We start from the raw sequence: 55,613 nt of genomic DNA, 5'->3' as shown, positions 1-55,613 counted from the left end.
TGACCTGCATCAAACGGGCCACCAGTGCCGTGTCGCCATGCGAATCGGGCGGCCGCGTCGGCAGATTCGCAATCCGTTTCACCAGCGTATGCTCGCAACGCTTTGCCGGGTCACGAAGCGCCCAGGGGATACCCATGACCCACATCGTGGGGGCAATCGCCCCGAGGGGAGTCATCATGAAACGCATGAGTGTGTGGCTGGCGCCGGCAGTCGCGGCGCTGTGCCTGGGCAGCGTCCAGGCGGCGGCAAAAGACCAGGCGAACGTCGTCCGTGATTACACCGACACCGTGGCCCCGGCCGACCAGCAAGCCTATGAGGCGGGCATCAAGAGCTACAACCAGTGCCTGGCCCAGCACGGCTTCAAGTACGCGTGGACCGCCTGGGTGCATGAAACCGGCGACGTCTACAGTTATTCCTACGTCACCGAGCCGATGACATGGGCCAGCTTCGACGCCATGCACGACGCCGGCAAGGCCTGCGATGCCACGTTCAGGGCGCAGGTGAATCCTCACCTCAAGGGCGAGACCAGCGCCTTCATGCAGGGCGATCCCGAACTCAGCCACCTGCAGACAGACACGCTCGGCACGCCCGCCTTGATCGAGGTCACCTACTTCAAGCTGAAACCGGGCCAACGCAAGGCATTCGAGGATGCGGCCAGGAAGATCTACGCCGCCGCGAAAAAGACCAAATGGACGGGCTACTCGATGTTGAACGAAGTCGTCGACGGCGGCGAAGGCGCACCGGATTTCCTGCTGGTGAGCCCCGCCAAGAACTGGGCCGATCTGGGCAAGGAGATCGATCCGACGTTGTGGAAGATGCTCGAGAACGCCTACGGCAAGGCGGATGCGGATGCGCTGCGCAAGACACTGCGCGAGGCCATCCAGGAAAGCCCGTCACACGTCGACAGCTACAACGCGGGGTTGAGCTACCGGCCCACAGGCAAGTAGGGCCGCGATAAAGTCCATCGGGCGACCCGTGCTGCGGGCCGCCCGATGCCCGCAGACCACGGCAACCTCACTCTGGCAGCAGCGCCTGCCCGATCTCGCGCAGCTTCTTCGGGTTCAGCAGTTCCAGTTCGCGCCCTTCGATCTCGATCAGCTGCTGGCTGCGGAAGCGGCTGAGCACGCGGCTGACGGTTTCCGCGGCCAGGCGCAGGTAGTTCGCGATGTCGCCGCGCGACATGCTGAGGTGGAAGCGCGTGGCGGAGAAGCCGCGCACGGCGTAGCGGCCGGCCAGGTCCAGCAGGAACGCGGCGACGCGCTCGTCGGCGCTGTGGTCGCCGGCGAGCAGGCTGGCGGTGCCCAGCTCCTTGCTCAGCATGCGGAACAGGTGCTGCTGCACGGCGGGAATGCGCGAAGCCAGCGCGCTCATCGCGGGGAACGAGAAGCGGCAGAAGTAAGCCGTGTCCAGCGCCACCGCATCGCACGGGAAATGCTCGGGGTAGATCGCGTTGAGGCCGATCACCTCGCCGGGCAGGTAGAAGCCCAGCACCTGCTCGCGGCCTTCCTTGTCGACCATGCGCGTCTTCACGGTGCCTGCGCGCACGGCGAAGATCGCGCGGAACGGATCGCCGGTGCGGAAGATGTGCTCGCCGGCGCGGAACGGCCCCACATGCTCGACCAGGCACTGCAGCTCGGCCAGCTCCGGCTTGTCGTAGCCGGCCGCGATGCAGGCGCTGGAGAACGCGCAGGTGCCGCAGAAACGCGTCTCGTCGCCGTCGTCGGCAATCGGGCTGGGCGGCTCGGGCAGGCGGCCTGCCATGGGCTTGGATGGCATGATGGTGATGGGCTGCCGGGTCGGGGCTGCGTGGATCAGATCACACGCACTCAGATCACGCGAGAGTAGCGTGGGGCCTGTGCCGCGTCGTCCAGGTAGGCGTCGAAGCACATGGCGATGATACGCAACAGCAACCGCCCCCGCGAGGTCACCCGGATCTCGCGCGGGCTTTCCAGCACCAGCCCGTCGTCCAGCAGCGGCACCAGGCGCTGCCGCTCGCGCACGAAGTATTCGTCGAACAGCAGCCGGTGGCGCGCGCCGAACGCCTGCTTGTCCAGCGTGCCGTGGCACATCAGCTCGTTGATCAGTTCGCGCCGGATCACGTCGTCCTCGTCCAGCGCCAGCCCCCGCACCACCGGCAGGCGGCCGGCGTCCAGCGCCGCGTAGTAGCCGATCAGGTCGCGTGCGTTCTGGCTGTAGCTGTCGCCGATGCGGCCGATCGCGCTGACGCCCAGGCCCACGATGTCGCAGTCGCCGTGCGTCGAGTAGCCCTGGAAGTTGCGCTGCAGCGTGCCGGCGCGCTGCGCCAGCACCAGTTCGTCGCTCGCCTTGGCGAAGTGGTCCATGCCGATGTAGACGTAACCGGCCGCCGACAGGTGCTCCAGCGCGCGGCCGAACAGCGCCAGCCGGGTGGCCGCGTCGGGCAGGTCGGCGGCGTCGATCTGCCGCTGCGCCTTGAACATCTCCGGCAGGTGCGCGTAGCCGTACACCGCCACGCGATCCGGGTTCAGCGCCACCACCTGGTCCAGCGTGCGGCTGAAGCCGTCCACACTTTGCAGCGGCAGGCCGTAGATCAGGTCGACGCTGGCCGAGCGGAAGCCCGAGGCCCGCGCCGCCTCGATCACCTCGCGGGTCTGCTCGAAGCTCTGGATCCGGTTGACCGCCTTCTGCACCGCCGGATCGAAATCCTGGATGCCCACCGATATCCGGTTGAAGCCCAGCTCGCCCAGGTTGCGAATGTAGGCGCCGTCGGCGAAGCGCGGATCGATCTCGATGCCGTATTCGCGCGACGCCTCGTGGCTGAAGCTGAAATGCCGCGCCAGCGATTCCAGCAGCTCGCCCATGTGCGCGGTATCGAGGAAGTTCGGCGTGCCGCCGCCGAAGTGCAGCTGGCGCACCGGCCGGTCGCGGTCGAACAGCGGCGCGATCAGCTCGATCTCGCGGTACAGCCGCTCCAGGTAGCGGTCAGCCTGGGTCACGTCGCGGGTGATCACCCGGTTGCAGCCGCAGTAGAAGCACGGGCTCATGCAGAACGGCACGTGCACATAGAGCGACAACGGACGCGGAATCGGCTCCTCGTTGGAGGCGCGGATCATCTCGCGCAAGGCCGCCTCGTCGAAGGCGGCCTTGAACTGCGGCGCCGTCGGGTAACTGGTGTAGCGCGGCCCGGCCACGTCGTAGCGGGCGATCAGCGCCGGGTCGAATTCGGGAGGTGTGATGGGAATGGCCATGGCAGCGAGTCTGTCGAGCCGCCCGCCAGCGCGCCTTGATCCGGATCAAGGCGCGCATCGGTCGCGACGACCTGCCGCAGCCGTACATGGCCCTTCGACTCCGCCGCTGCGCGGCTACGCTCAGAGCCTGCCCCGGACTTGATCTGGGGGTGAACGGCTGGGGCTGTGGGCTCTCGCCACCGTCCGGGCCGAGCCCTTCGACAGGCTCAGGACAGGCGTGGCGCCGCAGGCGCGGGGTCGAAGCCGCGCGCGGCCCAGGCAGGTTTCAGCGCTTCAACGGTTCGATCTTTTGCTCGATCGAGCCGAAGATCGAGGCGCCGGCGGCATCGGTGACGTCGATCTTCAGGCGGTCGCCGAACTTCAGGAACGGCGTGGTGGGATGGCCGTCGCGCAGGGTTTCCACCGTGCGCTGCTCGGCCAGGCAGGAGGCGCCCTTGCCGGTGTCTTCGTTGGCGATGGTGCCGGAACCGACGATGGTGCCGGCGGTCAGCGGCCGCGTCTTGGCCACGTGGGCGACCAGCTCGGCGAAGCTGAACTGCATGTCGACGCCGCACTCGGCCTCGCCGAACCAGGCGCCGTTCAACCAGGTGCGCATCGGCAGGTGCAGCTTGTCGCCCCGCCAGGCCTCGCCCAGTTCGTCCGGCGTCGCCAGCACCGGCGACAGCGCCGAGCGCGGCTTGGACTGCAGGAAGCCGAAGCCCTTGGCCAGCTCGCCCGGGATCAGCCCGCGCAGGCTCACGTCGTTGACCAGGCCGACCAGCTGGATGTGTTCGGACGCCTGCGCTGGCGTCGCTGCCATCGGCACGTCGTCGGTGACCACGACCACTTCGGCTTCCAGATCGATGCCGTAGTCCTCGCTGGGCACGACGACCGGATCGCGCGGACCGAGGAAACCGGCGCTGGTCGCCTGGTACATCAACGGGTCGGTGTAGAACGACTTCGGCACTTCGGCGCCGCGGGCGCGGCGCACGCGCTCGACGTGCGGCAGGTAAGCGCTGCCGTCGACGAACTCATAGGCGCGCGGCAAGGGCGAGGCCAACGCGTGGAGGTCCAGCGCAAACGCGCCCGCGGCATGGCCGGCATTCAGCTCATCGGACAGCGCATTCAGCCTGGGCGCCGTATTCGACCAGTCGTCCAGCGCCGCCTGCAGCGTCGGCGCGATGCCGCCCGCCTTCACCGCGCGGGAGAGATCGCGGCTGACCACCACCAGCGTGCCGTCGCGGCCGCCTTCCTTGAGAGATCCGAGTTTCATCGTGCTGCCTTGTGTCAGATGCGTGGAGGGATCGCCGTCACGGCGCGAAGTGCTTGCGGATATCCTGCCAGCATCGGTAGTAGTCGTGCTGCAGTTGCGGCGCGTCCAGCGCCTGCTGCGTGGGGCGGATCACCTTGCGCGTCTCGAACATGAAGGCCATGGTGCCGCCGATCACGTCCGGCTTCGACAGATCCGCGTTCGACGCCTTCTCGAACGTGGCCGCATCCGGGCCGTGCCCGCTCATGCAATTGTGCAGGCTCGCGCCGCCGGGCACGAAGCCCTCGGCCTTGGCGTCGTACACGCCGGTGATCAGGCCCATGAATTCGCTGGCCACGTTGCGATGGAACCACGGCGGCCGGAACGTGTGCTGCGCCACCAGCCAGCGCGGCGGGAAGATCGCGAAATCCACGTTCGCCGTGCCGACGGTGTCGCTGGGCGAGGTCAGCACGGTGAAGATCGACGGGTCGGGATGGTCGACGCTGATCGAGCCGATCGTGTTGAAGCGGCGCAGGTCGTACTTGTACGGCGCGTAGTTGCCGTGCCAGCCGACCACGTCCAGCGGCGAGTGGCCGATCTTCGCGATCCACAGCGCGCCCTGGAACTTCGCGATCAGCTCGAACGCGCCTTCGACGTCTTCATACGCCGCGCGCGGCGTGAGGAAATCCCGCGCGTTCGCCAGGCAGTTCGAGCCGATCGGGCCGAGGTCCGGCAGGCGCAGCAGCGCGCCGAAGTTCTCGCAGACGTAGCCGCGGGCTGCCTCATCGAGCAGGTCGACGCGAAAGCGCACGCCGCGCGGGATCACCGCGATCTCCTGCGGCTCGACTTCGATCACGCCCAGCTCGGTGGCCAGCCGAAGCCGGCCCTGCTGCGGCACGATCAGCAGTTCGCCGTCGGCATCGTAGAAGAACCGCCCCTGCATCGAGCGATTGGCCGCATACACGTGGATGCCGATGCCCGCCTGCTCGGCCGGTCCGCCGTTGCCGGCCAGGGTGACCAGGCCGTCGACGAAGTCGGTCGGCGCGGACGGCAGCGGCAGCGGATCCCAGCGCAGCTGGTTCGGCGTGGCCGGGGCCTCGTCGAAGCGGTTGTGGAACGCGGCGTGCGCCAGCGGCCGGAACGGTTCGTGCACCGCCGCCGGGCGGATCCGGTACAGCCAGCTGCGCCGGTTGGCGTGGCGCGGCGCGGTGAACGCGGTGCCGGACAGCTGCTCCGCGTACAGGCCGTGCGCCACCCGCTGCGGCGAGTTCTGGCCTTGTGGCAAGGTGCCTGGAATGGCCTCGCTGGCGAACTCGTTGCCGAAGCCGGATTGGTAGTGTGATGACACGTTCACTGCGGATACTCCGAATTTCCTGTTGAGGCTGGCTTGCCCTTCGACTTCGGCCCTTTGAGCCTACGCTCAGAGCCTGCCCCGGACTTGATCCGGGGGAGAAGCGGCGCACCCATACCGTTCTCGCTGAGCCCTTCGACAAGCTCAGGATGGACGGAGTCGAAGCGCCTCACAACAAACGCTGATACCGATGTTTCCCTTTGGCCAGATCACCGACAGCTTTCCAGTCACCAGCCATGTACGCCAGTTTCTTGGCCCTGCTCCAACCTTTCAGCTTGCGCTCCATGGTCAAAGCTTCGTAACGCGTTTCGAAACCTTCCGTGTGGATCAATTTTTTCAACGGACGGCGGGTCGAGGTGTAGACACAACCCTTGCCTTCGTCGTGCTGCGTCAGTCGTTTGCCGAGATCATCGGCATGGCCGATGTAAAAGCTTCCGTCGGCGCATTCGAGGATGTAGAGGGTAAATTCCATTTCGCTGGCTTCCTTGCCGGTTTATTCGCTTGACTGCCCTTCGACTTCGCCGCTACGCGGCTACGCCCAGGGCGAACGGCGACCGAATCAAGCGGTACCGCCGCAACCGCTCACCCTGAGCGCAGGCCCGAAGGGCCGGAGTCGAAGGGCCGCGCAGAACTTCCGGACTCACAAGAATCCACGCTTCATCTGGTCGCGCTCGATCGACTCGAACAGCGCCTGGAAGTTGCCCTCGCCGAAGCCTTCGTTGCCCTTGCGCTGGATGATCTCGAAGAAGATCGGGCCGATCGCGTTCTGGGTGAAGATCTGCAGCAGCTTGCGCTGCTTGGTCTCCGGGTCGGCGTCGATCAGGATCTTGTTCTTCGCCAGCCGCGCCACGTCCTCGCCATGGTCAGGCACGCGCACGTCGATGACCTCGAAATACGCGTCCGGCGTATCGAGGAATTCCACGCCGGCAGCGCGCATCTTCTCGACCGTGGCGTAGATGTCGTCGGTGAAGCAGGCGATGTGCTGTATGCCTTCGCCGTGGTAGGCGTCGAGGTACTCGTTGATCTGGCTCTTCGGGTCGTTCGACTCGTTCAGCGGGATGCGCACGATGCCGTCCGGCGCGGTCATCGCCTTCGACACCAGGCCGGTCTTGACGCCCTTGATGTCGAAGTAGCGGATCTCGCGGAAGTTGAACAGCTTCTCGTAGTAGTCCGACCACTTCTGCATGTTGCCGAAGTACAGGTTGTGGGTCAGGTGGTCGATGAAGGTCAGGCCGAAGCCGGCCGGGTTCTGCCCGGCGCCCGGGATGGCCTCGTAATCGGCGTCGTAGATGCTGCCGGCGCTGCCGTAGCGGTCGACCAGGTACAGCATGCAGTCGCCGATGCCCTTGATCACCGGGGCATTCACTGCCTTGCTCGCTTCCTTGTGGCCGACCGCTTCGCCGCCGTTGCCGAGCACGGCGGCAAGCACGTCCCCGGCCGGCTTCTTGAAGCGGATCGCGAAGCCGCAGGCGCTCGGGCCGTGTTTCGCGGCGAAGTCGGCGGCGAACGAATCCGGATCCTCGTTGAGCAGGAAGTTCACGCCGTTCTGCCGGTACACGGTGATCGGCCGCGTCCTGTGCCTGAGCACGGCGCTGAAGCCCATGCGCTTGAACAGGTCGTGCAGTTCGTTGGCGCGGCCGGCTGGGGCGGCGAACTCGACGAATTCGAAGCCGTCGATGCCCATCGGGTTTTCGAACGTGGTGACCTGCATGCCAAGGTTCGGCTGGGCGTTCATGGCGCTCTCCTGTCTGTCGGTGCACGATGGCAGCACATGAGCGTGCCACCATCGGGGTAACCCGCACGTTATAGTTTCATGTGAAACCATTTGCAAGGATCACCGCCGCAATGCCCGCCAAGCGCCATCCAGCCCCCGCCACTGCCGAGCACGCCCCGCTGCAGCTGGAGCATTTCCTGCCGTACCGGCTGTCGATCCTGTCCAACACGATCAGCCAGGCCATCGCCGACGACTACCAGAGCCGCCACGACATCTCGATGACCGAATGGCGGGTGATGGCCGTACTGGCGCGCTACGCCGGCCTGTCCGCGCGCGAGGTGGCCGAGCGCACCGCGATGGACAAGGTGGCGGTGAGCCGGGCGCTGGCTCGGCTGGTCGAGGCCGGCCGGGTCGACCGCGCGGTGCACGACAACGACAAGCGCCGCTCGGTGCTCAACCTCAGCGACGCCGGCTGGGCGATCCACGACGAAGTCGCGCCGATGGCCCGGGCGCGCGAACGCGAGGTGCTGGCGAAGCTCAACGCCGAAGAGCGGGTGTGGCTCACGCGCATCCTGGACAAGCTGCTTTCCTGACGGGATTCGGGATTCGGGATTCGGGATTCGAAAAAGCCGGGGCTTCGTACTTCGCTCTTGGACGAATCCCGAATCCCGCCCCTCAACGCACCCCGTGCATCAGCTTGTTGATCAGCGGCGAGACCGCCAGCAGCAGCACGCCGGCACCGGCCAGCAGCCAGAAGCTGAAGGTGAAGCCGTCCAGCGCCGAGGCGGCGGTCATGCCGCTTTCCCCGCTGATGCGGCCGGCCAGCAGGCCGGACAGGTTGCCGCCCACCGCCAACGACAGGAACCAGCCGCCCATCGCCAGGCCGACCAGCCGCGGCGGCGCCAGCTTGGTCACCATCGACAGGCCGATCGGCGACAGGCACAGCTCGCCCACGGTCTGCAGCACGTAGCACAGCACCAGCGGCCAGAACGGAATCAGCCCCTGACCGTCGAGCAGGTGCGACAGCGCGTACATCAGCACCGCGAAGCCCAGCCCGTTGAAGACCAGGCCCAGGCCGAACTTGCGCGGGATCGACGGCTCGCGGCGGCGCGCCGCCAGCAAACCCCAGACCACGGTGACGAGCGGCGCCAGCAGCAGGATCGCCAGCGGGCTCACCGACTGGAACCAGCCCACCGGGAACACCCAGCCGCCGAACATCTCGCGGTCGACCAGGTTCGCCGCAAGGAAATTGAACGACGTGCCGAGCTGGAAGTAGAACATCCAGAACAGGATGTTGAAGGCGAAGATCACCAGCATCGCCACCACGCGATCCACCTGCACCCGGCCGTGCTTCAGCGCCTCGACCAGCAGCATCGCGGCCACGCCGGCGAACAGCACGCCCAGCATCCACGACAATCCCGTGGTGACGAACGCCAGCAGCAGGTACACCAGCGGCACCGCCACCACCACGCCCAGCAGCACCCACGCCACGCGCATCCGGCTGGCGGCTTCCGGCGCGGGACGGCCCACGCCCTGCAGGCCGCGCCGCCCGAACCAGAACCACAGCAGGCTGAGCAGCATGCCGACGCCGGCGGCGCCGAACACGATGCGGTAGTTCTGCTGCATCGGCGTGTCGGTGAAATGGCTGGCCATCCAGCCGGTCAGCAGCGGCGCCAGCAGCGCGCCGCCGTTGATCCCCATGTAGAACAGGGTGAAGCCGCGATCGCGGCGCGGGTCGTCGCGTCCGTACAGCTGCCCGACCATGGTGGAGATGTTCGGCTTGAACAGCCCGTTGCCGACGATCACCATCGCCAGGCCGGCCAGGAAGATTTCGCGACTGGGCAGCATCACCGCGAACAGGCCCAGCGCCATCACCAGCGCACCGATCAGGATCGAACGCTGGTAGCCGATGACCTTGTCCGCCACGTAGCCGCCGAAGATGCTGGAGGCATAGATCAGCGCGGTATACGCGCCGAAGATGCTGCTGGCCCAGGCCTGGCCGGACGGATCGCCGTTGTAGAAGTGCGCCACGATGTACAGCGCCAGCGCCCAGCTCACGCTGTAGAACGCGAAGCGCTCCCAGAACTCGGTCATGAACAGCATCCACAACGGCCGCGGATGGCCGAGCAGCTGCGGGTAATCGGGCGTCGATACGGTATCGCCGGCGGTGCTGGTCTGGCTCATGCAATCCTCTCGTCGGCATGCGTCAGGCAGCCGCAAGCGCCCAGATGTAACCGGGCGCCGGCACCACGTCAATGTTGAGGCGGGATTCGGGATTCGGAATTGGGGATTCGCAAAATGCAGCGGCGACGCGAGTTTTTGCTCTGTCCGAATCCCGAATCCCGAATCCCGGCTATCGAACCCCGTGCATCAGCCTGTTGATCAGCGGCGCGATCAGGAACAGCACGATGCCGCCGCCGAACAGGATCCAGAAGCCCATGGTGTAGCCGGACAGCGCCGAGTCCACGGTCATGCCGGTTTCGCCGCTGACGTGGCCGGCGAACAGGCCGGCCAGGTTGTTGCCGATCGCAGTGGACAGGAACCAGCCGCCCATGCCCAGGCCGACCAGCCGCACCGGCGCCAGCTTGGTCACCATCGACAGGCCGATCGGCGACAGGCACAGCTCGCCGGCGGTCTGCAGCACGTAGCACAGCACCAGCGTCCACAGCGGGATCATGCCGTCGTCGCCGACCAGGCTGGACAGGGCATACATCAGCACCGCGAAGCCCAGCGCGTTGCCGATCAGGCCCAGGCCGAACTTGCGCGGGATCGACGGCTCGATGCGGCGCTTGTCCAGCCACGCCCAGACCAGGGTGATCAGCGGCGCCAGCAGCACGATCGCCACCGGATTGACCGACTGGAACCAGCCGATCGGGAACTCCCAGCCGGCCAGGTTGCGGTCGACGATGTGCTGCGCCAGGAAGTTGAACGAGCTGCCGGCCTGCTCGAAGAACATCCAGAACAGCACGTTGAAAGTGAAGATGATCAGCATCGCGACCACCCGCTGGATCTGCACGCGGCCGGTGCGGATCGCCTCGATCACCAGCATCACGCCCACGCCCAGGAACAGCACGGTCAGCAGCCACTGGATCACCACCGCGCCGGCCTTGTCCATCAGCAGGTAGACCAGCGGGATCGCCACCAGCACGCCCAGTGCGACGTACACCATGCGCATGCGGCTGGCCTGGTCCGGCGCCGGGCGGCCGACCGGACCGAGCTGGCGGCGGCCGAACCAGAACCACACCAGGCTGATCAGCATGCCCACGCCGGACGCGGCGAACACCACGTGGTAGTTGTGGTGGCCGGGCGTGCCGAACACCTTGCTGGCGAGGATGCTGGTCAGCACCGGCGCGATCAGCGCGCCGGCATTGATGCCCATGTAGAACAGCGTGAAGCCGCGGTCGCGGCGCGAATCGCCCTGCGCGTAGAGCTGGCCCACCATCGAGGAAATGTTCGGCTTGAACAAGCCATTGCCCACGATCACCGTGGCCAGGCCGAACATGAACACCGCGTGGTTCGGCACCATGATCATGAACAGGCCGGCCGACATCACCACCGCGCCGAGCAGGATCGAGCGCTGGTAGCCGAGGATCTTGTCGGCCACGTAGCCGCCGAACACCGCAGTGGCGTAGACCAGCGCCAGGTAGGCGCCGTAGGTGCGGCTGGCATCCGCCTGGCCGGCGTCGTTGCCGTCGTAGAACTGCGCCACGATGTACAGCGTGAGCGCCCAGCGCATGCCGTAGAACGCGAAGCGTTCCCAGAACTCCGACATGAACAGCATCCACAGCGGACGCGGATGCCCGAGCAGTTGCGGGTAGTCGGGTACCGGCCTGGCATCGCCGGAGAGTGTGGTGTTGCCCATGCCTGACCCCTGAGTCTGTCGACTGATCGAAAGATATTACGAGTGGTCAGATGTAACCGCAGGCTGCGCGCCCGTCAAATGCGCTGCAGCACGAGCCGCTGGCGGCTCAGCTGCCCAGCACGGTGCGCACGTCCAGCAACTCCGGGAAGAATTCCAGGTCGAGCGCCTTCTTCAGGAAGCTCACCCCGGACGAACCGCCGGTGCCGCGACGGTGGCCGATGATCCGCTCCACCGTCTTCATGTGGCGGAAGCGCCACAGCTGGAAGCTTTCCTCCACATCCACCAGCTGTTCGCACATGTGGTACTCCGGCCAGAACTCCGCGCGCTGTTCGTAGATGCGCTTGAGCACCGGCAGCAGTGCCTCGTTGCGCCGGTAGGCTTCGGTCCAGTCGCGCTGCAGCAGTTCAGCCGGCACCGCATGGCCGCGCCGCGCCAGGTAGCGCAGGAATTCGTCGTACAGGCTGGGCGCTTCCAGCACCGCACGCAGCTCGGCCTGCGCGGCCGGATCGTGCGCGAACACCTTGAGCATGTCGGCGTTCTTGTTGCCGAGCAGGAACTCGATCTGGCGGTACTGCAGCGACTGGAAGCCCGACGACGGCCCCAGCACGCCGCGGAATTCCAGGTACTCCGACGGCGTCAGCGTCTCCAGCACCGCCCACTGCTCGAACAGCTGGCGCTGCACCTGCTTCACCCGCGCCAGGATCTTCAGGCAGGCATCGATGTCGTCCGCCTGCAGATGCGCCACCGCCGCCTTCAACTCGTGGATCAGCAGCTTCATCCACAACTCGGATACGTGGTGCTGCACGATGAACAGCATCTCGTCGTGATGCGGCGGCTGGCTCAACGGCTGCTGCGCGGACAGCAATATGTCCAGATGCAGATAGCCGCCGTACGTCATCTGCCCGTTGAGATCGGTCTGGATGCCCGCTTCGAGATCGCGCTGGTTGTCGCTCATGGTGTTCCGTCACGTTTCCGGAAAAGGCTCATGGTAACGGCTGCGTACCATTCGATACCTTGACCGAAGACAAGCCGCACCTTTCACTCCAGCAGGCCGGACTCTTGAGCCAAACAGGTCGACGCTTTTCTTGCCATGCCGTTACCCGGCCGGGAAAGTCAGCCGTAGCATGGCCTGGCGGCATTCACGGCCAGGCAAAAGCCTCTCCCCATACGCCCACGAATGCTGCGCCGTACCTTGCAGCGCAACATGCCCGCCTGTTATCAAGCGCGGTCTTGTTCGGTCGTTTGTGTGTCCGTGGATCCTTCGGGGACACACCATCAGCCAGGTTTTCCCCTCTCTTCCTCACCCCCGGAGCGAGTCGTGACCATCGCCGCCAAGTTTGAAATCGAATACCTGCAGTACCTCGATGCCGAGGGCAAGCAGGTACGTGATGATCTGCCCGAGTTCGCGAAAGACCTCGAGCACATGGTCAAGCTGTACAAGCTCATGTTGTCCACCCGCGTGTTCGACGCCAAGTCGATCGCGCTGCAGCGCACCGGCAAGCTGGGCACCTACGCCAGCTGCCTCGGCCATGAAGCGGCGCACGTCGGCATCGGCAGCGCGATGAAGCCGGAAGACGTGCTGGCGCCGAGCTATCGCGAATACGGCGCGCAGCTGTACCGCGGCGTGCAGCCGCGCGAGGTCTACATGTACTGGGGCGGCGACGAGCGCGGCAACGACTACCAGAAGGAACCGGCGCGGCACGACTTCGCCTGGTCCGTGCCGATCGCCACGCAGTGCCTGCATGCGGCAGGCAGCGCGCTGGCGTTCAAGATCCGCGGCGAGAAGCGCGTGGCGGTGTGCACGATCGGCGACGGCGGTTCGTCCAAGGGCGACTTCTACGGCGCCATCAACATCGCCGGCGCGCAGAACCTGCCGCTGGTCTGCGTGATCGTCAACAACCAGTGGGCGATCTCGGTGCCGCGCAAGATCCAGTCCGGCGCGCCGACGCTGGCACAGAAAGGCATCGCCGCGGGCCTGTTCTCGATCCAGGTGGACGGCAACGACATCATCGCCGTGCGCAAGGCGATGGAAGACGCGCTGGAACGCGCGCGCAGCGGCCAGGGCGGCAGCGTGATCGAAGCGGTGACCTACCGCCTCGGCGACCACACCACCGCCGACGACGCGCGCCGCTACCGCGGCGAGCAGGAAGTGAAGGACGGCTGGGAAAAGGAGCCGATGAAGCGCCTGCGCAACTGGCTGGTGGCCAGGAAGGTGTGGGACGACGCGAAGGAAGAAGCCTGGAAGGCCGAGTGCGACGACTGGATGGACAACGAGGTGAACGCGTATCTGGAGACCAAGACCCAGCCGGTCTCCGCGATGTTCGACTACACCTTCGCCGAAGTCCCCGCCGATCTCGCCAAGCAGCGCGATGTCGTCCTCTCGCTTGAAAACAAGGGCCACTGAGTCATGGCACAAATCACTCTCATCGAAGCAGTTACCCAGGCGCTCGCCTACGAAATGGCGCACGACGACTCCGTCGTGGTGCTGGGCGAGGACGTCGGCGTCAACGGCGGCGTGTTCCGCGCCACCCAGGGCCTGCAGGAAAAATTCGGCGAGCTGCGCGTGCTCGACACGCCGCTGGACGAAACCACCATCGCCGGCGTCACCGTCGGTCTCGCCGTGCAGGGTATGAAGCCGGTGGCCGAGGCGCAGTTCGAAGGTTTCATCTACCCGATGATGGAGCAGATCGCCTGCCACGCCGCACGCATGCGCAACCGCACCCGCGGCCGCCTCACCGTGCCGGCCGTGTGGCGTGCGCCGTGGGGCGGCGGCATCCGCGCACCGGAGCATCACTCCGAGGCGAACGAGCACCTGTTCACCAACATCCCCGGCCTGCGCGTGGTGATGCCGTCGTCGCCGGCGCGTGCCTACGGCCTGCTGCTGGCCGCGATCCGCGACCCCGATCCGGTGATGTTCTTCGAGCCGAAGCGCATCTACCGCCAGTACAAGGAAGAGGTGCCGGACGACGGCGAGGCGCTGCCGCTGGACGTATGCTTCGTGCTGCGCGACGGCACCGACGTGACCCTGGTGAGCTGGGGCGCGCAGGTGAAGGAAGCGCTGGAAGCGGCCGACGAACTGGCCGCCGAAGGCATCAGCGCCGAAGTGATCGACGTCGCCACGCTGACCCCGCTGGACTTCGACACCATCGCCGAATCGGTACAGAAGACCGGCCGCTGCGTGATCGTGCACGAGGCGCCGAAGACCGCCGGCTTCGGCGCCGAGATCGCCGCCCGCCTGGCCGAGGAATGCATGTACGACCTGCTCGCCCCGGTCGAGCGCGTCACCGGCTTCGACACCCACATCCCGCTGTTCCGCCTGGAAATGAAATACCTGCCGAGCGCGGAGCGCGTCGTCGACGCGGCGAAGCGCACGCTGGCGGCGTCATAATCAGCGCTGGAATGCCGCGTAGGGCGGGCACTGCCCGCCGCACTACCGCAGCTGGCCGCGCGAGACCTGAGCAAAAGCCGGCGGGCCATGCCCGCCCTACAACACGGATCTGATCCCATGGCTGATATCAAGACGTTCTACCTGCCCGACCTCGGCGAAGGCCTGCCCGACGCGACCGTGGTCGAGTGGCACGTGAAGGTGGGCGACAGCATCAAGCTCGACGCGCCGCTGTGCTCGATGGAAACCGCCAAGGCGGTGGTCGACGTGCCCTCGCCGTACACCGGCAAGGTCGTCAAGCTGCACGGCGCGCCCGGCGACATCATCGAGACCGGCGCCGCGCTGGCCGATTTCGAGCCGGACCCGAACGCGAAGCAGCGCGCCGAAGCCGAGTCCACCGGCCACCACCACGGCCCGAAGAAAAGCGTGGGCAGCCCCGCACCGGACGACGGCCACAAGGTGGTCGCCTCCGACGAAGGCGGCGAAGTCGAAGAGACGGCGGCGGCACGCGAAGACGAAGGCACCGTGGTCGGCGCGATGGTCAGCGGCAACCACGTGCACGTCGAGCAGGCCGCCAGCATCGGCGGCGTCAAGGCCGTGCCGGCGGTGCGCGCGCTGGCGAAGAAGCTCAAGGTCGACCTCAGCCGCGTGCGCCCCAGCGGCGCCGACGGCGTGGTGACGATGAAGGACGTCAAGGACGCCGCCGCGAACGGCTCGGCCGCGCTGGGTGCCGCAGCGGCCCGTGCCGTGCCCGCCTCCGCCGGCCGCCACCTGGCGCCGGAACTGCCGCAGCCGGAGCCGCAGCGCGGTCCCGTTTCGCTGGCCGGCAAACCGGTGCGCACCGCGCCGCCCTCGCAACAGGCCAGCGGTCAGCCGGAGCAGTTGAAGGGCGTGCGCCGCAACATGGCCCGCGTGATGGCCGATGCGCACGCCCAGGTCGTGCCGACCACGCTCGTCGACGACGCCGACCTGCATGCCTGGATCGGCAAGCAGGACATCACCGCGCGGCTGATCCGCGCCATCGTGTTCGCCTGCAAGACGGTGCCGGCACTCAACGCCTGGTTCGACGGCAAGAACCTCAGCCGTACCTTGCACCCGCATGTCGACATCGGCATCGCGGTCGACACCGACGACGGCCTGTTCGTGCCGGCGCTGCGCAACGCCGACGTGCTCGACGCGGCCGGCGTGCGCGCCGCGATCAAGCGCCTGCGTACGCAGGTGGAGGACCGCACGATCCCGGCCTCGGAGCTGTCCGGCTATACCATCAGCCTGTCCAACTTCGGCATGTTCGCCGGCCGCTACGCGACGCCCGTCGTCGTGCCGCCGACCGTCGCCATCGTCGGCGCCGGCAAGCTCAGCCACGACGTGGTCGCCGTGATCGGCGGCATCGAAGTGCACCGCCGCATGCCGCTGTCGCTGACCTTCGACCACCGCGCCGCCACCGGCGGCGAAGCGGCAAGGTTCCTCAAGGCGATGCTGGACGACCTGGCCCTGCCGAACTGATCGGGCCGCAACCGCGGAAACAGACAGGGCGCCCGCGGGCGCCCTGTCTGTTTCCGCCGGCGGTCAGTAGTCGCGCACGTCCAGCAGCATGAAGCAGCGTGCGCTGTAGTCGCCGCCGTGCGGCCACGGGGCGGCGGTCAATGCCAGCGTTCCCGCCGTCCACAGTTCGTTGTCGAGCAGCGCCTCGCAGCGCGAATCGCCCTTGGCGTCATGGCTGTGCACCAGCCGCAGCCAGTGCAGCTCGGGTGTCAGCGCCTCGCGTTTGAGCGCAGCCTCGATCGACGCCAGCGCCTCGGCCGGCATGCTTGCAGCGTCCGCACCCCGCGCGCTGAACGGGCCGATGAACACGTCCCACGTGCGCACGCCGATATCCCACGCGGCGATCCGCATCCTGCGCTCGTCGGTGACGTACCAGCAGGCGGCCAGCAGCGGGTGGAACACATCCTGCTCGAACGTGTGCAGGGCATCGCGGCAGCCGGCTTCGCCGCCGCCGATGCCGGCGAAGCTCTCTTCGATGTAGCGCTCCTCGCTCAGCACCACGTCGACGTCGAGCCGGCCGGGCTCGCCGGCCGCGCCCTCGTGCCAGGCGGCACGGATCGCAGGGAAGTCGCCGTCGGTGACCAGCCAGCCGTCCTCGTCAGCCTCCAGTTCGACATCGTGCCGCTCGAACAGCCGCAGCAGGTATTTCTGTAGCGCCGCACTGTCCATCGTCATTCCCGGTGGTTCACGTTGATCGTCGAGGGCAATTCGCGCCAGGTCAGGTACACGCGCAGATCGAACTCCCGCTGATGGTAGTCCGGCAGCATGTACTGGCACAGTTGATAGAACGCCTTGTTGTGATCGATTTCCCTCAGGTGCGCCAGTTCGTGCACCACGATCATCTGCAGGAACTCCGGCGCGGCGGCCTTGAACAGGCTGGCCACGCGGATTTCCTTCTTCGCCTTGAGCTTGCCGCCCTGCACGCGCGAGATCGCAGTGTGCAGGCCCAGCGCGTTGCGCAACACGTCGAGCTTGCTGTCGTACAGCACCTTGTCGATGGCCGGCGCGTTCTTCAGGTGCTGCTGTTTCAGCGACGCCACATAGGCGTACAGCGCCTTGTCGCTCTGCACCTCATGGCGACCCGGATAACGCTTCGTCAGGTGCTCGCCCAGGCGCTCCTGCGCGATCAGCTCGCGTACCTTGTCCTGCAAGGTGGCGGGATAGGCCTGGAGGTATTTGAGTGGAATCATGCGGGGTATTCTCGCACTGCGCCGCTTCGCGCGTTTCGACAACCCGATGGAGGCACCCCATGCACCACAGCCGACTCTGCGCCATCGTCATCGACTGCCACGTCGACGAACTCGCGCCCGTCGCCGATTTCTGGAGCCAGGCGCTGGGCAAGCCGATCGCCAGCGTCGACCAGGACGGCGACGGCAAGTACGCGGAGCTGCAGACCGCCGCGGACGAACCGATCATCCTGCTGCAGAAGGTGGACCATGCCAGCCGCGTGCACCTGGACATCGAGACCGACGACCTCGACGCCGAGGTGGCGCGGCTGGAGCAGCTGGGGGCGCGCCGCATCGCGTTCGTGCGCGAACGCTGGTGGGTGCTGGAGGCGCCCAGCGGGCATCGTCTCTGCGTGGTGCAGCGGCAGCGCAAGGCATTCGGACCGCACCTCAACACCTGGGACTGAAAGCCAGGCGCCGGACTAGATGTCGAAGCGGTAGCTCAGCTTCACCAGCAGCTGCTCATCGTCGCGCAGCGCCAGGCTGCGGCCGAACACGTCGCCGGTATCGCGCGCCTGATCGTCCATCGCGTAGCCGCCGCGGCCGTAGACCACGTACAGGTACGACAGCGGCGCCAGCTCGTAGCGGTAGCGGATCTGCAGGCCGAGATTGCGCACGCTGAAGTCGTCGACCGGCTCGTTGCTGGCCACCGCGCGACCGTTGCCGCCCACGCGGTAGGCGCCACGCAGGCGCGCATCCAGGCCGATCGCCTGCAGCTTCACGCGCAGCTCTTGGCGGTTGCCGATGCTCCAGTCGAAACCGGCATCCAGCTGAAGCGTGTGCTCGTCGTAGCGGCCGATCAGGTTGTCGTGCTGCCACACCAGCCAGTCCGGCGTGTGTTCGTAGTACGGACCGGCGTAGACGCTGAACGCGTCGTTGACGAAATAGGTCGGGATGAACTTGACGTTGTAGCCGAGCTGCCGATTGCCGCCCAGTCCGCCGCTGAGGACTTCCGCGTCCAGCTTGAATGCCCAGTCGCCATGGCGCGGGCTGATGCGTTCGTAGGCCAGGTCCACCGACGGCGGGAGGAACAACGCGCCGTTGCCGCGGGTGAGCAGGTCGTCCCAGCCCGCGCTGTTGACGTTGAGCTGCACGATTTCGTTGGCACCGTCGCGCAGGTCGCTGTTGCGGCTGATGCGCAGCTGGCGGCGCAGGCGCAGGCCATGGTCGTTGTCCAGCCCGTCGATGCGGAAGCGCCATTCGTGCGAGCTGTAGGCGGAATCGGCCGGCAGCGCGGTGTTGCGCTTGCGCACTTCCCAGTGGCCGTAGTTGAAGTTGTTGCGCTCCAGGTAGCCGAAGTCGTTGACCTGCAGCTGGTCGCCGAAATGCATGCCCAGCCACTGCTGGCGCCAGCCATCGCCCATCTCGAGATCGGCGATGAAGGTGCCGCCGGTGTCGCGCGTGTGCGTGCCCGACTGCAGGATGTCGCTGCCGACCACGTTGGTGGCGATGGTCAGCTGCGGCGTCGGCCGCCAGTGATGATCGACGCCGAGCACGGTGGCCTCGCGATCCAGCCACGGGCGGTCGACCCGGGTCAGCAGCATGCCCAGGCTCTGGTCGCCGAAATCGTGGGTCACCCGCGCGGCGCCGAAAAAGCGCCCAGCCTCGCCGTCCTCGTCGGCGGCCAGCACGCCGTAGCTGGTGGTGCCGAAGCTGCCGTTGAGCTTCACCGCCGCATTGATGTCGGCCGCGCCGCGGCCGTCGTCGGACGAGCCGCCGACACGACGCGTATAGACCAGCTGGCTGTAGTCGTCGAGCAGGCTGAAATCGAAGATGCCCTGGTTCTCGGTGAAGAACGGCCGCTTGTCGCGAACGTAGGTCTCGGTGGCGCTGAAGTTCACCACCAGGTCGTCGCTCTCGACCTGGCCGAAGTCCGGATTCAGCGCCGCGGTGAGCTGGAACTGGCCGTTCGGCTTCCACAAGAGGTCGGCGCCTTCCTGGAAGTGGCTGCGGCCGCGCACGTTGTCGTACAGGCCGGACACGTACGGCGTGATCGCCAGCAGCGACTGGCTGTACTGCGGCACCTCGACCCGGCTGAATGCGGACAGGAAGCGCGGCAGCGTGAAGCTGGCCACCGGCCACGAATCGCGCTCGCCGGTCGAACCGGTCACGCGGTCGAGATAGACCCCGATCGTGCGCTTGCCGTCCAGAGCGGTGTGCATCGGCGCGATGTACCACGGGATCAGTATCTCGACCGTCCAGCCTTCGGCATCCTCGCTCACCGCATGCAGCCAGTTGCCGTCCCAGTCCTTGTTGAACTGGTTCTCGTTGGTGACCACGGCGTCGTTTATGCCGCCGGTCGAGCTGACCACGAAGTCGTAGCCGGTGCGCCCGTCGCCGTTGAAGTCGACCATCAGGTTGACCCGGTCGACCTGGTCCTCGAAGTCGCGCTGCACGCGCTGCCGCGTGCGCGGCACGTCGGCCGGCTGGTCGCAACGGAACGCCACGGCCAGGCCCTTCGGCGTGGCCAGGATCCAGGCTTCGGTATGCAGCGAGCCCGGCTTGCCGGTGAGCGGCTGGGTCTGCCGGAAATCGGCGACATGCTGCGCGCCCTTCCACTCGTCCGCACCGATGTGGCCGTCGATGTCGACGGCCAGCGCGGGCGCCGACAGCGCAGCCAGGGTAACGAACAACAGGCATGCCATGCGCATGTCAAAAACTTCCACGGGGATGCGGCACAGGATTGCGCCATGGGGGCGATGGATTCGCCATATCGGATAGATGCGCAGCTTGCCGTTTGCGTTTAGCTGCCTCGACCGCCATAAGTCACACCATGACTTGTGGCAGGTAGCTGCCCGTCCCGTGCGGGCATGGCGTGTTCGCGCCCGATCAGGATCGCCGGCGGCGGCCCCAGAGCGCATGGCGCAGCAGCATCGCCAGCACCAGCACCGCGGCGAACGCGCCGTAGCCGTACAACGCCGGCAGCACCTGCTGCCAGATCGCTCCGCTGGCGCGACCGAAGCCGTCGACCGTGGGCAGTTCGACCATGTCGAAGCCGAGCACCGCGCACTGCGCTGCGGCGATCAGCGCCAGCAGCAGGGCGGCGAAATCGAAAATGCGCCGGCCGGACGTGCGCGGCAGGCTCTTCGGGTACGCCCAGTAACCCCAGCACAGGATCAGCAGCAACGGCGCAAGCAGCAGGATGGCGAGGTAACGCATCGGTCGATCACCCGGAAAATTTGGCGCCGCGCATCATTCCTGCGCGGCAAGTTGATCCAGCGCTTCATGCAGCCGCGCCAGCGCGTCGTCGCGAGCCTGCTCGTCGCGATAGTCAGGCGTACCGGCGACCGCCTCGCCGTCCAGTTCCAGGCTCACGCCCAGCGGCCGGATCCGCAGCACGACCGCTGCGGCGCCCAATGCCTTGAGCTGCTTCTGCAGCGCACCGGCCGCCTTCGGATCGGCGAACGATTTCGACAGCAGCAACTCCTCGCCCTCCGCGGAAAACAGGCGAAAGCGGAAGTTACCATCGGCATCGCGGAAACTGGCGAAGCGCGGCATTTTGCCCTGCTTCGGCGCGGCCTTCGGCAGACCGGCACGTGCCGGCGCGGTGGTCATCGCACGCAGCCCGAGCACTTCGCGCAGGGCGGCGACCTTCGGCGCGGCGATCGCGCGCGCCTTCTGCGCACCCTGCTGCAGGATCGCCTCGATCGCGGCCGGGTCGGCCATCAAGACCTCGTAGCGCTCGCGCATCGGCGCCACGTCCGCCTCGATCCGCTCGTACAGCACCTGCTTCGCCTCGCCCCAGCCGATGCCGTCCAGCAAGGCCTGCCGGAACGCCGCGGCCTCGGCCTCGTTGGCGAACGCGCGGAAGATGGTGAACAGCGCACAGTCGTCCGGGTCTTTCGGCTCGCCGGGCGCTCGCGAGTCGGTGACGATGCGCATGATCGTCTCGCGCAATTGCTTCTTGCCGCCGGCGAACAGCGGGATCGTGTTGTCGTAGCTCTTCGACATCTTGCGGCCGTCGAGGCCCGGCAGCGTGGCCACCTGCTCCTCGATCAGCGCCTCCGGCAGCACGAAGAACTCGTGTCCGTGCAGGTGGTTGAAGCGCTGGCCGAGGTCGCGCGCCATCTCGATGTGCTGGATCTGGTCGCGGCCCACCGGCACCTGGTTCGCGTCGAACGCCAGGATGTCGGCCGCCATCAGCACCGGGTACATGTACAGGCCGGCGGTGATGCCGGCGTCGGCGTCCTCGCCCGCCGCGGTGTTCTTGTCCACCGCGGCCTTGTACGCATGCGCGCGGTTGAGCATGCCCTTCGAGGCGATGCAGGTGAGGAACCAGGTCAGCTCGGGGATTTCCGGGATGTCCGACTGGCGGTAGAACGTGACCCGCTGCGGATCGAGTCCGGCGGCCAGCCAGGTGGCGGCGATCTCCAGCCGCGAACGCTCGATCCGCGCCGCGTCGTCGCTCTTGATCAGAGCGTGGTAGTCGGCCATGAAATAGAACGCATCCACGTCGCTGCGCCGGCTGGCCTCGACGGCCGGGCGGATCGCGCCCACGTAATTGCCCAGGTGCGGGGTACCGGTGGTGGTGATGCCGGTGAGGACTCGGGTATTCATGCTGCGTCGCGCAAGGAAAACGCCAGTCTACGACATCCGGCAAAACGGCTCGACCGACCGGTCCATCGTCCACCACGGTCGGCGACGTCCCTTGCCAAAAAAATCACGTGGCCAAGTCCAGATTCTGCCGACCCTGACCATGGCAAGGAGATCCAGCTGATGAGCGGCAAGTTCACCGTGTTTGCCGGCAAGAACGGCGAGACCTACTTCAACCTCAAGGCCGGCAACGGCGAGACCATCCTCAAGAGCGAGGGGTACAGTGACAAGGCCAGCGCGCACAACGGCATCGAGTCGGTGCGCAAGAACGCGCCGGATGCGGCGCGCTACGAGAAAAAGACCTCGGCCAGCGGCAAGTTCCACTTCAACCTGAAGGCCGCCAACCACCAGATCATCGGCAGCAGCGAGATGTACGACAGCGAGCGCTCGCGCGACGCCGGCATCGCCTCGGTGATGGCGAACGCGCCGGACGCCAAGCTCGGCGAGGAATGAGCGTTTCGGCGCGATCCCGTCGGGTCGCGCCGAAACCCCGTCGACCCGCCTCAGCGGATCAGCGTGGACTTGCCGAACAGCGACTCGACCAGATCCACCGCCAGCTTCGCGGTCTGGTTGCGCTTGTCGAACGCCGGATTCAGTTCGACGATGTCCAGCGACGCCACGAGCCCGGTGTCGGCGAGCATCTCCATGCACAGCTGCGCCTCGCGGTAATTCGGCCCGCCGCGCACGGTGGTGCCCACGCCCGGCGCGATGCTGGGGTCGAGGAAGTCGACGTCGAAGCTCACGTGCAGGTGGGTGTTCCCGTCGATCCCGGCCAGCGCCTCCTCCATCACGCGTTTCATGCCGACCTCGTCGATATGGCGCATGTCGTGCACCTGCATGTTGGCCCCGCGCACCAGCCGCTTCTCGTCCTCGTCGACCGAGCGGATGCCGATGTAGCGGAACACGTCCGGCGTGGTCGCCGGCGTGCTGCCGCCCAGATCGGTGAGCCCGGCCGGACCGACGCCGCACAGGCAGGCCACCGGCATGCCGTGGATGTTCCCGGTGGGCGTGGCCTGCGCCGTGTTGAAATCGGTATGCGCATCCAGCCACAGCACGCGCAGCTGCTTGCCTTCGTCGTGGCAATGCCGGGCCACCGCCGAAATCGAGCCGATCGCCAGGCAGTGGTCGCCGCCGAGCATGATCGGCAGGCGCCCGGCCTGAAGTTCCTGGTGAACAGCCGTATAGACGGCCGTATTCCAGGCCACCACCTCATCCAGATGGCGATAGCCATGCTCGGGCGGCAACCACGGATTGAGGGGGCCCTGCAGATTGCCGCGATCGATCACCTTCAGTCCGCGACGCTCCAGTTTCTCTGCCAGGTTGGCCACCCGCAGCGCCTCCGGCCCCATCGCGGCACCGCGGTGGCCGGCGCCGATGTCGGTCGGCACGCCGATCAATGAAATGGTCTGTTTGCCCATGATCCGTGTTACCTGCCATGCGTCGCGGCAGCGTCAGGCCTGGGCCATCGCTCACCGTCAATGTCGGTACGGCGACTGGTGAAGGGTGGCGCCTTGCCACCTTCGGAGCGCGTCGCGAATGACCTGAAGTTTACCGCAACGGTCCAGCCGACGCCGGGGCGGCGGCCGGCAGCTTCGGCAAACGCCGATCATCGAAGATCGGCGCCGGCGGTTCCCGCTCAGTGCTTCTGCCGGCTGGCGGTGTAGTCGCAGCTGCCGGTGCGTTCGCCCGCATAGGTCATGTCCATGAGGACGCTCTGGCCGCCCATGCTGCTGTTCGCGTGAACGCTGCCCTTGATGCTGCCGTTGGGCAGCAACTCGAAGCGCGCGTCGCCGGTCATCTTCGGCGGATCGCCGCCGCAGACCAGATGGTAGCTGACGACATCGCCGACCTGCCGGTAGTTGCTGACGGTGCAATCCTGCTGCTGTTGCAGCATGGCGCGCATGTCGTGGTTCCTGGAGGTGCACACGTCCTGCGTGGTCGTGCGCGCAGGCATGTCCCCCGCACCCGGCACCTGCATTTTCATGGTGACGCTCACCTTCATCATGTTGCCGGAGTCCGACTGCGCCGAGGCCGTCGTGGCCAGCAGCGCGAACGCGCACAGGCAGCAGATGCGCATCATGGATGACTTGGGCATGGGCATTCTCCGGCTTGATTCGAACGTGATGCCACCGGATCGATGCACACGACCACGGCGGCCGCATCCACTGCAACCACACTGCCCAACCGGAACCGGCACATCGCTGGCTAGTGGAGTCCCGCCTGGCGACTTCGTGCCAACTCGTCCTCGCGCCGCGACCGCGCACCCGGGTTCCAGGACACCAGATCCCCGGTACCACGGGTCAGCGAAACTCCGGGCTCAGCGTCCCGAACGACCTTTCCAAGCAGCATCCCTGCAAACATCGACACTCCACGCCAGAAGGCGGAATGCACGAGTAGCGTTTGCATGTTGATCACCCCGAGCTGCCCCTGCGCAGCCGTCGGGTTGATCCTAGCAAGCTTTCACTTTACGTGCACATCAGCCGCCGGGCATCGGTCAACTGCGGCGAACCGGCCGGAAGCCGCTCACCGCTGGTCGCCCGTATCGCATAAGACTGAGACAACATGCGGAGTCAGGTTCATACGGTGCGCCACGACGATCATTGCAACAATGCCCGAGGCCGGCATCGGGTGAGCGGGTCAGGCAGCCGCACGCTGCGGTGCGGCCGGGCTCGTGTAGTGCACCAGGATGATGGTGAATTCCGCACAGACCATCTCGACACTGACCGTGCAACCGGAGTTGGCGTGCTTCTCGCGGGCCAGCCCGCGGGTCAGCCGGATCGCATGCGCGAAGCGCAGCCCGTCGTACAGCACCGCCTCCCCGCTGCAGATGCACCACAGGCCGTGACTGCTTTCCTTGATCGACAAAACCATGCGCATCGCCCCATCTCCCAGACCGAGAAACCGCCCGGAGTACCCATCCGTGCCCCCTGATGGCGGATGATCATGTGCTTCCGGTGTTTGCCCAGTCTGCCCAGCGCGGCGCTCCACGTATGTCGGCCTGCGCCTACGACTCACGTGCGTGGCTGCCCCGGGATCGCCCCGGCTTATCCATCTGCCCTTTCCGGTCGTACTGCTCAGCTGGCCTGGCAAAGGCTCTGCTGCTCCGGGTGCGGGACGCGGCCGTACCTGGCAAGGATGACCGTCTCCGAATACTCGCCGCGGTCGGCATCCGCTGCCTGCGCGTAAACCAGCACGCCGTCACGTTGTCCGGCCAGCATCTCGCCGCGCGTGCGCGCCAGCTGTTCCATGCCATGAAGGATGGGCTTGTCCGCGACGAAACCGCCGTCCACCTCGCGAAAACCCTGCACCACGTAAAGCGTACCCATGATGTGTCCTCGCGCGCGCTCGAAGGTCCGAGCGTGGACAAACCGAAGTGGACGAACCGCGATGGTCGCGTTAAGGCCGGTGCGGAGCATTCAGCCAAGGCCGTGCGAGTCGACCTGAAAGGCGGCCCAGGCGGATGGGTTTCGTGGTGCCGGCAGCAGGAATCGAACCCGCGACCTACTGATTACAAATCAGTTGCTCTACCAACTGAGCTATGCCGGCGAAGGTGAGGGATTCTAGCAGGCTGCATCCTGACGCGCGCTCAGAAGCAGCCGGTGCTGTGCGAGTCGATGCCGCCGGCGCGGACGTGGCTGCGCCAGTCGAAGTTGCCGCCGTCGGCGACCACCAGGTCCAGCCAGTATTCGGGCACGTTCTCGCTGCGCTCGCTCATGCGGGCGGGAAAGCCGGCTGCGGTGACTTCGTCGCGGCGCTTGCGTGCATTCGCCGGATCCTTGAACAGGCCCAGCGAGATCGTGTTGGGCTGGTCGCCGGAGCTGACCACGAAGTAGTCGTCGATGTGGCGCGCCGCCAGTTGCCGCGCCACCGCCAGCGCCTGCGCGCGGCTGCCGGCCGCCGGCAGGTAGACCCACCAGCCGCTGGTCTGGCTGGCCTGTTCCTGGCGCGAGCGCATCCGCGTGGCCTGCGCCGACAGCGCCTGGCGCGCGTTGCGCAGGTCCTGCGGGGTGGCGAACGGGCCCAGCGCGAGGCAGCTGTAACTGAGATTGCGCGATGGCGTCGCCGTCGCGGGCGCGGGCTGGGCCGCCGTCGTCGCCGGGCCGGGCTCCGGCATTTCCGACAGCAGGCGCAATTCCGCCACCCCCGGATCGCTGGGAGTGCCGCCGCGGGCATACGGCTGCCCCAGCAGCAGCCAGGCACCCACCGCGATATTCAGCGCGGTCAACAGTACGAACAGCAGACGCAGGAACATCGAACCCCCATCAACCGGCAGCAATCACCATTCTAAACGGGATGGCGCCGGCCTCACTGCGCGTTGGCCCACACGGCCAGGCCGCGCAGCACGCCGTCCTGGCTCAGCTTGGCCGGCAACGACAGCAGCGGGAGCAGCGGCGCGGCGTCGCCGCCGCCGAGGATCAGCGCGGGCGCCGTGCCAAACCGTGCCGCCGAGCGCGTGGCGAAGCGCTCCACCAGCGCAGCGGCCGCCTGCCAGCAGCCCGAGGCCACCGCGTCGGCCGTGTTGTCGGCCAGTTCCACGATCTCACCCGGCCGCTCCGGCCGCACCCGCGCCGTGGCGTCCAGCAGCGACTGCTGCATCAACCGCGGCCCCGGCGCGATCAAGCCGCCAAGGTGCCGGCCATCCGCCGCCAGCGCATCCAGCGTGAGCGCGGTGCCGACGCCGGCCAGCACGCACGGCGCGCGGCCATCGGCGTGCGCCGCGACCATCGCCAGGAAACGATCCACGCCCAGCCGCTGCGGCTCCGCATATGCGTTGCGCACGCCGCAGGCATGGGCCGGCGTGCGCAGCCAGGTCGGCGTGCAGGCGAACAGGCGTTCCGCCATGGCCGCCACCTGGGCTTCGCGCGCGGCATCGACGACCGACGCCGCGATCACCTGTTCCGGTCGCGGCAGGCCGGTCCAGGCCGACGCCAGTGCGATTGCAAGATCCTCCTGCCAGTCCACCGCGCCGCGCGCCAGCCAGCCATCCGGCTGCGCCTGCAGCGCCCATTTCAGCCGTGTGTTGCCGAGGTCGAGCAAGAGCCTGCTCATGCGCGGCGTACCGTGACGTCCGCGCTGTCGATCCCGCGCACGCTGCCGTCGGCCATGCGCACCTGCAGCGCACCGTGCGCATCCACCCCGGCGCCCAGGCCGTCGAACGTGCCCAATGCACCGCTCAACTGCAGCGGCTGGTCGCGCAGCAGGTCGCAGCGCGCATAGTCGGCGCCGAACGCGGCGAAGCCGTCGCGCTCGAACTGCCGCAGCCCCTCGACCAGCGCTGCGATCAATGCCGCCGCGGTGCGGTTGCGATCCGGCGGCGTGCCGCCAGCCAGGATGGCCAGATCGCTGGCGGGCTGGCCGGCCTGTTCGTGCAGCGCCGGCGTCAGCCGCAGGTTGAGGCCGATGCCGATGATCGCCGCGCACGGTCCCTGGTATTCGCCGCTCAGCTCGACCAGGATGCCGCCCAGTTTGCCGCCCGCCTGCCCGTCGGTGACGGCCAGCACGTCGTTCGGCCACTTCAAGCCGGCCCCGGCGATGCCCAGGTTCTCCAGCGCGCGCAGCACGATCACGCCGACGGCAAGCGACAACCCGGTCAGCGCGGCAAACCCCGACTCGAAACGCTTGAGGCAGGACAGATACAGGTTCAGACCCGGCGGCGACAGCCACTCGCGGCCACGCCGGCCGCGGCCGGCATGCTGGGTCTCGGCCAGCACGATGCTGAGGTCCGCCGCGGCGGCGCCGCGGCGCTGCAGTTCACTGGAAGTGGAGTCGAGCTCCCAATGCACCTCCAGCGCACCCAGCGAACGCGCCAGCGGCGCTGGCATGGCGGCGCGAATCTGCTTCGCGTCCAGCATCTGCAACGCCCACGGCAGACGGTAGCCGGCCGCACCGCGCGCCTCGATCGGCACGCCGCGGGCACGCAAGGCCTCGACCTGCTTCCAGATCGCCGCACGGGTCACCCCGGCCTGCGCGGCCAGGCCGGCGCCGGACAACGCTTCGCCTCCGGCAAGCAAAGCCAGCAACTGCGCCGGCTGCATCAGCGGGCCCCGGACACGGCAGCGGCGACGAGCCGGCGGCAACCGGAAAAGGAATCGTGGGGCGTATTGGGCATCGGCGGATTCTAGCCCGGGCGGCCCGCCCTGCGGCATCCGCCACCGGCCCGCGGCACGACCGCCGTCGTGGCGGCAGCACTGGCATGGCACCCATGTTTCTGAGACGATCAGGGTCTTCGCTTGCGGGTCAGGGAGTTCGATCGCCATGCGTGCCACCCATTGGCTTATCGGTTGCGCCTTGTGCATTGCCGGGATCGGCGGCGCCGCGGCGACAAGTGTGGACACCGCCCAGGACCTGGACGCCTCGCACGCCGCGCTCGACAGCGCCAGCCCCCACGACGGCAACACCAGCAGCGGCGGCGATGCGCTGGGGCTGACCCGCGACTGTCCGCCGGCCAGCAGCAACGACAACTCCGGCAGCACCTCCGGCAATGGCAGTGGTCGCTCCGGCGGCGCTTCCTCCGCGCCGACGCCAACCCGCCGGCCGCATCTGGGCTGGCAATCGCTGCTGCCTGGGTCGATCCAGTAAGCGCTCGGCGTCATGCCGGGGCATTGGTTGCAATCGCTGCGGGCGCGTTTCGAGCCGGCGCCGATAACCGACCCACTGTGGCGACGCGCACTGGCCGGCTGCCCGCTGGCACGCCGGCTCGACCCCGAACGGCAACAACACCTGCGCCGGTTGTCCGCCCTGTTCCTGGCGCGCAAGCGCTTCCATGCACTGGCCGGCGCCGTGCTGGACGACTACTGGCGCCTGCTGATCGCCATGCAGGCCTGCCTGCCGGCGCTGCAGCAGGGCGCCGCCAGCCTGCGCGGCTGGCGCGAGGTGCTGATCTACCCGGGCGAGTTCAAGGTGCGCCGCAGCCACCACGACGACCGCACCGGCGTGGTCACCGAGGGTGACGAGATCCGCATCGGCGAAGCGTGGGAACGGGGCCCGCTGGTGCTGTCGCTGGCCGACGTGCAACTGGACCTGGAGCAGCCGTGGGACGGCTACAACGTGGTCGTGCACGAGATGGCGCACAAGCTGGACATGCTCGATGGCCCGCCCGACGGCGTACCGCCGCTGGTGAACATCCCGCGGCGGCGCTGGATCCAGCAGTTCCAGCTGGCCTACGACCGCCTGGCCGCGATGCCGCAGGACAGCTGCGACAGTCCGATCGATCACTACGCCACCGAAAGCGCCGCCGAGTATTTCGCCGTGGTCAGCGAGCTGCATTACTCGCAGCCGGCGCTGCTGCGCGAGGCCGAGCCGACGATCGCCGAATTGCTGGAGGCGTTCTACGGCCGCTCGCCGGCCGAGGGCCGCGAGCCGGCCGGCTTCTGCCGCGCACGCTGAGAAACCGGACTCAGCTTGCCGGCAGGCTCACGTTGAAGCGTGCGCCGCCGAATTCCGGCGAACGGTCGACCACCAGTTCGCCCTGGTAGGCGTGCACGATGTCCTGCACGATCGACAGGCCGATGCCGTGCCCCTGCACCCGCTCGTCGCCGCGCACGCCGCGCTGCAGCACCTTCTCGATCTTGTCCTCGGCGATGCCCGGGCCGTCGTCTTCCACGCTCAGCCACAGGCCGGGCCGCTGCCGGCCGGCCTGGCGCTGCATCTTCACCACCAGCAGTACGCGGTGGCCGGCCCACTTGAACGCGTTCTCCAGCAGGTTGCCCATCAGCTCCAGCAGGTCGCCCTGCTCGCCGTAGAACACCGCGCCGTCCTCGATGTCGAATTCGCACAGCACGTTCTTGGCGGCATAGACCTTTTCCAGGCCTTGCACCAGATCCTCGGCGTGGCCGGCGATCGGCACCGCGCTGGCGAAGGTCTGGCGGCCTGACGTGGCGGCGCGCGACAGCTGGTAGGCGACCAGCTCGTTCATCCGCCGCACCTGATCGAGCACGCTGCTGCGCCGCGCCGCCTCGTCTCCCGTCGTCGGCGATTCCAGCTGCGAGCGGATCACCGCCAGCGGCGTCTTCAGGCTGTGCGCCAGGTCGGCCAGGGTATGCCGGTAACGCGTGCGCTGTTCGCGCTCGTTGGTGATGAAGGCATTGATGCGCTCGGTCAGGCCGGTCAGTTCCAGCGGGTACTGGCTGTCCAGTTGCTCGCTGTCGCCGCGCTCGACCCGGCTCATGTCGCTGGCCACCTTGCGCAGCGGGGTCAGGCTCCAGCGCAGCAGCAGCAGCTGCAGCACGATCAGCATCACGCCGAGGATCGACAGCCAGACCACCAGGGTGTGGCGGAACACCGCGCTCTCGCCTTCGAGCTGGTCCTCGGTCTGCGCCACCATCACGGTAAGCCGCACCGACTTCTTGTCCACCGTATCCAGCGCCACGCCGTAGCTGTAGTAGTACAGCCGGCCCATGCGGGTGTCGACCGGCCCCACGAACTGGCTCTGGCCCGGCTCCAGCGGCTTCAGGAAGGTGAAGTCGCGGCCGATCGCCGAGGACGACTCCCAGTGATAGCCGTGGTCGCCCAGCGCCACGGCGTACAGGCCGGAACCCGGCCGCGAGAAATTCGGGTTCGGCGAGGTTTCCGGCTGCAGCAGCTTGCCGTACCGGTTGACGTCGGTATTGGTGATGTACGCGATCGCGAAAGTCTCGAGCCGGTCATGCAGCGTGCGCAGCGCGCGCGCCTTGTTGGTCTGGGTCAGGGTGAGCCCGACCAGGCCGAGAAAGCCTGCCAGCACGAAGCTGGTGGCGATCGCCGCGCGCGCCGCCAGCGACAGCGGGCGGCGCGGCGACCTGCGCTCATTCGTCGTCGCCGTCGGTGCGCGGGATGGCAAAGCGGTATCCGCGTCCACGTACCGTCTCGATGGGTTTGAGGGTGCCTTCCGGATCCAGCTTGCGCCGCAACCGGCCGATGAACACTTCGAGCACGTTGGAGTCGCGGTCGAAATCCTGCTGGTAGATATGTTCGGTGAGATCGGCCTTGGAGACCAGCTCGCCGGCGTGCAGCATCAGGTACTCCAGCACCTTGTATTCGTAGCTGGTGAGGTCGACCAGCTTGCCCTCCACCGTCACCGTCTGCGCGGTGGTGTCCAGCTTGATCATGCCGCAGGCCAGGATCGGCTTCGACCAGCCGCTGGCGCGGCGCACCAGCGCGTTGATGCGCGCCAGCAGTTCCTCGACGTGGAACGGCTTCACCAGGTAGTCGTCGGCGCCGTACTTCAGCCCCTCGACCTTGTCCTGCCAGCTGCCGCGCGCGGTCAGGATCAGGATCGGATAGCGCTGGCCATGCTCGCGCAGCGCCTTGACCAGTTCCATGCCGGACATCTTGGGCAGGCCCAGGTCGATGATCGCCAGGTCGAACGGCACTTCGCGGCCGAGGTAGATACCCTCCTCGCCATCCTGCGCCGCATCGACGGCGAAGCCGTCCCGCTTCAGGCGTGCCGCCAGCGTCTCGCGCAACGGCGCCTCGTCCTCCACCAACAGGATGCGCATATCAGCGTTTCTCCTTGCGGCCCGCGTTCTTGGCGGGCAGATTCTTGGTTGACTGGGTAGATGTCGGATTCTTGCCCGATTCGGAAGAGACCACCATCACCTTGACGTGACCATCGGGAGTGAGCACCTTGATGCGGTACTCCTGCCGACGCCCGACCCCCCGCTGCTCGGCCGACAATATCTTGCCGCCGGTGTCCTGCTGCACCTTGAGCACCGCCTGGTCCAGCGTCACCGCCGACCCGGCCGCCTGCGCCAAAGCCGCCCCGGACACGCCGGCGCACAGCGATATGAACAGAGCAAGGATGAAGTTTTTGTGCGTTGTCATGCGTGAAGTTCCCGCCTGGCAGCTCCGAAACGTCCAGCCTAGGCAATCAGGCCTGAATACTGACCGGACGGACGGTAGCTGTCACGCTGCCGCCGCGCAGGGCGCCTGGGCCTGCTCCAGCAGGGCCCAGCCCGCGCCCGGCAGGTGCGCGCCCTCGCTGAGCGTGCGGCGGAACGCGCGCGCGCCCGGTTCGCCCTGGTACAGACCGAGCAGGTGCCGGCTGATGTGCTTCAGCGCGGTGCCGCGCGCCAGTTCGGCCTCGACGTACGGCCGCAGGTGCTGCAGCACGCTTTCGCGCGTGGGCAGCGGCTCGCCATGCAGCGCATGCTCGACCTGCGCCAGCAGGTACGGGTCGTGGTACGCGGCGCGGCCCAGCATCACCCCGTCCAGTTGCGCCAGGTGCGCCTGTACCTGCGCCACCGTGGTGATGCCGCCGTTGATCACTACCGCCAGTTCGGGGAATTCGCGCTTGAGCCGGTACACCCGCGCGTAGTCCAGCGGCGGCACCTCGCGGTTCTCCTTCGGCGACAAGCCCTTGAGCCAGGCCTTGCGCGCGTGCACCACCAGCACCTCGACGCCGGCTTCCAGCATCAGCTCGGTGAAGTGCTGCAGGCCGGCGTAGTCGTCCTGGTCGTCCACGCCGATGCGGCATTTCACCGTCACCGGGATGCCGACCGCATCGCGCATCGCCTTCACGCATTCGCCGACCAGCGCCGGTTCGTACATCAGGCAGGCGCCGAAGCGGCCCGACTGCACCCGGTCCGACGGGCAGCCCACGTTGAGGTTGATCTCGTCGTAGCCGGCCTCGGCGCCGAAGCGCGCCGCCTGCGCCAGTTCGTGCGGCTCGCTGCCGCCGAGTTGCAGCGCCAGCGGATGCTCCTGCTGGCTGTGCTCGAGCAGGCGCAGCTGTTTGCCGCGCACCAGCGCCGCGCTGGTCACCATTTCGGTATACAGCCGCGCCCGCGGCGTCAGCAGCCGGTGGAAGTAGCGGCAGTGGCGGTCGGTCCAGTCCATCATCGGGGCGACGGACAGACGCCAGGGTGACACGCAGGCGGAGTCGTTCATGCGCATAGTGTAAAGGCAGCGCGTTGCATGCCGAGGGTGGGTTGCCGGGCTGGCCAGGACCGTCGGCAGCGCAGTAAGGCTCCTGTCCTGGAAGCTCAGCCGCCCGCCGGCGCGGGCCGCTGCACCGTCAGCCGCAGCCGCCCCTTGAAGCCCTTCTGCGAAGAAAGCGGGATCAGGTAGCCTTCCGGCCGGGACTCGACCAGGGTGCCGAGCCCCTCGCTGGATTGCTCGTCGGCGAGCACGTAGCGCACGTTCCAGCCATCGCCGCTGCGCGTCGCCCGGACCACCACGGTATCGCGGAACAGGTATTCGCCCTCGACGTGCTTGTCCAGCCACAGCTTGTTGTCGATGGTGTAGCCGGTGGTCGACACGGTCAGCTCCACGCTGAACACGACGGTATTGCCGGAGGTGATCTTGCTGGTGTCGAGGAAGGCCGAGAACAGCACCGGCGAGCGCGGCGCATCCCGCCCGACGTTGTTCGGCCGCAGCAGTTCGTCAAAGCTGCGCAGCACGGCGCTGAAGGTATCGCGGCGACGCTCGGTCAGCCGGTAGCTGTTGGTGCCGCGCGGGGCCACGGTGGCCTCGAAGTAGTACGAAGCACGCACCTGCTTGCCGTCGTCCTTGGCCTTCTGCACCGAGGCCGGCAGCGGCAGCGCGTCCACCTCCAGCGCGCCGTCCACGCGCATGTCGCCGAACAGGAAGCGCACCAGGTTCTGGTAGCCCTCCTCGGAGTTGACCACGCCGTATACGCCGCTGTGGCTGCGGTAGGCGAAGGCGCGCGGCGCCTCGCTCACGGTGGCGTTGTCGATCTTCACCAGGCCGTCGCTCATCTCGCCGGCCAGCTTGCGCGACAGGCCGAGCGCCGCCTCGTAGTCGCGGTGGTTGGTGCCGACGAAGCAGAAGAAGCGCTGCGGATCGAACTTGCCGTCCAGCGTATCCACCCGCTCCGGCGCGCCTTTCAGGCCGAGGTAGCCGGCCATGTTCCTGCGGTTGAAGTTGTTCATGTCCCACAGGCCGAGCACCGCCGGCACGTTCATGCCTGCCATCTCGATGCCGTTGTGCGGCGTGGCGTAGGTGAACACCTTGTCGACCATGGCACGGTCGGCGCCGGTGCTGATCTTGTCGTTCTGCAGGAAGCTGCGGCACACCAGTCCGCCCATCGAATGGGCGACCAGGTAAACGCGGAACGCCTTTTTCCGCGCCGCATCGGCGCCGCAGACCTGGTCGCGCAGCTTGCGGATCAGGTCGCGCAGGCCGGTGGCGGCTTCGACGATCGACAGCACCTTGCCGTCGCCCAGGTCGGTATCGGCCGTTTCGTAGTAGCGATAGATGACCACGCTGCGCGCCGGCAGATCGCCATCGATCTCGCTGCCGTCGGCATAGACGTCGCGGTAACCGTAATCCTTCATCAACCGCACCAGCGGCGATTCGAACACGTGGCGCCGCACGGTGCCGTCCCAGGCCTGGCGCACCTTGGTGGAGCCGAGATTGAAGCCCATGTATGGCGTGGCGACGGTATCGGCGATCTCGTTCGCCGTCATCGCGTAGCCGCGGACGTAGATGAGCGGAAAGTACGGAGCGACCAGCGGTTCCATCACACGGACTCCTGACACGGTCGGTTTCGGGATGGTGCGGCGACACGGCCTCGCACGTCGGGCCCTGGCTCAGGCCGGCTTGGCGATTGCCTTCGCTTTCGCCCGGGTTCGCTTCGGCGCCGGCTTGGCCGAGGCCTTGGCCGTCGCAACCCGCGGCGCGAACACGGCGCGGCGGTCGTTCACGCCGGGCTGCCGGCTGCTGCCGGCCTGGATCAGCTCGCACAACGTGCCGAAGCGGCAACAGCATTCGTCGTAGTTGCCGCCGCCGGCCACGCCGAGTGCCGCGTAGTGATGCCGTCCGCGCGGCGGCAAGGCGGCAGGCGTGCCGTTCGCCGATGGCCAGTCGAGCTGGCCGTTGCCGGCCACCCGCGCGGGGATCAGCCAATAGTCGCCGGTGGCATACAGCCCGCCCGGTTCGAAGCTGATCTGGATGCTGTCTTCCAGCGCGATCGGCGCACCCTCGGCCACGGCCAGCACACCCTGCGCATTCACCGCCTCGCGCTGGTCCCAGCGGCGCAGCAGCGGATGCCGGCGCGGGTCGTCGTCCAGCGGCCACGGCGTGGTGTTCTTCGGCACGTTCAGGGTGACACCGCAGCTTGCCAGGTCGACCGCGATCACCTGCAGCAGCGGATACGCGCGCTGCCCCAACGTGTAGCGGTCGTCGACCAGTTCGACCCAGTCGTTCGCCGCCAGCCCGAGCCGGGCGTCGCGGCCGAGCCGGGCCAGCGTCACCGCCAGCTGCGCGCTGCCGTCGTCCGCCGTCGCGCCGAGGTCGCTGCGCGTGACCGGAAACACCACCGAGCCGTTCTCGCGCGACCACTTGAAGCTGGCCGTGCCGGCCAATCCGCCCTGGTGGATCTCGACCCGGTACAGCTGATTCTCGCAGCCGCGGTAGCGCGCGTCGGCGGCGATCACGCAGGGGTCGTTGTCGGATTCCTGTGGACCCAGCTCCGCGCGCAGCCGCGGCAGCGCGTACGCCGCGCGCGCACCGAGCAGTTGGCGCACGGTCGCACAGGGTGAAGCGTTGGCCTGGTCATTCCCGTCGAGGCTCTTGCGCAGTTTGGCCACCTCGGCGATCTGCTGCTTGATCGCAGCAATGTCGGCCGGATTGCCGGCAGCATCCTGGCGCGTCTTCAGTGCCGCGGTGACGTCGTCGAGCTGCTGCTGCGCCCGCGGCTGGTCGAGCATGCGCAGCTGCCACACCACTTGCGCACGCGAGGCGGTGTCGACGCCGTCCAGCGCCGCGTCGGCGATGCCCGGCGCCTCCACCGCGCACAGGTGCCGCTCCCACACGTCCAGCCACAGTGCGAAGCCTTGCGGCGGATTCTCGAAGCCGCTCTTGCCGTCGGCCACGCCGTAGTCGGGCGTGGGCGCGTTCGGCTGCTGCGCGAGGGTGCACGCGGCCTCGTTCACGCACAGGATGCCGTCGACGTAGAAGTGGCCCGGCGCCAGCTGCCAGTCGGTCAGCGGCAGCGGCTTGCTGCTGCCGTCCGCGTTGGTGGTGCTGCCGGTGATGGCGAAGCCGCTGCCCGCGGCCCAGCACGGACCGACCAGGTCGCGCACCAGGGTGCGCAGCAGGTGCAGCTGGATCTGCGCCTGTTCGTTCCAGTCCGCCTCCAGCAATACGCGGCCCTGTTGCTGGAACACCTGGCTGTAATGCAGGGCCGGATCGAAGCTGACGCGTGCGAAGTCGCCTTTCATGGTCGATCTCCTAATTCGCAAAAAGAATGCCGGCGTCCGTGCCCGCCGGAACGTATTCCTGCAGCCGCGCCGCGAGGTTGTCCTCACGCTGCGGTTCGTACAGGCCGTGGTAGACGCCCATCGCCGAACGGTCGGACGCGCCGCGGCGGATCTCCGCACAGCAGCCATCGGCCAGGCGCAGGTAGTGCGGCGAGCCGTAGCGCCGGCTGCGGAATTGCGGCACCACGCGAAGCCGCTCGTGCGCACGCTGCTCCGGTGCCACCGCGGCCAGCGCCAGATCGGGCTGGCAGTGGAAGCGGCGCGGCGTGCGCGAACCGTCGGCCACGTAGCAGAAACGCACGCAGCCCTGCTGCCGGCGCAGCACGCGCAGCGGGCTGGCGAAGATCGAGTCCTCGGCCAGCGCGATGCCGTGCGCCTGCACTTCGCCGATCACCGTGCAGCGGTGGAAGCTGGCCTCGACGTACGCCACCGCCTCGTCCGGCGCGCCGAGCGCCACGCGCTCGGCGCCGGTGGCGTCGAGGATGCTGTCGCACAGTTCCAGCGGCGGCGGTTCGCCGCGCCGCTCGGGGCTGACCACCGCGATGGCGCCGAGGATGCTGTGCTCGACGCGCAGCGCCGCGCGCGTACCATCGAGGGTGACGCTGGGCTCGCCCGGACGCTTCGGGTCGCAGTCGCAATGCAGCGCCCAGCCCGGCACCAGGGTGCAGTGGCGGATCAGCAGCTCGCACAGGTCGTCGTCCGCGGCGGCCTCGTCGCCCGGCCCGTGCACCTCGATGCCGCGGCCCACGATCAACAGGCCGTCCAGCAGCACGCGGCTGCCGGCGCGGCCACTGACGCCGAGTGCGTCCGGCTGGCTGGCGCGCACGTCGAGCAGGCGCAGCACCGGCCGCGTGCGTTCGGCCGCGCGCAGCTGGACCGCCTCGCCCGCATCGAGCTGCAGGTCGATGCTGCCCTCGTACACGCCGCTCTCGGCCAGCTCGATCACCAGCGCGCGCAACGCCGGCGTGGCCGCCTTCGCTCGCGCCCACGCCGCCAGCGCCTCGGCGATGCTGCCGAAATGGCCGGCGGCCCCATGGCCGCTCGCCGCGCGATCCGGCAGCGCGGCATGCACCACGTAGCGGGTGGCGCCTTCCAGCTCCGGCGTGATGCGGGCGTATTCGCCGCCGCCGAGGTCGGCGGCGAAGCCGTACTGATACGACACCCACACGCCGCGCTTCGGCCGCTGGTTGGCCGGGAACATCAGGCGGCCGCGTTCGGGATCGATTGCCATGCGCCCGCGCTTCACCTGGCCACGCCAGCCGGACAAATCGGCCGGAACCAGCAGCTCGCGCGGCACCGGCACGCCCTGGCCTTTCGCCGGCCAGTCCGGCGCCCACACCTGCACGCTGCGGCCGTCGCCATAGAGTTCGGCCGACACGCTGGCGTAATCGGCCAGCGGGCCGCGCTCGGCGAAACGCCAGCGGCGCAGCGGCAGTGGCAGGTTGCGCTCGTCGGCGATGTGCGTGGGTTCGGTTTCCACGACCGGGCGCTGGAACAGCGGCGCGTCGTTGCCCAGCACGCTGAAGCTGAAGCACTGCGGGCCGCGTTCCTCGATGCAGTACGCCGGCGTGCAGGTCACCGGGTAGCTGCGCAGGCGGCAGGCGAACACGCCCACCGCGGGGATGTTGTGGCGGCCGCGCCGATGAGCGCTGCCCATGCGCCGCACGTCGACGCTGTGGGCGAACGGATCGAACGCGCCGTCCGCCCAGCCGAGCCGTTGCAGCCGGTCGGGATCGCGCAGGTCCGCCGTGCCGCCGCGGTGCGGATGCCGGTGGTCGAGATGCTGCATCCAGCCGAGCCGGCGATAGAACTCCACCGCGCGCGCCGGCCAACCGGCCGCGTCGCGGGACAGGTCCTCCAGCAGCGACAGCGTGCCCTTGCGCCGGCGCGCGTCGATCGTGTTCGCCACGTCGGCGCGCGGCGCCAGCACGCGGCCGAGGCTGGCGTCGCGGCGACCGTCCTCGCCCAGCGTGGCCGCTTCGGGCAACAGGGCGTAGCCGAGCAGGTCGCCGATATACGGCACCACCCAGTCGTCGCAGGTCTCGATGAACCAGTTGTCGTACAGCCGCGCGATGTCCTGCTCCAGCACGTCGGCCTGGGTCGCCAGCACGCGCAGGAAATCGCGCAGCGGCCAGCCCTGCTCCGCGTCGCGCATGCGGTAGACCACCGGCAGCAGGTCGTACAGCCGATCCGGGCGCGCAGTCATGGCGTGGCCTCCTGCAGCAGCAAGGTGTCGGGGACGTTCGGCGGCAGGTAGGCGAGCTGCGCCGGGCGCAGCGCGCCGTTGTCGTCGTAGCGGGCAGGCAGCACCTGCACGCGCGGCGACACCGTCGTGGCGATCGTGGTGGCGGCGTGGGTCGTCAACGAGGCGCCATCGCCATGCTTGTCGTTGTCGCCGCCGGCACCGAAGCCCGCCAGCAGGGTCGCTTCGTCGAGGCTGCCGAACGCGTCCACGTCGACCCACGCCACGCCGCGCACCGCCTGCATGCAGGCGACCAGTTCGCTGAGGTAGACGGCCTGCGCCAGCGTGCGCCGCTCGAAGCCGAACGCATCGAGCAGCGCCGCGCGCACCGCCGGTTCCACCGACTCCCACGCGAAGTCCGGCAGCAGCCCCACCTTCGCGCTCACGGTCAGCGCCAGCAGCTCGCGCACGTCCAGGCGCACGGGCAGCGACGGATCGCCGTAGCGCTGCAGCGCCTGCAGCAGGTTGCGGTAGAGGTCGGAGGTCGGGTCGATCGGCGCATCGGCCGCACCGGCGATGGTCACCTGCACCAGGCGGCCCAGCTTGACCGCCGCCGCCTTGCCGACGCCGCCGAAGCTGCGCGCGAAGTCGGCGTAGTCCGGTACCGAGACCAGCCGGTCCAGTGCCAGCACTGCCAGCGGCACGTTGCGGCGCGCCTGGTCGCGCGTCTCCGCGTCGGCGCCGCCGGAGGCGCGCAGCGGGTTGATCACCTCCTTGACGCCGAGCGGCCGGGTCGCCAGCAGGCTGACCTGCCCCGCGCGCACGTTGCCCGGCGTGCCGATGCCGTTGCGATACGTCGCGACGACGTTCTCCACGCCCGTGGGCAGGCGCGCACCGTGCGTGCCGTCGCCGAACTTCACGGTGGTCTTGCCGTCGTCGTCGCTGGCGGTGACGAAGCTGCGGTCGTTCGCGCCGGCGAAGGCGAGGTTGCGCGTCTCGTGCCATTGCAGGTCGTTGACGCGCAGCGTGAGCGTGCCCTGCACGCCGTCCACGGAGGCGGCGGAAACGTACGTCAACGGCGGCTGCTTCAGCACGAACGCCTGCATCGGCAGCGCGCCGTTGCCGCTGCCGAGCACCTCGCGACGGCTCTCGCCGTGGGTGGCGCGCACTACGTTCGCGTGGATGGAAACCGTGTCGCGGCGATAGGTGTAAGCCAGGCCCGCGTTGGCGAACACCAGGGTGCTGTGCACGGTGTCGCCGGGCAGGTTCGCATCCACGCCCTGCTCCACCGCGGACAACATCACCAGCTCGGCGGCCGCCACCGCGTCGGTACCCGGCACGTCGCCGCGCTGTCCTTCGACGATCACCCAGCGCCCGGCCTTGAGGCCATCGACGGCCGTGTCGAGGGTAAGCCGGGTGGCGCTGTCGCCGGTCGTACGCGGCGTACCGTCATCGGCGACCCGGCCGATCGTGTCGGCAATCGCCAGTTCGGCCAGCGGCAACGGTTCGCTCTGCGCATGCACCTGCGTGCCGCGCAGCATCGCCATGTCCGGCGCCCGCCACACGGGCGGGCCACCGCCCGTCGACGAATCGTCCAGCACGATGTCGGTGGTCTTGCCGCTGATGCCGTAGTCGCTGCGCGGATGGATCCGCACGCTCTTCGCCTTCGCCACCACCGGCACGTCATCAGTGCTCGGCTGGATCAGCAGATAGCTGCCGGCAAGTACGCCGTCGTAGGCGTTGTCCAGTTGCACGCGATCGTCATCTTCGGCCGCCGCCCAGTCGCCGTCGGGCCTGGACACATATGGCACCGTCGCCTTGGTGTCGGCGTCCGTGTTCAGGCCCAGCCCCATGATGTGCGGTGCGTTGTAGCCGAACAGCGGCGCGGACACGCGCAGCGCATGGACGCCGCTCAGTGCCGGCGAAGGTTCGCCTTGCGGCACGCTGGTCCAGGCGCGGTAGAAGTTGTCGGCCAGCCGCGCCTCGAAATTCAGCAGCAGCTGCGGTCGCACGTCGCTGGCCTTGCCCAGCGCGCTGGCGATGTTGCGCTGCAGGCTGAAACGGCTGGCCGGCTGCAAGGTCGGCGTGAGCGTCAGCGCGCCGAACAGCGCGCCGAAGCCGCCCGGCGGTCCGGCGGACGGCGGAACCGCGCCGAACGCCGCGTCCACCGCGCTCTTGAAATCGTCGACGGCCGGCGGACCGGCCGGAATGCCATCCAGCCGGCGACTCATCAGTGCGTCGAAGCTGCCGCCGTTGTCGCCGCCCAGCAGCAGATCCCTGCGCGCGGATTCGATGCCTTCCAGCCATCTTTCGCGATGGGGTCCGGCGGTCGACGCATTCAACGCAGCGATCGCCTTGTTCGCCGCCGCCACAATCGCCACCGTCGCCGCATCGACCGGCTGCAGCAGCACCTTGCTGTGCCCGCCCCGCTGCTGCACTTCGACCGACTGTACCAGGCGGATCGCCGGCACGCCGGCCGGCAGCTCACCGAACAGGAACAGCAGGCGGTCGTTCGGCTTCAGGCCGGTGGTCGTGCTCGCGACCCACAGCGCATCGAGCGCGGCCGCGTTGTCGAGCGTGATGTTCTGCGGCCGGGTCAGCCGCGGCTGCAGCGCGTTCCATTCGAAGCGCGCGTCCAGCGGCTCGGCGGTCTCGAAGGTCTGCATCTGCTCGCCGGGCGCGGGCACCGACTGCGCGCGTGCACCGGCGGGGATGGTCACCGGCGGCGAATCCTTTTCCACGGTATAGGCGAGGTAGACGCTGGCGGCCACGCCGGGGCGCAGGCGGTAGTCGACCAGCCGCGCCAGCTCCAGCACCGAGCGGCGTTCGGTGGCGGTGCGCAGGTAGCCCTCGTTGGCGATGCGCTCCTGGTAGAACGTGAGCACGTCGGCGCCGACCGCCCAGGCGTCGAGCAACGCCATCGCCGGATCGTCGGCCTCGCGCGTGCGCAGCCCGGCCAGCGCCGGCAGCGCGGCGTCGCTGAGGTCGCGCTGCATGGTGGCGCGGAAGTCGGCATACGTACCGACGCGATAGCCCAGGCTGTCCAGTCCCGGCCGGTTGTACAGCGGCAGCGGCGTGCCGGCGACCGTCCCGCAACCGCAGGCGCAGGCATGCCTGCCACAGGCGCTACAGCAGCTCATCGGCCACCTCCCAGCGTGAACGCGATGCTTCCGTGGTCGGGATGATCCGGATCGTTGTCGACCTGGGCGATTTCGCGTGCGGCGAGATGCAGCACGCCATCCTCGGGCACGCCCTCATCGCCGCCCTCGGCGCGGGCCAGCGTGGTCACCTCGACGTGGGCGACGCCGGCGATCGACTGCGCCTCGGCCAGCAGCGCGCTGGCGAACACCGGCGCGCCCAGCTTGAGCCGATCCGGATGGAAGAGGCCGGGCGTGCCGTCGCGGCGCAGGTCCGAACTGAAGCGGTCGCGCAGTTCGGCCTCGACGTGGGCGACGAGGAAGTCCGGCAGCACGCAGACGAACAACGCGATCCGCAACGGCACGTAGCAGGCCGCATGCACCTCGACGTCGTGGCCGATGCGGCGATAGCGCTCCAGTCCGTATTTGATTTGCCGCGCCAACCCGTCCGGCAGGTTCTCGTGGCCCAGCGGGTCGACCATCACGTCGGCTGCGTACCAGCTGCCGCTCCATTCCAGCGCGGCGGCGGCACCCTGCAGCTGCGGCGCCTGCGCGGCGAAGCTCGCGTAGTCGTCGGCGACGATCGCGCGCAGCGGCTTCGCACGGAACGCGCCGGGCGCATACAGCTTCACCTCGGCCAGGCTCTCCGGCGCGGTGCCGCCGCTGGCCGGCAGCGGGTTGCGCGGCTGCAGCTCGGCGGACAGCACGCCCGACTTCAGCGCCAGCCACACGATGCTGTCGCGCCCCGCGTTGCCGGCCGGGCCGTTGCCGATGCGCGAGGCGGCGCGGAAGAAGTCGCCGGCCTGCGGTTGCGCGCCCAGCACGCCGTCGCCGAAGCGCAGGTGCGCGGCGCCGTCGTCGTCGATCTCGACCACGAAGTGGCGGTCGTCCTGGCCGCTTTTCAGCAGGTCGTAGCGCGGCTGCCACCGCCAGCGCGGGTCCGGCGTGCCGGCCACCAGCACGTCCCGCAGCGCGCCGCCGTAGACGGCAAGCTGCGGCAGCGCCCGGCGCGGGTCGCGCGACAGCAGCTTGCATACCGGCGCCTGCGGCGGCAGCGGCTCGGCCCAGGTCAGCGGCATGTCCGGCAGCACGTGGCCGGTGTCGGACGGCGGACGGCGCACGTCCTGCACCGCGCCATCGCAATGACAGCAGCCGTACTGCGTGCCGCCGGGCACCAGCCAGCAGTCCTCGGCCAGCGTGCCGCAGCGCGTGCAGGCATCCGGCATCGCGGCGAGCGCGGCGGCGAGGCCGGGATAGTCGCCGTCGCTACCCGCCGGTATGCAGATCGCCGGCGAAACGCATCGCCCGCGCACGTGTTCGCCATGGTCGACCAGCAGCACGTTGCCGCGCGCCAGGCTGACGTCGTGCAGCCACGCACAATCCGGCGCCGGCGTGCGCACCGACAGGCACAGGTCGAACGGCAGCGCGTCGCAAGGATCCCACGCCACTTCCAGCAGCAGCGTTCCGTCGAGCGGATCGACGGACGTCCGGACGTCCGTGAGGCGCACGGCATGACGATGGGCGGGATCGGCATCGGCCGGGTTGCCGGTCTGCGGGCCCAGCACTTCCTCGAAGATCAGCAGGTCGCCAGCCACGAGTTTCAGCGCGCGTTGCGGCGCCGTGGCCGCGGCGGCATCCGTCGCCGCCGATGGTGCCGCTGCGGACGTGTCGACCAGGGTCGCGCGCGTGCTGCCGCGTGGCAGGCAGCACAGTTCGTCGCCCCAGGTGTGCAGCCGGATCGCGCTGTGCGCGGCAACCACGTCGAACGTGGCTGCGCCATCCAGCGGCATCGGCTCGTAGATCAGCGCACCTTGCGCACGCGCCGCGTCGAGCCGGGCCGCGTCGATCACGCCGGGTTGCGGATGGCCCTGCCCCGGCGGCGGCACCAGCAGCAGCAGGTTGGCCAGTTCGAGGCTCAGGTCGCTGCTGCTGGCCAGCGTCACCAACGCGCGCGCATTGCAGCCCTCGTGCATGCGGTAGTCGACCAGCCGCGCATGCCGGCGCACCGAGATGCGCTTGCGCGCGGTGCCCAGGCAGGCCTCGGTGGCGACCGCGTCCTGGTAGTAGCTGAGATGGTCGGCGGTGTACGCCAGCGTCTCCACCAGCGCGATGCCGATGTCCGGCACATGACGCTCCTGCCATGCCGGCATGTCCAGCGCGAGGCGGTCGAGGAACAGCTGGCGGAAGCTGGCGTAGTCCTTCGCCAGGTAGTTGATCTCCGGCGCGGGCGACGGCGGCGACACGCACGGCGCCTCGTCGGCGCAGTCCAGCGTCTTCGCGCAGTCCAGGCGGAAGTGCAGCGTGGCGCACGCGTAGCGCGGATCGAAGCCCGGATACGCCATCCAGCCCGCCGCGTCGTTGCCGGAGGCCGCACCCACCAGGCACACGCAATAGGCCGTATGGTCGCCTTCGCGGTCGAGCACCACGCGCAGGCAGGCGTCGTCGTGCAGCTCCGGTTCCAGCTCGGGGTTCACGCTGAGCACGCGCAGGCCGGTGATGCGGTCGCCGCCGCTGATCCGCACATTCGCCACGCCGAGACCATGCGGAATCTCGCCGAACAGGTGCACGCACAGGCTCACGCCGTCGTCGCCCACCTCGACGTAGTCGATGCCGTTGAGCGTGCCGGCCAGCCGCAGCTTCTCGCGCCGCGCCGGCACGCTGCAGGCCGGCAGCGGCGCGCAGCCGATCGTACCGAGACTCGCATGGACGTTTGCGCGGTTCATGGCAGGCTCCGCACGAAGCTGTCGCTGCGCGTGTCGCCGCTGGCGCGCACGGTGTAGCTGAGTTCGACGCGCAAGGTGGAATCCTCGCTGCTGACTTCGAGCGTGCCGACGTCGATCACGTCGCCCAGCCAGCGCTGCAGCGCCGCCTGCAGGGTGAACTGCAATGCGGCGGCCAGCTCCGGGCTGTTCGGCGCAAACACCAATTGCAGCAGGCCGCTGCCGAAGTCGGGCCGGTTCACCCGTTCGCCCGGGCTGGTGAACAGCAACTGCTCGATCATGTCGCGCACGTGCTCGTCGTCGCCGGTTTCCGCGGTGCGGCCGCGGTTGTCGAAGTGGAATGGGAAGTCGAGGTTCATCATGACGTCCTCACATCGCGGTGACGCGCGTCTGGCTGGCGACGATCAGCAGCGGCGTGCCGGTCGGCGTGCAGACCGCCTGGCTGTCGAGCAGCAGCAGCGGCTGCCCGCTGGACGTGACCCGGGTCGCGGCGGTGACGAATTGCGCGGAAACACACGGGCCGTTCGCTGCCGTCGGCGGCGGCAGCGCGCAGCCGGCGACCAGCCACGGCGCCGGCATCGTCACCGTGGGCTGGCCGCTCACCGCGACGCGCGGATTCGGTGCGGTGGCCTGCGCCTGGCCGCCGTGCGAGCAGAGCACGCTGGCGCCGACATGGATGAGGAAGCCCGGCATCATGCATCTCCCTAGGTCACGACCAGCGCGCCGTTGTTGACCGTCACCGTCGGCCCCGCGAGCACGATGGTGGCGCCTTGGCCGTTGGAGATCGTGATGCCGACCTCGTTGACCATGATCATCGCGCCGGTGACGCTCTTCAGCAGGATGCCGCCGGCCGGCCCCGGCACGTCGCTGATCGCGATGGTGTTCTGCAGGCCCGACTGCAGCACCACGCTCGGGCTGGCCGGATTGCCGGCCAGCGCCAGCGCCGGCACCTCCGCCGCGCTGCCCCAAAAGCCGCCGACCCAGACCGGATAATCCGGATCGCCCTGCTCGAACTCGATCCACACGCCGGCGCCGATCTGCGGCACCACGTACACGCCGCTCTGCTTGCCGGCGATCGGCACGCACGGCATCGCCCAGCTCGACGGGATCAGCCCGGACACGTCCGGCACCATCACCTGGATGCGCCCGCGCTGTTCCGGGTCCACGTTCTGGACCACGGTGCCGCGGTACTTGCCGTAGAACTTGCTCATGGCGGCACCAGCGGCACGGTGGAAAGCAGGCCCTTGCGCGACAGCTGGAAGCTTTGCTTGTATTCACCGCGGCGGATCGTGTGGCGTACCTGGCTGACGTAGTGCAGGCCATCGAACGCAGGACCGACGCCGCGCACGCCGACCAGCTGGCGCGGCTTCAGCACGCGGCCGTAGCGCACCACGTCGAGGCTGCCGCGGCCGGTGACGGTGTCGGCCGATTTCGCCGCCTCGGCCATGCCCAGCAGCAGCGCGCGCTGCGGCGAATACTTCGCGGTCTCGGGCAGCGGGCGGAACTGCTGCGGCGGCGGATCGATCAGGCCCAACGGCGGATTCAGCGGCCCGATGTCCGGGATCGGCAGCGGCAGCGGTACCTTGGTCTGCTCGTTCTGGATGTAGACCACCGGCAGCTGCCGCGCGTTGCCGTCGTAGCTGAAGCTGAGCTCGTCGACGTTGCTGGCCGCATCCATGTCCGCGTTCAACGCCGGCTGCGGCACGCCCACCTTGATCTTCGGCCCCCAGTACGCGGTGCTCATGCCGGGCAGCGGGCCGGGGTCGAGGTAGAACACGTAGCCGACGCGTTCGGCCAGCAGGCGGATGTATTCCAGGTCGCTGCCCTGCTGGGTGGGGATGCGGTTGGTCGGGATCGGCACGTCGATCGCGATGCTCGGGATCACCAGCGGCACGATGCCGAGGAAGGCGTACTTCGCCAGCAGCAGCGCCACGATCGCCTCGGCCGGCATCGCCGGGTACGGCAGGCCCGGCAGGCCGGAGAATTCCAGCTTGGTCATCACCGCGGTGAGGTCGTCGCCGGTGACCTGCAAGGTGGTGTGGCGCTGGTCCGCGCCCGGCACCACTTCGGTGCGGGTCACCACGCCGTCGATCAGCACCTGCGGCATGCCGTTCACGGTGACCACCACGATCACCCGCAGCAGCGGCACCACGCCCCCGCCCGAGAGCAGGAACAGCGTGTGCAGCGGCGACTGCACGCTCAGCGTGAACTGCAGCGTGAATGCGCCGGCCGCCTCGTCCGGCGCGTTCACCTCGACCCGGGTGAGCGCGTCCAGCACGAGCTGCGGCACCGGCACCGGCACCACCGGGCCGACCAGCAAGGTCAGGTGCACACCCTCAAGCATGCGGCACCCCCGGGATGCCTTCGGGCAAGGTGATGCGCAGCTTTTTCCCGATCGCCGCGGTCAGTTCCTCCGGGCGCAGCGCACGGTTCGCATCGCACAGCCGCCAGAACTGCTCGGGGTCGCCCAGGTACTTCGCCGCGATGTTGTCCAGCCGCTCGTTCTGCACGACTTGATGCCATTGCAGCAGGGCGAGGTTTTCCGGCGCCGGCGCGAAGCGGCGCTTGAGGTACGTCACCATGGTGCCATCGGCGCGCACCAGGCTCGTGGTGGGCGTCAGGGCGTAGCGGCTGGTGGGCGGGAAATTCGAGGTCATGGAGGCTTCTCCGTCGCGGGCGTGTCGATCGCACCGGTTGCGTCAGGCGTACACCGCGTCGCCGCGATCCCTCCTGGATCGCAGCTCGGCCAACATCTGCTGTTCGCTTTCGTCCGCCGCCCAGGCGGGCCGCAACTGGAAGTGCGGCTGGTCGACGATGGTCTTCCAGTTGCCGCCCCATTCCAGGCCCAGGTCCATGCCCAACGCGCCAACGGCTTTGTACTTCGGGGACTCCGGCAAGTACCGGCTCCCTTCGAACACGCCGATGTCGAACGCGATGCCGAAGTTGTGGTTCGAGTAACCGGCCCGGGCATTGGTCACCTTCTTTCCCGGAGCCGTGCGCCCCTGGGCATACAGCGCCGCCTGCTCCTCGTAGGTACGCAAGCCGCTGATCACGCGGATGGTGATCCCGGCAGCCGCCGCTTTCTGCACCAGGGTGCGCGCGATCGGGCGCACTTCCGGCAGCAGCGTGGCGATCACCTTTTCACTGCGGTCGTCCACCGGCGAAATGGCTTCGGACGGCTTCATCTGATCGATCTTCTTGCCGACCAGCCGCGCGTAGATCGCACCCCATGTCTGCGGGCCGGCCTTGCCATCCACCTCCACGCCGAGGGTTTGCTGTACGGCGGCAATCATTTCCTCGATACGCATGTCGCTCTCCGATGTGTTCGCGATGCCCGGCCTTTCACGGGCACAAGTAAGATCCCGGCGCCCCCGATCACGGCACGCCGCTCAGGCCGAGCGCGGACAACTGGCCGCCGGCGCCGCCGGCCAGGCGCTCCTTCTGCTGCAGGTAATTCATGAACAGGCTGGCGGCCTTGTGCCCGGTGGGCACGTCGTTCACCGACAATACGCGCAAGCCCAGGCTGACCTTGGCGCGGATCGGGTTCAGCGCCGTGTCGAAGGCCTCCTCGGTGATGCCGAATTCGGTGACGCGCACCGGCAGGATGCGCGACTTGCTCCACACGAACAGCGCCAGCGGCGTCTCCATCGGTACGATCTCCAGCGTGCCGATCTGCGCCAGCGCGTCGTTCGCGCGCAGCTGCCCGCTGCTCGGATAGACCATCGTCTCCAGCGCGGCCAGCTGGGCGAAGATGCCGGACTGGGTGACGCCGCCGTTCTGCTCCGGAAACTCCAGCTGGTCGGTGGCGTCGATCTCCGCCTCCAGCTTCAGCGTCTCCACCGGCGGCCCTTTCAGGCGCAGCACCTCGGAACGGTCGCCGCCGTCCGCACTGACCGCCTGCACCTGCAGCGAGCGGGTCAGCGAGTCGGGGTTGTACTGCAGCGCGATCACCCGCAGCACCGCCGAGCTGGCCGCATCGATCAGCACGATGCCGCCCTTGAGGATGCGCGGGGAGCCGGGGAAGGCGCTCATGGGTGGCTGCCCGTCCTGGCCGCACGCAGCACGGCGGCGTTGATCCGGATGTTCGGGTCGATCCGGCGGGCGGCGTCGACGTTCGCCTGTGCTTTCTGCGGCTGGCCCAGCACCACGTACGCCTTGGCCAGCGCGGCGTGCGAGGCCGCCGGCAGCGGCGCGGCGGTCGACTGCAGTTGCCTGGCGATCTCGGCAATCTGGTGCTGGCGTGCACTGTCCACCGGCGCTGTCGCGGCGGGGGGCGAAGAAGCGGATGCGGGAGCCGGCGTGGGCGCGGCCGCGACGCTGCCGGTTCCGGCCGGCGCCGCCGCAGGCGGCGCGCTGGCCGCGGCGGCGGGAGGCGGCGCAGCGATCAGCGCGTTCGCCTGCACCTGGTTCAACTTCGCCGTGAGCACCGGCACCAGGGTGGCCTGCACCTGCGCCGAGGGTTTCTCATGCAGCACCGATTGCGCCAGCCGATAGGCCTTGTCCACCTCGCCGATCGCGCGGTAGCCGTCCGACACCTGCGCCTGCAGCTGCGGATTGCCGGCGGAGCGCTGCTCCAGATTGCTGAGTGCCTGCTGCGCCTGCTGCTTCTGCACCGGATCGGTCGGCGCCTGCGGCTGCGTGCGGATGCGGTCCAGTTCGACCGTGTCCTGGCTGAACTTCACCGCCTGGATGCCGGGGAAACCCATCAGCACGATCGCGAGCACGATCAGCGCCATCGCCATCTTGAAGTCGCGTCGCTGCACGATCATCACGGTGATCGCCGCCAGCGCGAACACGAACAGGATGAGGCCGCAAAGCAGCATCAGTTTTTCGTAGCCGTACAGGCCGTCGAAGATGTTCATGGCGAGGTGTCCATCAGTGCTTTCCCGGAATGTCGAAATTGAATGGCCCCGGGGTCTTTATGCCGAACGATTTCTGGGCCGCCTCCAGAACCTCGGGACTGCATTCGACGGCGCTGGGTTCGTCCCGCGCCGGAACGCCGGGCTGGCGCTCGCGCACGACCCGCGTGCGCTCTAGCACGATGGCCGCCCGACGCATCAGCTCGTAGGCCTGTTCGCGCTGCCGGCCGAACGGCATGCGTTCGAATTTCGCCCGTTCCGCCGGATCGGCGGGCGCCAGCGGGTCGGGCGTGCCTTGCTTGCCGAGGAACTCGTCCACGGCGCCTCGCTCCATGCCCGGCCCTTTCGGCTCGGGCTCCTGCTTGCCCTGTTCCGGCGGCAGCTCGCTCTCGCCGCTTTGCCTGGCGCCGGACAGGTCGCAGCCGGCGCACACCTTCGGGTCCGCCAGCCAGTCGCGGGCCGCCTGCGCCCGCTCGATGGCCAGCGCCACATTGCCTTCGAACTGCGGCGCGTGTTCGGAGCCACGCGGCCCCTCGGGCGAGGTGAAGCCCTTGATGGAGGTGACCCGGTAACCCTGTTCGTTCAGCGCCTGGATGTCGGTCGGCAACCGGAAATCCTTGCGGACCTCGTGCCTGGCGTGCCGGAAGAACACGTAGCGCGTCTGGACGTCCGTCTGCTTCAGCGCCGGCACCTCAGGCACCGCGGGCACGTGGGTGATCCTCTCGCAGGCGAAGGTGATCTTCTGCTTGCCTTTCTTGTGGCAATCCACGGGCTTCGTGGCCGCGCCGCCGCCGATGTCGATGGTGAACATGCACGACCCCGCCCGCGGGTCGCAATTCACGCCACCCTTCACGGTCACGTCCTTGGTCTGCACCTCCACCGACCCACCGGCGCCGGCGACGCCCTTCTCGTCCAGCTTGACCGACGGTACGAGCGACACCGTGAAGCTCGAGCCCTGGATGAAGGTGATCTTCAGCTCGGGATTGATGGCGACGCCCTTCAGCGCGTCGGAGCCCGCCACCATGTTGGCTACCACCGACCCGAGCGCCTGCGGTATGTCCACGCCCGGCTGCAGGTTCACCTGGATGTTGCCCTTGCACAGGGAGATGTCCAGCCAGATTTCCTTGAGGCTGGCGCCAGGCGTGACCGAACCGTGGAAGCCGGGCACCGGCGGCCCGTCCGCGGCCGTCATCGTCACCCGGTAATCGGAACCGTCGGGGCAATGCACCTTGCGCACGTCCGCGCTGTCGCCCGCGCTGGCGGCGCATCCGCGCATCTGCCGGCGCACCACCCCGCCGCCGCTGGGCGCAACGGAAACCCGCTCGCCCCGCGCCACCGCGTCGGCCGCCCGGTCGGCGGCGATTTCGGAGGCGTCGCCGGGCTGCCCGATCGCCAGCGACGCGTGCAGGCCGCCGGCGCCGGGATCCTGCAGCGTATGCGCCAGCTCGTGCGCGAGCAGGCGGCGGCCCGCCGGCGTGCCCGGTGCGTACTGGTGAGTGTCGAACACGACATGGCTGCCGACGGCGTAGGCAAGCGCGCCCACGGCGCGCGCGGATGCGGCGGCGTGGCCGTCGTCGTGCACGCGCACGCGGCTGAAGTCGCTGCCGAAACGCGGCTCCATCCAGTTCCGGGTCGCGGGTTCGAGCGGCCGGCCCGGAGTGGCAAGCACATCGTGCACGAGCTGCGGCACCATCGGCGATGCCCCGCCGTCGCGGCTGCTTCGCCGCAGCCGTTTCTTCGCGCAATCCGGGCATTCGCCGCCGCCCGGCGCATGCGTGCCGCAGGCGCACTTGCGCTGCAGCAGCGCGCCGTGAACCGCCGGCACCGGCTTCGCCGCCACGCTGGCGCTGCGCTCAGCCATGCCCGCCTCCGGCGCGCGCCGCCGTCCTCTTTGCCGCCAGCTTCGCCTTGCGCAATCCGGCGAGGAAGGCGTCGAGCTTGCCCGCATCCAGCCCGCGCTTCTTCTTCGCGGTGTCGATCGCGTCGATGATCGCGTAGGCCTCGTCGCAGTATTTGACGAGGAAGGCCCAGGTCATCTGCTGCTTGCGGCCCCAGGTGACGCAGACCGGGCCGCTCTTCGTGTAGCCGGGCACGTAGACGTAGTGGCCGTTGCGCGGATTCGGCTGGCCGGCCTTGCCGCTCGCCACCGCCCACGGCTTGCCGGCATAGAACTGGGTCAGCGCCGCATCGGGCAGGGTGAAGCCGAGGCCGACGCCGATGTCCATGAACACCGCGCGCTTGACCTCGCTGCGCCTGGCCTGGTCGATCTGCGCGAAGGCCTTGATCTTGTAGCGACGCTTCGCCGCGAGCCAGCCCTTGCTGCGCCACTCCTTCAGCGAATCGAGCACGACCAGGCCGCTGTCGACGCCGCCGCTCTCGCTGAAGTACTCGCGCAGCACGTCGTGTTCGCTGATCGCGATCAGCTTGTTCTGCTCGGCCTTCTCGAAGCGCAGGGTCTGGTGCGCGCGGCCGGCGATCACGCAGTCGCCGTACTGGTCGTTGCCGAACATCGGCGTGGGGATGCCGTGGTGCACGACGTCGAAGTCGTACTCGGCCGGCAGCGCCGGCGGCGCCTTCAGCAGTGCGGCGAACATCAGGTTGCGGTCGTCGCGCTTGGCCTTCCGTTTGCCGAAACGCACGATGCCGTCGGGGCGGGGTTTGGGGATCGCTTTCATGTCAATGCTCCTTGCCCGCGACGTGCGCGGCGGGAGAGATGCCGAGACCGCGCTGCACCGCCGTGGCGATGCGCGGGCCGAGGCGCTCGTGCGGGTGGCTGGCAGTCGGCAGCTTCGCCGGCGGCAGCGCAGCCACCGCGCCGAGGCCGCGCAACGCGCCGACCGCGCCAGGCTGCGCCAGCAGGCGGGCCAGCTCGGATTCGAGTGCGGCGCGCACGCTGCCTGCGCGTTCGCCGCCGAGCGCGGCTTCGTCGATCACCAGCCGCTCGATGTGCAGCTCGATGCTCACGGTTTGCTCCCGGCGCTTTCCAGCCAACGGAAGTCCGCCTCGTTGACCGGCTTGTCCAGCTTGCGGTACTCGCCGCGCACGGCATCGAGCAGCAGCGGCATGCCGACCGGCACGCCACCCTTGGCCGCCATGAACGCCGCGTTCAGCGCGATGCCCTGGATGCTGCCGCCGGTAAGCGGGAGCCGTGCCAGCCGGTCGAAGTCCAGCGCGCCCACCGCCGCCTGCGCCGGGAACGCCGAGGCCCAGATCGCGCGGCGTTCGGCCGTGCCGGGGAACGGGAAGTTGATGACGAAGCGCAGCCGGCGCAGGAACGCGCCGTCCAGCGCGCCCTTCATGTTGGTGGCCAGGATCGCCAGCCCGCCGAACGACTCCAGCCGCTGCAGCAGGTAGTTCACCTCGATGTTGGCGTAGCGGTCGTGGCTGTCCTTCACCTCGCTGCGCTTGCCGAACAGCGCGTCGGCCTCGTCGAAGAACAGGATCGCGCCGCCGCCCTCGGCCGCGTCGAACAGCTTGCGCAGGTTCTTCTCGGTCTCGCCGATGTACTTGCTGACCACCGCCGACAGGTCGATGCGGTACAGCGACAGGCCCAGTTCGCGCGCCAGCACTTCGGCCGCCATGGTCTTGCCGGTGCCGCTTTCGCCGGTGAACAGCGCGCTGATCGACAGCCCCCGGTTCATCCGCTGGCGGAAGCCCCAGTCGTCGTAGACGGTCGTGCGCTGGGCAACCTGGTCGGCGATCTGGCGCAGCAGGGCCTTCTCGCCGTCGGGCAGCTTCAGGTCGTCCCAGCCGGCCTTCGGCTCGATGCGCTGGGCGAGCTGGTCCAGCGCCGGCCGGGTATGCGCCAACGCACCCTGCCACAGCGTCTGCGCCAGTGCGGCGGGCTTGTCCTCGGCCGCCGCCAGCGCACCGTGCGCGATCTGCTCGATCTTGCCCAGGTTGAAATCGAAATGGCCGGCCAGCTGCTGCGGCTGCGCGCCGGCGGCATCGCCCAGCAGGCGCTGCCACAGCGAACGCTGCTCGACGGCGGTGGGCTTGGCCACGTCGACGCTGAGCGCATGCGTGGCCGCACTTGCCCACGGCTCGCGCGCGTCGACGAAGGCTAGCCCGCCGGTGCGTGCGAGGAAACGCCTGACCCACGCGGCAGCGGCGTCGCCGTGTTCGACCTCGGCCGCGTCGAGGTACAGCGCCAGCGGCAGCAGCCGGCTTTCGCGCTGCCACAGCCGCAGCAAAGTCTCCTGTTCGCCCACCGCGGCCGGCAGCAGTTCGGCCGACAGGCGATAGGCCTGCGCGCCGAACGCGGCGGCGATGGCCTGCGCGATCGCCTGCTTGCTCACGCTGTCGCTGCCGAGCAGTTGCACCACCGGCAGCGGCTCGCCCGGCGGCACGTGGCGCAGGCTGTCCAGCAGCCGGTCGGCGAGCGCCTGCTGCGACGGCGGCAGCGTGGCCGGCGGCAACGCGGTGAGCAGCGGCGTCAGCCGGTCGTCCAGGTAGTTCATGCCCTTGACGAAATTCACCACGCGCTCGTCGGCGCTGAGCGCCGCGCCGATCAGCGGCTGCGCGCCGGGTTGGTGGATGTCGAGCAGGCGCCAGTAGCGCAGCGGCCGCTGCGGCGACAGCGCATCCCAGCTCGGCGCGTCGAGCACGGCGAAGGCCAGCGCAAAGGTCGGATACGGCTTGGCGGGATCGTGCTGGGCCTGCGCGCACAGCGCGGGAAAGCGCGTATCCAGTTCCATACCGATGCACAGCAGGAGCACGTCGCGCTCGAACGCGGACAGGCCGAGGCGGCTCGCGAGCACGGCCAGCGCGGGGGTGTGCCCGCCCTCGCCGTCGCCCGGCGCGGCAGCGGCCGTGCCGTCATCCGGCACGGCGGCGACGAGCGGTCGGGCGGCGGGCGGTTCGTCGGCATTCGCCGCCGCAAGCGGCGGCGGTACGTGCTGGCCGCTGAACAGCCGCGCGACCCAGGAATGCTTCGGCCCCGCCGGTGCACGCACCGCCGGCGCGGATTCCATCAGCGCGGTGGCCGCCGCCGGTGCCGCCGCCGGCGTGTCGTGCCGCTGCGCGGCGCGCTCCAGCCGCGCGCGCAGATCGGCCAGCGCGCCGGCGAGGTAGCGGTCGTTCGCTTCCAGCCACGGCGCGTAATCGTTCATGACACGACCACCTGCTGGTCCGCGGCGAACGCGGGCGCGCTGCTGCTGAAGTCGACCGGGATGCTGTCGGCGCCGTCCACGCGCAGGCGCACGGTGTACGTGCCCGCGGCCACGCCGGTGAGCTGGAAGACCAGCGCGGTCGGCTGGTGCGTGTCGGCCGGGTTGCCGAGGCTGGCCGGCGCCAGCAGGCGGTCGCCGAACAGCAGGAACACGCGCTGGCCGTCGCGGATGCGCGGCGTGCAGGTCAGGTTCAAGGCGAAGTCGCCGGCCGCGGCGGCGAGCGAGCCGAGCGCGATGCGCGGCGCCAGCACCAGCGGCAGCTCGTTGCTGAGCAATGGCGGCAGTCCCGGCGGCTGCACCAGCAGGGCCACGGTGTAGATGCCCGGCGCCCAGCGCGCGACGGCATCGGCATCGTCGGCGGTGTCGGCGAGATGCACGCGCAACGTGCCGGCGGCGTCGCCGGGTTGCGGCGCGATATCGATCGGCGCGTCCAGGCGCAGGCTGCTGAAGCGGGCCAGCGAATGATCCGTCGCGAGCTGGCGCCCGTTCAGCACGATGTCCTCGCCGAGGCGCACGGCAGCCTGATGGCGCGGGTAGTCGAGCGCCTCCAGCACCGCGGCGGCGGACGCGGTGGCGATCACGCCGCGATCCTGCGGGCCGCGCCGCAGCACCGGCAGCGGTGCGCGCATCGCCGCCTGGCTGTCGATCAGCACCACCGCCGCCTCGTAGACGGCCGAGGCGCGATAGTTGGTCTGGAACGCGGTCCACAGCCGGGACAACTCGTCCACACTCTGCGGCAGCGGGGTGACGCGCACGCGCTCGATCTGGCTGGCCAGGTCGTTGTCCGGCAGCGCGTTGCGGATGTCGTTGCCGTCGAGCACGCCGCGGTCGTGCAGGGTGCTCATCGCGGCGGCCAGCACGCGATGGCTGATCGCGTCGTTGTCGTTCTCGCCGCGACCCCAGGCGGTGATCACGTAGTGCAGGTTCAGCGCCAGCGGCGGCGGCGCGGTCTCGCCGGGACGCACCTGGCCGGGCAGGTCGAGATTGCGCCAGGCGGCATTGGCGACCACCTGGTACAGGAACAGGTTGAGCTGCGCCTTGCTGATGCCCTTGCGCGCCACGTCGGGCGGCTGCAGGGTCACTTCCAGGTCGCTCAATTCCGCATCCAGTGCCGGCATCTGCGCCAGCAGCAGGTTGCGCAGCGTGCGCGTGGTCGCGGCGATGGCCAGCACGTTGCTCATGGCGACGCCTTGCCGCCACGCTGGCGCAGGTAGT

General features: G+C 68.7%; 53 protein-coding genes and 1 tRNA gene (1 of these 54 only partly in view). 9 read left to right on the top strand and 45 right to left on the bottom strand.

Annotated elements, in window-relative coordinates; genetic code table 11:
- The first annotated feature begins 176 nt into the window (after positions 1–176).
- A complete protein-coding gene (locus KK131_RS17440; RefSeq protein WP_214558137.1) occupies positions 177–947 on the top strand; it encodes a hypothetical protein in 771 nt (256 codons plus the stop codon).
- A 67-nt stretch (positions 948–1,014) separates the two neighbouring features.
- Here KK131_RS17440 and KK131_RS17435 read toward each other — a convergent pair whose 3' ends face one another.
- The 6 genes from KK131_RS17435 to hppD form a co-directional block, all read right to left on the bottom strand.
- Positions 1,015–1,776 carry a helix-turn-helix domain-containing protein gene (locus tag KK131_RS17435; protein WP_214558135.1) on the bottom strand — a complete coding sequence of 254 codons (762 nt, stop codon included), beginning with the start codon at positions 1,774–1,776 and terminating at the stop codon, positions 1,015–1,017.
- Between the two features lie 50 nt (positions 1,777–1,826).
- Entirely contained in the window at positions 1,827–3,227 is a 1,401-nt protein-coding gene (gene hemN / locus KK131_RS17430; protein ID WP_214558134.1) for an oxygen-independent coproporphyrinogen III oxidase, read from the bottom strand.
- Between the two features lie 265 nt (positions 3,228–3,492).
- Positions 3,493–4,479: a fumarylacetoacetate hydrolase family protein gene (locus tag KK131_RS17425; protein WP_214558133.1), complete on the bottom strand. Its 987-nt coding sequence runs from the start codon at positions 4,477–4,479 to the stop codon at positions 3,493–3,495.
- Positions 4,480–4,516: 37 nt separating this feature from the next.
- Positions 4,517–5,809 (bottom strand): homogentisate 1,2-dioxygenase, encoded by a 1,293-nt coding sequence (hmgA, locus tag KK131_RS17420; RefSeq protein ID WP_214558132.1) that lies wholly within the window; start codon positions 5,807–5,809, stop codon positions 4,517–4,519.
- Positions 5,810–5,975: 166 nt separating this feature from the next.
- Entirely contained in the window at positions 5,976–6,278 is a 303-nt protein-coding gene (locus tag KK131_RS17415) for a GIY-YIG nuclease family protein (RefSeq protein WP_214558131.1), read from the bottom strand.
- 168 nt (positions 6,279–6,446) lie between these two features.
- Positions 6,447–7,541 (bottom strand): 4-hydroxyphenylpyruvate dioxygenase, encoded by a 1,095-nt coding sequence (hppD, locus tag KK131_RS17410; protein ID WP_214558130.1) that lies wholly within the window; start codon positions 7,539–7,541, stop codon positions 6,447–6,449.
- A gap of 110 nt (positions 7,542–7,651) precedes the next feature.
- Here hppD and KK131_RS17405 point away from each other — a divergent pair, with 110 nt between their 5' ends.
- Complete coding sequence (locus KK131_RS17405) at positions 7,652–8,113, top strand: MarR family transcriptional regulator (protein WP_214558129.1); 462 nt, start codon at positions 7,652–7,654, stop codon at positions 8,111–8,113.
- Positions 8,114–8,195: 82 nt separating this feature from the next.
- Here the strand turns inward: KK131_RS17405 and KK131_RS17400 are convergent, their stop codons facing one another.
- The 3 genes from KK131_RS17400 to KK131_RS17390 form a co-directional block, all read right to left on the bottom strand.
- Entirely contained in the window at positions 8,196–9,704 is a 1,509-nt protein-coding gene (locus KK131_RS17400; protein WP_214558128.1) for an oligopeptide:H+ symporter, read from the bottom strand.
- Between the two features lie 169 nt (positions 9,705–9,873).
- Positions 9,874–11,382, bottom strand: a complete 1,509-nt coding sequence (locus KK131_RS17395) for a peptide MFS transporter (RefSeq protein ID WP_214558127.1) — start codon at positions 11,380–11,382, stop codon at positions 9,874–9,876.
- A gap of 106 nt (positions 11,383–11,488) precedes the next feature.
- A complete protein-coding gene (locus KK131_RS17390) occupies positions 11,489–12,337 on the bottom strand; it encodes a tryptophan 2,3-dioxygenase family protein (protein WP_214558126.1) in 849 nt (282 codons plus the stop codon).
- A gap of 363 nt (positions 12,338–12,700) precedes the next feature.
- Between KK131_RS17390 and pdhA the strand changes: the two genes are divergently transcribed.
- The 3 genes from pdhA (at position 12,701) to KK131_RS17375 (ending at position 16,270) form a co-directional block, all read left to right on the top strand.
- A complete protein-coding gene (pdhA, locus tag KK131_RS17385; protein ID WP_214558124.1) occupies positions 12,701–13,786 on the top strand; it encodes a pyruvate dehydrogenase (acetyl-transferring) E1 component subunit alpha in 1,086 nt (361 codons plus the stop codon).
- Positions 13,787–13,789: 3 nt separating this feature from the next.
- Positions 13,790–14,770, top strand: a complete 981-nt coding sequence (locus tag KK131_RS17380; RefSeq protein WP_214558122.1) for an alpha-ketoacid dehydrogenase subunit beta — start codon at positions 13,790–13,792, stop codon at positions 14,768–14,770.
- Positions 14,771–14,887: 117 nt separating this feature from the next.
- Positions 14,888–16,270, top strand: coding sequence for a dihydrolipoamide acetyltransferase family protein (locus KK131_RS17375; RefSeq protein ID WP_214558121.1), 1,383 nt, complete (start codon positions 14,888–14,890; stop codon positions 16,268–16,270).
- Between the two features lie 63 nt (positions 16,271–16,333).
- On the opposite strand, the gene KK131_RS17370 is transcribed toward KK131_RS17375, so the two are convergent.
- A complete protein-coding gene (locus KK131_RS17370) occupies positions 16,334–16,978 on the bottom strand; it encodes a DUF6348 family protein (RefSeq protein WP_214558150.1) in 645 nt (214 codons plus the stop codon).
- A gap of 2 nt (positions 16,979–16,980) precedes the next feature.
- Positions 16,981–17,499, bottom strand: coding sequence for a M48 family metallopeptidase (locus KK131_RS17365; RefSeq protein WP_214558119.1), 519 nt, complete (start codon positions 17,497–17,499; stop codon positions 16,981–16,983).
- A 59-nt stretch (positions 17,500–17,558) separates the two neighbouring features.
- Between KK131_RS17365 and KK131_RS17360 the strand changes: the two genes are divergently transcribed.
- Positions 17,559–17,942, top strand: a complete 384-nt coding sequence (locus tag KK131_RS17360; protein WP_214558117.1) for a VOC family protein — start codon at positions 17,559–17,561, stop codon at positions 17,940–17,942.
- Positions 17,943–17,957: 15 nt separating this feature from the next.
- Here the strand turns inward: KK131_RS17360 and KK131_RS17355 are convergent, their stop codons facing one another.
- From KK131_RS17355 to KK131_RS17345, 3 genes are all read right to left on the bottom strand, one after another.
- Complete coding sequence (locus KK131_RS17355) at positions 17,958–20,186, bottom strand: DUF5916 domain-containing protein (protein WP_214558115.1); 2,229 nt, start codon at positions 20,184–20,186, stop codon at positions 17,958–17,960.
- A gap of 178 nt (positions 20,187–20,364) precedes the next feature.
- Complete coding sequence (locus tag KK131_RS17350) at positions 20,365–20,694, bottom strand: hypothetical protein (RefSeq protein WP_214558114.1); 330 nt, start codon at positions 20,692–20,694, stop codon at positions 20,365–20,367.
- A 33-nt stretch (positions 20,695–20,727) separates the two neighbouring features.
- Positions 20,728–22,092, bottom strand: coding sequence for a tryptophan--tRNA ligase (locus tag KK131_RS17345; RefSeq protein ID WP_214558112.1), 1,365 nt, complete (start codon positions 22,090–22,092; stop codon positions 20,728–20,730).
- 159 nt (positions 22,093–22,251) lie between these two features.
- Here KK131_RS17345 and KK131_RS17340 point away from each other — a divergent pair, with 159 nt between their 5' ends.
- On the top strand, positions 22,252–22,581 hold the full coding sequence (locus KK131_RS17340; RefSeq protein ID WP_214558109.1) for a YegP family protein: 330 nt from the start codon (positions 22,252–22,254) through the stop codon (positions 22,579–22,581).
- Positions 22,582–22,631: 50 nt separating this feature from the next.
- Here KK131_RS17340 and rocF read toward each other — a convergent pair whose 3' ends face one another.
- The 8 genes from rocF to KK131_RS17300 form a co-directional block, all read right to left on the bottom strand.
- Entirely contained in the window at positions 22,632–23,546 is a 915-nt protein-coding gene (gene rocF, locus KK131_RS17335; protein WP_214558107.1) for an arginase, read from the bottom strand.
- 218 nt (positions 23,547–23,764) lie between these two features.
- Positions 23,765–24,223, bottom strand: a complete 459-nt coding sequence (locus KK131_RS17330) for a DUF3617 family protein (RefSeq protein ID WP_214558106.1) — start codon at positions 24,221–24,223, stop codon at positions 23,765–23,767.
- Between the two features lie 542 nt (positions 24,224–24,765).
- Positions 24,766–25,005, bottom strand: a complete 240-nt coding sequence (locus KK131_RS17325; protein ID WP_214558104.1) for a hypothetical protein — start codon at positions 25,003–25,005, stop codon at positions 24,766–24,768.
- A gap of 197 nt (positions 25,006–25,202) precedes the next feature.
- Complete coding sequence (locus KK131_RS17320; protein WP_214558102.1) at positions 25,203–25,454, bottom strand: hypothetical protein; 252 nt, start codon at positions 25,452–25,454, stop codon at positions 25,203–25,205.
- A gap of 144 nt (positions 25,455–25,598) precedes the next feature.
- Positions 25,599–25,674: transfer RNA gene (locus KK131_RS17315), tRNA-Thr, on the bottom strand.
- A 40-nt stretch (positions 25,675–25,714) separates the two neighbouring features.
- A complete protein-coding gene (locus KK131_RS17310; protein WP_214558101.1) occupies positions 25,715–26,380 on the bottom strand; it encodes an SPOR domain-containing protein in 666 nt (221 codons plus the stop codon).
- Positions 26,381–26,433: 53 nt separating this feature from the next.
- A complete protein-coding gene (locus tag KK131_RS17305) occupies positions 26,434–27,177 on the bottom strand; it encodes a type III pantothenate kinase (RefSeq protein ID WP_214558100.1) in 744 nt (247 codons plus the stop codon).
- Positions 27,174–28,163 (bottom strand): biotin--[acetyl-CoA-carboxylase] ligase, encoded by a 990-nt coding sequence (locus KK131_RS17300; RefSeq protein WP_214558099.1) that lies wholly within the window; start codon positions 28,161–28,163, stop codon positions 27,174–27,176. Before KK131_RS17300 ends, KK131_RS17305 begins: the two co-directional genes overlap by 4 nt.
- Positions 28,164–28,383: 220 nt before the next feature.
- On the opposite strand from KK131_RS17300, the gene KK131_RS17295 reads away from it, so the two are divergent.
- Positions 28,384–28,707, top strand: coding sequence for a hypothetical protein (locus tag KK131_RS17295; RefSeq protein ID WP_214558096.1), 324 nt, complete (start codon positions 28,384–28,386; stop codon positions 28,705–28,707).
- 12 nt (positions 28,708–28,719) lie between these two features.
- A complete protein-coding gene (locus KK131_RS17290) occupies positions 28,720–29,514 on the top strand; it encodes a M90 family metallopeptidase (protein WP_214558094.1) in 795 nt (264 codons plus the stop codon).
- Between the two features lie 10 nt (positions 29,515–29,524).
- On the opposite strand, the gene KK131_RS17285 is transcribed toward KK131_RS17290, so the two are convergent.
- The 23 genes from KK131_RS17285 to KK131_RS17175 all read right to left on the bottom strand — a co-directional run.
- Complete coding sequence (locus KK131_RS17285; protein ID WP_214558149.1) at positions 29,525–30,946, bottom strand: ATP-binding protein; 1,422 nt, start codon at positions 30,944–30,946, stop codon at positions 29,525–29,527.
- Complete coding sequence (locus KK131_RS17280; RefSeq protein ID WP_056391729.1) at positions 30,912–31,604, bottom strand: response regulator transcription factor; 693 nt, start codon at positions 31,602–31,604, stop codon at positions 30,912–30,914. The genes KK131_RS17285 and KK131_RS17280 overlap by 35 nt, the downstream gene beginning before the upstream one ends.
- A 1-nt stretch (position 31,605) precedes the next feature.
- Positions 31,606–31,929, bottom strand: coding sequence for a hypothetical protein (locus tag KK131_RS17275; RefSeq protein WP_214558093.1), 324 nt, complete (start codon positions 31,927–31,929; stop codon positions 31,606–31,608).
- Positions 31,930–32,010: 81 nt separating this feature from the next.
- A complete protein-coding gene (gene dusA, locus KK131_RS17270) occupies positions 32,011–32,994 on the bottom strand; it encodes a tRNA dihydrouridine(20/20a) synthase DusA (protein WP_214558091.1) in 984 nt (327 codons plus the stop codon).
- A gap of 95 nt (positions 32,995–33,089) precedes the next feature.
- Positions 33,090–34,589 carry a hypothetical protein gene (locus KK131_RS17265; RefSeq protein ID WP_214558089.1) on the bottom strand — a complete coding sequence of 500 codons (1,500 nt, stop codon included), beginning with the start codon at positions 34,587–34,589 and terminating at the stop codon, positions 33,090–33,092.
- Between the two features lie 69 nt (positions 34,590–34,658).
- The gene (locus KK131_RS17260) at positions 34,659–36,290 is read right to left on the bottom strand and encodes a DUF6519 domain-containing protein (protein ID WP_214558087.1); all 1,632 of its coding nucleotides are present in this window, start codon (positions 36,288–36,290) and stop codon (positions 34,659–34,661) included.
- 10 nt (positions 36,291–36,300) lie between these two features.
- Positions 36,301–38,535 carry a hypothetical protein gene (locus KK131_RS17255; protein ID WP_214558086.1) on the bottom strand — a complete coding sequence of 745 codons (2,235 nt, stop codon included), beginning with the start codon at positions 38,533–38,535 and terminating at the stop codon, positions 36,301–36,303.
- Positions 38,532–41,651, bottom strand: coding sequence for a putative baseplate assembly protein (locus KK131_RS17250; RefSeq protein ID WP_214558085.1), 3,120 nt, complete (start codon positions 41,649–41,651; stop codon positions 38,532–38,534). Before KK131_RS17250 ends, KK131_RS17255 begins: the two co-directional genes overlap by 4 nt.
- Positions 41,648–44,371, bottom strand: a complete 2,724-nt coding sequence (locus KK131_RS17245) for a putative baseplate assembly protein (protein WP_214558083.1) — start codon at positions 44,369–44,371, stop codon at positions 41,648–41,650. The genes KK131_RS17250 and KK131_RS17245 overlap by 4 nt, the downstream gene beginning before the upstream one ends.
- Complete coding sequence (locus KK131_RS17240) at positions 44,368–44,727, bottom strand: GPW/gp25 family protein (protein ID WP_214558082.1); 360 nt, start codon at positions 44,725–44,727, stop codon at positions 44,368–44,370. The genes KK131_RS17245 and KK131_RS17240 overlap by 4 nt, the downstream gene beginning before the upstream one ends.
- 10 nt (positions 44,728–44,737) lie before the next feature.
- On the bottom strand, positions 44,738–45,061 hold the full coding sequence (locus KK131_RS17235) for a hypothetical protein (protein ID WP_214558080.1): 324 nt from the start codon (positions 45,059–45,061) through the stop codon (positions 44,738–44,740).
- 11 nt (positions 45,062–45,072) lie between these two features.
- Entirely contained in the window at positions 45,073–45,579 is a 507-nt protein-coding gene (locus KK131_RS17230; RefSeq protein WP_214558078.1) for a phage baseplate assembly protein V, read from the bottom strand.
- Positions 45,576–46,712: a hypothetical protein gene (locus tag KK131_RS17225; RefSeq protein ID WP_214558077.1), complete on the bottom strand. Its 1,137-nt coding sequence runs from the start codon at positions 46,710–46,712 to the stop codon at positions 45,576–45,578. Before KK131_RS17225 ends, KK131_RS17230 begins: the two co-directional genes overlap by 4 nt.
- Positions 46,705–47,025: a LysM domain-containing protein gene (locus KK131_RS17220; RefSeq protein ID WP_214558076.1), complete on the bottom strand. Its 321-nt coding sequence runs from the start codon at positions 47,023–47,025 to the stop codon at positions 46,705–46,707. Before KK131_RS17220 ends, KK131_RS17225 begins: the two co-directional genes overlap by 8 nt.
- Positions 47,026–47,067: 42 nt before the next feature.
- Complete coding sequence (locus KK131_RS17215) at positions 47,068–47,700, bottom strand: M15 family metallopeptidase (protein ID WP_345777277.1); 633 nt, start codon at positions 47,698–47,700, stop codon at positions 47,068–47,070.
- Positions 47,701–47,743: 43 nt separating this feature from the next.
- Positions 47,744–48,400: a hypothetical protein gene (locus KK131_RS17210; protein WP_214558073.1), complete on the bottom strand. Its 657-nt coding sequence runs from the start codon at positions 48,398–48,400 to the stop codon at positions 47,744–47,746.
- Positions 48,397–49,230, bottom strand: coding sequence for a hypothetical protein (locus tag KK131_RS17205; RefSeq protein ID WP_214558071.1), 834 nt, complete (start codon positions 49,228–49,230; stop codon positions 48,397–48,399). The genes KK131_RS17210 and KK131_RS17205 overlap by 4 nt, the downstream gene beginning before the upstream one ends.
- A 13-nt stretch (positions 49,231–49,243) precedes the next feature.
- Positions 49,244–51,088, bottom strand: a complete 1,845-nt coding sequence (locus KK131_RS17200; protein ID WP_250887376.1) for a DUF4157 domain-containing protein — start codon at positions 51,086–51,088, stop codon at positions 49,244–49,246.
- Complete coding sequence (locus KK131_RS17195; RefSeq protein ID WP_214558070.1) at positions 51,081–51,902, bottom strand: hypothetical protein; 822 nt, start codon at positions 51,900–51,902, stop codon at positions 51,081–51,083. Before KK131_RS17195 ends, KK131_RS17200 begins: the two co-directional genes overlap by 8 nt.
- 1 nt (position 51,903) lies before the next feature.
- The gene (locus KK131_RS17190; protein WP_214558069.1) at positions 51,904–52,191 is read right to left on the bottom strand and encodes a hypothetical protein; all 288 of its coding nucleotides are present in this window, start codon (positions 52,189–52,191) and stop codon (positions 51,904–51,906) included.
- Positions 52,188–54,338, bottom strand: coding sequence for an ATP-binding protein (locus tag KK131_RS17185; RefSeq protein WP_214558068.1), 2,151 nt, complete (start codon positions 54,336–54,338; stop codon positions 52,188–52,190). The genes KK131_RS17190 and KK131_RS17185 overlap by 4 nt, the downstream gene beginning before the upstream one ends.
- Positions 54,335–55,579: a DUF4255 domain-containing protein gene (locus KK131_RS17180; protein WP_214558066.1), complete on the bottom strand. Its 1,245-nt coding sequence runs from the start codon at positions 55,577–55,579 to the stop codon at positions 54,335–54,337. Before KK131_RS17180 ends, KK131_RS17185 begins: the two co-directional genes overlap by 4 nt.
- A protein-coding gene (locus KK131_RS17175; protein WP_214558065.1) for a hypothetical protein crosses the window boundary here: on the bottom strand, positions 55,576–55,613 show its 3' end. The gene runs 709 nt beyond the window's last position; the window shows 38 of its 747 coding nt (coding positions 710–747); the start codon falls outside the window, past its right edge — the gene reads right to left on this strand; the stop codon is at positions 55,576–55,578. The genes KK131_RS17180 and KK131_RS17175 overlap by 4 nt, the downstream gene beginning before the upstream one ends.

This window comes from Rhodanobacter sp. LX-99 (assembly GCF_018599185.1).
In the GTDB taxonomy this organism is placed as follows: Bacteria; Pseudomonadota; Gammaproteobacteria; order Xanthomonadales; family Rhodanobacteraceae; genus Rhodanobacter.
Note: the sequence above shows the minus strand (reverse complement) of the source record. Positions and strands in the feature narration are given on the sequence as shown.

Bases quoted from the DNA above. Each gene is read 5' to 3' on its own strand.
- KK131_RS17295 (WP_214558096.1), top strand. From the start codon at position 28,384: ATGCGTGCCACCCATTGGCTTATCGGTTGCGCCTTGTGCATTGCCGGG.
- KK131_RS17395 (WP_214558127.1), bottom strand. From the start codon at position 11,382: ATGGGCAACACCACACTCTCCGGCGATGCCAGGCCGGTACCCGACTAC.
- hppD (WP_214558130.1), bottom strand. From the start codon at position 7,541: ATGAACGCCCAGCCGAACCTTGGCATGCAGGTCACCACGTTCGAAAAC.
- KK131_RS17275 (WP_214558093.1), bottom strand. From the start codon at position 31,929: ATGACAACGCACAAAAACTTCATCCTTGCTCTGTTCATATCGCTGTGC.
- KK131_RS17290 (WP_214558094.1), top strand. From the start codon at position 28,720: ATGCCGGGGCATTGGTTGCAATCGCTGCGGGCGCGTTTCGAGCCGGCG.
- KK131_RS17440 (WP_214558137.1), top strand. From the start codon at position 177: ATGAAACGCATGAGTGTGTGGCTGGCGCCGGCAGTCGCGGCGCTGTGC.
- rocF (WP_214558107.1), bottom strand. From the start codon at position 23,546: ATGGGCAAACAGACCATTTCATTGATCGGCGTGCCGACCGACATCGGC.
- KK131_RS17225 (WP_214558077.1), bottom strand. From the start codon at position 46,712: ATGCTTGAGGGTGTGCACCTGACCTTGCTGGTCGGCCCGGTGGTGCCG.
- KK131_RS17265 (WP_214558089.1), bottom strand. From the start codon at position 34,589: ATGGAACCGCTGGTCGCTCCGTACTTTCCGCTCATCTACGTCCGCGGC.
- KK131_RS17195 (WP_214558070.1), bottom strand. From the start codon at position 51,902: ATGAAAGCGATCCCCAAACCCCGCCCCGACGGCATCGTGCGTTTCGGC.
- KK131_RS17245 (WP_214558083.1), bottom strand. From the start codon at position 44,371: ATGAACCGCGCAAACGTCCATGCGAGTCTCGGTACGATCGGCTGCGCG.
- KK131_RS17310 (WP_214558101.1), bottom strand. From the start codon at position 26,380: ATGTTCCTGCGTCTGCTGTTCGTACTGTTGACCGCGCTGAATATCGCG.
- KK131_RS17250 (WP_214558085.1), bottom strand. From the start codon at position 41,651: ATGAGCTGCTGTAGCGCCTGTGGCAGGCATGCCTGCGCCTGCGGTTGC.
- KK131_RS17180 (WP_214558066.1), bottom strand. From the start codon at position 55,579: ATGAGCAACGTGCTGGCCATCGCCGCGACCACGCGCACGCTGCGCAAC.
- KK131_RS17380 (WP_214558122.1), top strand. From the start codon at position 13,790: ATGGCACAAATCACTCTCATCGAAGCAGTTACCCAGGCGCTCGCCTAC.
- KK131_RS17280 (WP_056391729.1), bottom strand. From the start codon at position 31,604: ATGCGCATCCTGTTGGTGGAGGACGAGGCGCCGTTGCGCGAGACGCTG.
- KK131_RS17255 (WP_214558086.1), bottom strand. From the start codon at position 38,535: ATGACTGCGCGCCCGGATCGGCTGTACGACCTGCTGCCGGTGGTCTAC.
- KK131_RS17425 (WP_214558133.1), bottom strand. From the start codon at position 4,479: ATGAAACTCGGATCTCTCAAGGAAGGCGGCCGCGACGGCACGCTGGTG.
- KK131_RS17370 (WP_214558150.1), bottom strand. From the start codon at position 16,978: ATGGACAGTGCGGCGCTACAGAAATACCTGCTGCGGCTGTTCGAGCGG.
- KK131_RS17220 (WP_214558076.1), bottom strand. From the start codon at position 47,025: ATGACCTCGAATTTCCCGCCCACCAGCCGCTACGCCCTGACGCCCACC.
- KK131_RS17375 (WP_214558121.1), top strand. From the start codon at position 14,888: ATGGCTGATATCAAGACGTTCTACCTGCCCGACCTCGGCGAAGGCCTG.
- KK131_RS17340 (WP_214558109.1), top strand. From the start codon at position 22,252: ATGAGCGGCAAGTTCACCGTGTTTGCCGGCAAGAACGGCGAGACCTAC.
- KK131_RS17260 (WP_214558087.1), bottom strand. From the start codon at position 36,290: ATGAAAGGCGACTTCGCACGCGTCAGCTTCGATCCGGCCCTGCATTAC.
- hemN (WP_214558134.1), bottom strand. From the start codon at position 3,227: ATGGCCATTCCCATCACACCTCCCGAATTCGACCCGGCGCTGATCGCC.
- KK131_RS17435 (WP_214558135.1), bottom strand. From the start codon at position 1,776: ATGCCATCCAAGCCCATGGCAGGCCGCCTGCCCGAGCCGCCCAGCCCG.
- KK131_RS17365 (WP_214558119.1), bottom strand. From the start codon at position 17,499: ATGATTCCACTCAAATACCTCCAGGCCTATCCCGCCACCTTGCAGGAC.
- dusA (WP_214558091.1), bottom strand. From the start codon at position 32,994: ATGAACGACTCCGCCTGCGTGTCACCCTGGCGTCTGTCCGTCGCCCCG.
- KK131_RS17350 (WP_214558114.1), bottom strand. From the start codon at position 20,694: ATGCGTTACCTCGCCATCCTGCTGCTTGCGCCGTTGCTGCTGATCCTG.
- KK131_RS17205 (WP_214558071.1), bottom strand. From the start codon at position 49,230: ATGAACATCTTCGACGGCCTGTACGGCTACGAAAAACTGATGCTGCTT.
- KK131_RS17355 (WP_214558115.1), bottom strand. From the start codon at position 20,186: ATGCGCATGGCATGCCTGTTGTTCGTTACCCTGGCTGCGCTGTCGGCG.
- KK131_RS17345 (WP_214558112.1), bottom strand. From the start codon at position 22,092: ATGAATACCCGAGTCCTCACCGGCATCACCACCACCGGTACCCCGCAC.
- KK131_RS17400 (WP_214558128.1), bottom strand. From the start codon at position 9,704: ATGAGCCAGACCAGCACCGCCGGCGATACCGTATCGACGCCCGATTAC.
- KK131_RS17230 (WP_214558078.1), bottom strand. From the start codon at position 45,579: ATGAGCAAGTTCTACGGCAAGTACCGCGGCACCGTGGTCCAGAACGTG.
- KK131_RS17235 (WP_214558080.1), bottom strand. From the start codon at position 45,061: ATGCCGGGCTTCCTCATCCATGTCGGCGCCAGCGTGCTCTGCTCGCAC.
- KK131_RS17415 (WP_214558131.1), bottom strand. From the start codon at position 6,278: ATGGAATTTACCCTCTACATCCTCGAATGCGCCGACGGAAGCTTTTAC.
- KK131_RS17200 (WP_250887376.1), bottom strand. From the start codon at position 51,088: ATGGCTGAGCGCAGCGCCAGCGTGGCGGCGAAGCCGGTGCCGGCGGTT.
- KK131_RS17240 (WP_214558082.1), bottom strand. From the start codon at position 44,727: ATGAACCTCGACTTCCCATTCCACTTCGACAACCGCGGCCGCACCGCG.
- KK131_RS17360 (WP_214558117.1), top strand. From the start codon at position 17,559: ATGCACCACAGCCGACTCTGCGCCATCGTCATCGACTGCCACGTCGAC.
- KK131_RS17185 (WP_214558068.1), bottom strand. From the start codon at position 54,338: ATGAACGATTACGCGCCGTGGCTGGAAGCGAACGACCGCTACCTCGCC.
- KK131_RS17210 (WP_214558073.1), bottom strand. From the start codon at position 48,400: ATGAGCGCCTTCCCCGGCTCCCCGCGCATCCTCAAGGGCGGCATCGTG.
- KK131_RS17390 (WP_214558126.1), bottom strand. From the start codon at position 12,337: ATGAGCGACAACCAGCGCGATCTCGAAGCGGGCATCCAGACCGATCTC.
- KK131_RS17305 (WP_214558100.1), bottom strand. From the start codon at position 27,177: ATGAGCAGGCTCTTGCTCGACCTCGGCAACACACGGCTGAAATGGGCG.
- KK131_RS17405 (WP_214558129.1), top strand. From the start codon at position 7,652: ATGCCCGCCAAGCGCCATCCAGCCCCCGCCACTGCCGAGCACGCCCCG.
- KK131_RS17325 (WP_214558104.1), bottom strand. From the start codon at position 25,005: ATGCGCATGGTTTTGTCGATCAAGGAAAGCAGTCACGGCCTGTGGTGC.
- KK131_RS17300 (WP_214558099.1), bottom strand. From the start codon at position 28,163: ATGCAGCCGGCGCAGTTGCTGGCTTTGCTTGCCGGAGGCGAAGCGTTG.
- KK131_RS17320 (WP_214558102.1), bottom strand. From the start codon at position 25,454: ATGGGTACGCTTTACGTGGTGCAGGGTTTTCGCGAGGTGGACGGCGGT.
- KK131_RS17330 (WP_214558106.1), bottom strand. From the start codon at position 24,223: ATGCCCAAGTCATCCATGATGCGCATCTGCTGCCTGTGCGCGTTCGCG.